The organism is Arthrobacter sp. 7Tela_A1 (assembly GCF_049311065.1).
Lineage (GTDB): Bacteria > Actinomycetota > Actinomycetes > Actinomycetales > Micrococcaceae > Arthrobacter_B.
Genome location: NZ_JAXIOO010000019.1, coordinates 1 through 56,961, shown reverse-complemented (window position 1 = coordinate 56,961; position 56,961 = coordinate 1). Strand labels below are relative to the sequence as shown.

The following is a 56,961-nucleotide window of genomic DNA, read 5'->3' as shown; positions in this document are numbered from 1 at the left end:
CCGGCTGCCCCGGCCAGCGCCGGCGGCACGTAATCAGTGCGCAGCGGCGGCGAGAACGGGGTGTGCCCGGGAACGGATCCCGGACGGAACTCCGTCGACGCCTTGTCAGTGATGAGCGCCCGGCGGGTTGCGGCGTACTCCTCGCTCAGCAGGTAGGCCAGCGGAACCTCGCTGTCACCGTAGTAGGCCTCCCGGTCGGCGATGGCCAGCTTCTGGGCCTCCAGGATGGTGTGCACGCCCCGTTCCGTGGAAGGGTCCAGGTCCTCGTCCCCGAACCCGTCCAGGATGGCGAGGGTCTGCAGCAGGGCCGGGCCCTGGCCCCAGGGGCCGGTCTTGGCAATGGTGTACCCGCGGAACTCGAAGGTCACTGCCGGTTCGTATCCCGCTTGCGAAGCGGCAAAGTCAGCCTCCGTCAGGACCCCGGCGTGGTCCGTACCCGAGGAATGCCTGTGCGGCTGGGAGGCAAAGGCCGCTGCTGCCTTGGCGACGAACCCTTCGCTCCATTCGCGCCGGGCGGCCTCAATCCGTTCGCTGCGTGTCGCGAGCCCCTCCCCGGCCGCTGCCAGCCGGTCCAGCACGGCGGCATAGGCAGGATTGGCTATTAGTTCGCCTTCGGCCGGCGGCTCGCCCTCCGGCATCCACAGCTGCGCGGAGGTTGGCCAATGTTCGGTAAAGAGTCCGGCTACCTGTTCGATGGTCCTGCCGACCTGGGCCAGCACGGGATGCCCGTTCCTGGCATAGCCGGCGGCGTACTCCAGGACAGCGGAGAGCTCCCAGGTCCCATGATCGCGGAGCAGGATCAGCCAGGCGTCGACGGCGGCCGGGACTGCCGCGGCAAGGGCACCTGATCCCGGAACGAGCTCGAGCCCAACGGACAGGTAATGTTCGCGGGTAGCTGCCGCCGGCGCAGGACCCTGTCCCATCAGGACAACGGGCTCGGCCGGGTTCTCTGCCGTGGCAAAGACGCCGGTCAGGTCCCCGCCCGGTCCGTTCAGGTGCGGCTCGACGACATGGAGGACAAAGCCGGCGGCAGCAGCGGCGTCGAACGCGTTCCCGCCGCGCTCGAGCACGGACTGCGCGGCAGCCGTGGCCAGCCAGTGGGTGGAAGCGCTCATCCCGAAGGTGCCCCGCAGGGTGGGCCTGGTGGTGAAGGTGCCGGGTGCGGTGAAGGACATGGCTTCGCTTTCGTTGAATACGGCGGCGGTGATCCGGCGTGTTGTCACTTCAAATTGAATACAAAACGCACGCTCGGACCGGTTTCGTATACATTAGGCGGAATGACCGGGGAAGGGAAGCCGATGAAACGCCTCAATGCCGTGCCTACCGAGCGGGTGCATCTGTGGTTGATGCTGGCGCTGACCTTCTCCACCGGCGTGATCGACGCCGTCGGCTACCTGGGACTCGACAGGGTATTCACCGGCAACATGACCGGCAACGTCGTCCTCCTGGGCATGGCCTTCGCCGGCGGCGCCGACCTTCCGGTCCTCCGCCCCGCGCTGGCGCTCATCTTTTTCATGCTCGGCGCCGCGCTTGCCGGCCGGATGCTCCGGCGCGGTCCGGAAGGGTGGTCCTGGCGGGTGTCCGCGGCCCTGATGGCGGTGGCGGGCTGGCTTTTCCTGCTGGCAGTTTTCACCGGCTTCGTCGACGTTCAGGCTGACGACGTCCTGGGCAGCCTCACCACCTCTTCCATGGCAACTGCGATGGGTATCCAGGCCGCGACGGCCAAGCGCCTCAAGGTCGCAGAAATCACCACAGTGGTGGTCACCTCCACGATCACCGGCCTGGCTTCCGACTCCCGCCTTGCCGGCGGTGACAGCACATTCTGGGCACGGCGGGCACTGGCGATCGCCCTGATCCTGGCCGGAGCCGTCGCCGGCGCGGCCGCACTGAACGTGGGCGTGTGGTTTGGCCTCGGCATTTCCGCCGTGATCTCCACTGCCGCCGCCGTGATGGGCTACGTGCGGCACCACCGCGAGCTCCGCGCCCTCCCCTCCTAATCCCACGAGATGGCAGAAACTGCCCGAATAGGGCCTCTAAAGAGCAGTTTCTGCCATCTCGGTGAAGGAACGCTGTCACAGGGGGCACGCGGGACTACAGTTGTCCCCATGCTGGAGCAGAATGCCAGGGACTGGTCTCCCGTCAGCACCCAGCGCCTGCTGCTTCGCAGGCCGCTGGCACAGGATGAAGAAGCCGCCGTTGACCTGCACACGGATCCACGCACCAACGTCCACCACCCGGTGCCGGCCAGCGTCACTCGGGCTTCCTCGGCGCGGACCTTCCACGAGATCCGGCAGCACTGGTACCGCCACGGCTTCGGGGTCTGGGTGGTGGTGGACCCCGCCGAACCGGAAAACCTCATCGGCTTCACCGGTGTCTCCCACCGCATTATCCGCGGACGCCCGGCACTGAACCTCTACTACCGCTACCGGCCCGAGGTCTGGGGGCAGGGACTGGCCACCGAGGGTGCACTCGTGGCTGTCCGGATGGCGGAAACGCTGCTGCCCGGCCTGCCTGTGGTCGCCTATACATCCGTGGACAATATTGGTTCCCAGCGCACCGCATTGGCCGCCGGCCTGGAACGCCGGGAGGACCTGGATGTGGACCGCGGCGCCTATCTGGACCTGTACCTGGCCAAGGGCTGGTAGTTCAGGCAGCACCGCTAAATGGTCCGCCCACCCCTAAAAGCGGCCGGCGGGACCGCCGAACTTCCTTCACCGGCCTACTCTGGAAACACCGGCTTTTTCCGTTCCGCTGCCGCGGCTGCCTCCGTTCCCGCCGGTCCCGCCGTTTACGGCCGGCCGCCAACGGAAGCCCCGGGTATGGAGGGCTCTCATGGAAAGCTTCACCCCCACCACGGATCCCATTGGCCAGAGCGTGGCGCTTTCCGCCCTGCTGGCCCTGGTTCCACTGCTTGTCTTCTTCCTCCTGCTGGCCTTTGCGAAGGCGAAGGCTTACGTGGCAGGGGCGTGCGCACTGCTGGCGGCACTGGTGATCGCCGTCGCCGGGTTCGGCATGCCCGCCGGACTGGCCCTGCTCTCCGGCACCCAGGGAGCGGCATTCGGCTTGTTCCCGGTGGTGTGGATCATCGTGATGGCTGTCTGGCTCTATGAGGTCACGGTGCGCAGCGGCCGGTTCGAAGACCTCCGCCGGGTGTTCGACGCCGTGGGCGGCGGTGACCTGCGGGTCCAGGCCATCCTGGTGGCATTCTGTTTTGGCGGGCTCCTTGAAGCACTGGCCGGGTTCGGTGCACCCGTGGCCATCACCGTGACCATGCTGCTGGCGCTCGGAATCGCACCGGTCCGCGCGGCCACCGCCGTGCTGATCGCCAATACAGCTCCGGTCGCTTTCGGCGCACTCGCCATCCCCATCACGACTGCTGCGAACCTGACCAGTTACTCGGGCGAGGAACTCGCTGCCGTCGTCGGCCGCCAGACCCCGCTGCTGGCCTTCGTCATCCCGGTGATCCTGCTCTTCATCCTCGACGGAAGGCGCGGGGTGCGGGACTGCTGGCCGGTGGCCCTGTTCACCGGCGTCGTCTTCTCCGTGATGCAGTTCCTGTGCTCCAACTACTTTTCCTACGAGCTGACAGACATCGTTGCCTCGCTGGTCGCGATGGTGGGCGCCGTCGCATTCCTGCGGTTCTGGCATCCGTCCGGCGGGCGCGAAGCGGCGAGCCGCATGCAGGGTGAACTGGCTACCGCCCGGGCGGGCGGCTGGACACCGGCCGCCGGCGGCGGAGAAACCGACATCGGCAGCGCGGCGACGGACACTGCCCACGACCGCCTGACGCCGTCGCGCGCCTGGATGGCACTGTTTCCCTACGTCCTGGTGATCGTCATTTTCGGGTTCGTGAACCTGTGGACCCTGGGAATCGATGTTCCCGCGGCCCTGGCCAAAACGAACATCGAGATCCCCTGGCCGTGGCTGCATGAGGCACTGCTGGATGCCAACGGCCAGCCGCAGTCCTCAACGGTCTACAACTTCGAGTGGCTGGTCAGCCCCGGGACCTTGCTGCTGATCAGCGGCCTGATTGTGGCTGCGGTCTATTCCCGGTTCGACGACGGCGGGCGCTACCAGCTCACCGTTGGCGGTGCGGTGCAGGAGATCTGGCTGACTGCCAAGCGGCTGCGGTCCGCAGCACTGACCATCGTGCTGATCCTGGCGCTGGCGTACGTCATGAACTTTTCCGGCCAGACCATCTCGATCGGCACCTGGCTGGCGGCGACGGGCGCGTTCTTCGCCTTCCTCTCCCCCGTGCTGGGCTGGATCGGCACGGCCGTCACGGGTTCGGACACCTCCGCCAACGCCCTGTTCGCCAAACTGCAGGAGACCGCCGGCGCCGCTGCCGGGCTGGACCCCAAGCTCATGGTTGCCGCGAATACCGGCGGCGGCGTGATGGGCAAGCTCATTTCGCCGCAGAACCTGGCCATCGCCGCCGCGGCCGTGAACATGAGCGGGCAGGAATCCGTCCTGTTCCGAAAAGTCTTCGGCTGGAGCGTCGGACTGCTGCTGGTGCTCTGCGTGATCGTCTTCCTGCAGTCCACGCCGGTCCTGGGCTGGATGATTCCCTAGCAGTTCCTGCCCTGCCGGCGGTGTGGGAACAGCTGCGGAAACGCGGCCGAAACGGGAGCCCGAAGACGAAATAACACCGAAACCCGGGCGCCCGGAACCCGAAACATGAGTCCCCTAGGTTGATGCTGCATAAGCCGTCCAACCGTCTGCGCTGCTGGTACAGCGCAGCATCAACGAAACAGGTGCTCCGTGAAATCGATTGCGCTCCAACGAGCTTTGATCCCGTTTGCAGCTGCGGCCGTGGTGGCGACCATGTCCGGCTGTGGTTCCCAGATCAGCGAATCCGAGGCCGACACCGTAAGCAGCAGTGCCGCGTCCTGCGTGGACACCTCCGGGGACAGCATCAAGATCGGGTTCCTGAACTCGCTCTCGGGAACCATGGCAATCTCCGAAAGCACCGTTTTCGATTCCCTGTCACTGGCCGCCGAGGAGATCAATGCCGACGGCGGCGTCCTGGGCAAGCAGCTGGAAGTCATCAGCGAAGACGGCGCGTCCGAACCGACCAAGTTCGCTGAGCGGGCGGCCAAGCTGATCCAGCAGGACTGCACCGCGGCAGTCTTCGGCGGCTGGACGTCGTCCTCCCGCAAGGCGATGCTCCCGGTGTTTGAATCCAACGACGCCCTGCTCTTCTACCCGGTGCAGTACGAGGGCCTGGAGTCCTCCGACAACATCTTCTACACCGGCGCCACGACCAACCAGCAGATCATCCCGGCCCTGGACTACCTGGCCGAGCAGGGCACCAAGACCCTGTTCCTGGTCGGCAGCGATTACGTCTTCCCGCGCACCGCCAACAAGATCATCAACGCCTACGCCGAGGCCCACGGCATGGAGATCGTCGGCGAGGAATACACGCCGCTGGGTTCCACTGAGTTCTCCACGATCGTCAACAAGGTCCGGGACTCGGGCGCGGACGCAGTCTTCAACACCCTCAACGGCGACTCCAACGTGGCCTTCTTCCGCCAGTACACCTCCGTGGGCCTGAGCGCCGACACCATGCCCGTGGTCTCGGTGTCCATCGCCGAAGAAGAAGTTCCCGGCATTGGCCTGGAGAACGTCGAAGGCCAGCTCACCGCCTGGGACTACTACCAGACGCTGGACACACCGGAAAACCAGGCCTTCGTTGCGGCCTTCAAGGAAAAGTACGGGCAGGACCGCGTGACCAGTGACCCGATGGAAGCGGCCTACACCTCCCTGTACCTCTGGAAGGCCATGGTGGAAAAGGCCGGATCCTTCGACGTGGACAAGGTCCAGGACGCGGCCGGCGGCGTGAGTTTCGAAGCGCCTGAAGGCACCGTGACGGTCAACGGCGATAACAACCACATCACCAAGACCCCCCGGATCGGCAAAATCACCTCCGACGGGCTGATCGAGACGGTCTGGGAAGCTCCCGAGGCTGTGGAACCGGACCCGTACCTCGAGAGCTACGACTGGGCTGCCGGCCTCTCCTAAAGCCGGAAACAGGCCCGGCCCGGTTTCCGGTCCGGGCCTGTTTCGCCAGCGGGGCCGCAGCCGCGCGTCCCGTCCTTTGCATCACCGCTCATTCCCCGCGAAAGGTCCACCGGAATGGAACTCCTCATCGGACAGATGTTCGCCGGGCTCAGCCTCGGGTCGGTGCTTCTGCTCGCCGCCCTGGGCCTGTCCCTGACGTTCGGCCAAATGGGCGTCATCAACATGGCGCACGGCGAATTCATCATGGCAGGCGCGTACACCGCGTTTGTGGTGCAGAAGGCCATCGCCGACGCCGGTGCCTCCCTGCTGGTCTCCCTTCCGGTGGCCTTCGTGGTGGGCGGAACAATGGGCCTGGCCCTGGAAGGGCTGCTGCTGAAACGGATGTACCACCGGCCGCTGGACACCCTGCTGGTGACCTTCGGCGTCGCACTGATCCTGCAGCAGGCAGCCCGTGACATCTTCGGCGCCCCCAGCGTCGACGTCCGGGTTCCGGCCTGGCTGCAGGGCAACGTGGAACTGCTGGGAGCACCGATCCCGCTGACCCGCCTGTTCATCCTGGGGCTGGCGCTGGCCTGCCTGGCGGCACTGGCGCTGCTGCTCAAGACAACGCCGCTCGGCCGCCGGATCCGTGCCGTCGTCGTCAACCGGGACCTGGCCGAATCCAGCGGCATCTCCTCCCGCCGCACCGACCAGCTGACGTTCTTCATCGGGTCCGGCCTGGCCGGCATCGCCGGCGTGGCAGTGTCACTGATCGGCTCCACCAGCCCCTACCTCGGCCCGAACTACATTGTGGACGCGTTCCTGGTAGTCGTGGCCGGCGGTATCGGCCAGATCAAGGGAGCCGCGATCGCTGCCTTTACCCTTGGCGTCCTGCAGTCCGTGTTCGAGTTCTCCACCACTGCCAGCATCGGCAAGGTCCTGATCCTGGTGGCCGTGGTCATCTTCCTGCAGCTGCGGCCGCAGGGCATTTTCACCGTCAAGACGAGGAGCCTGGCATGAGGGCAGCTACTACCCGGATCACATCCTTTTTCTCTTCCCGGACCGGGGTCCTCTCCGGTTTCGCCCTCGCCGCGGTGCTCCTGCTCGGCGTGGTGCCGGCCGTCCTGCCCGTGTTCAGCCTCTCCCTCTTCGGGAAGTTCATCTGTTTCGCAATTGTCGCCGTCGGCATTGGCCTGGCCTGGGGCCGCGGCGGGATGCTCACGCTGGGACAGGGCGTGTTCTTCGGGCTGGGCGCCTACATCATGGCCATGCACATGAAACTCGCCGACGCCGCGCTTTTCGGGGGCACCGGTGTTCCCGACTTCATGACCCTTTACGGGACCGGCTCCGTCCCAGGCTGGTGGGAGCCGTTCCGCAGTCCGCTGGTGACGCTCCTCGCGGTGGTCCTCATCCCCGGCTTCGTGGCGGCGGCCCTGGGCCTGGCGATCTTCAAGCGCCGCGTCAAGGGTGCCTACTTCGCTATCCTCAGCCAGGCCCTCGCGGCGGCGTTCGCGGTCTGGCTGATCGGCCAGCAGGCTACGACCGGCGGTTCCAACGGCCTCAGCGGTTTCCGTTCCTTCCTGGGCTTCGACCTCTCCGACCCCGCCAACAAGCGCATGCTCTACCTGCTCGCCGCCGTCGTCCTCCTGCTCTGCGTGGCAGTGGCCCGTCAGCTGATGCACAGCCGGTTCGGGGAACTGCTCATCGCCGTCCGGGACCAGGAAGAACGGGTCCGGTTCCTGGGATACGACCCGGCGACCATCAAGACCGTCATCTACGTCATCGCCGCGGTGATGGCGGGGATCGCAGGAGCGCTGTTCGTGCCTATCGTGGGCATCATTTCGCCGGCAGACGTGGGAGTCGCCCCCTCGATCGCCTTCCTGATCGGAGTCGCGATCGGCGGCCGGGCCACCCTGCTCGGACCCGTGCTGGGCGCGCTGGGCGTTGCCATCGCCCAGTCCTCCCTGGCGTCCTCCTTCCCGTCCTTCTGGGTGTACTTCCAGGGCCTGCTTTTTGTCCTCGTGGTCGGTTTCCTTCCCGGCGGGCTCGCCTCCCTGCCGGCACTCTTCGCCCGGCGCCGGCAGAAACGCGCAAACAACGACGGCGGTGCACCAGCCGCGCCACATGAACCACCGCCCACGGCTCCCACGCCGGCTACCCCATTGGAGCTCCGCGCATGAAGACAGCACCAGCGCCCCAGGCGACCACCCAGCCGCTGCTTCCCGAGGGCGAACCCCAGCCCGGGGGCCGGCGCAGCGGACGGCCGCAGTACCTGGAAATCCGGGACCTGCGCGTCGTATTCGACGGTTTCACCGCCGTCGACGGCGTCAGCCTGGACGTGACGCAGGGCGACCTCCGCTTCCTGATTGGCCCGAACGGTGCAGGCAAGACGACGATCATCGACGCCATCACCGGCCTGGTTCCCGCCACCGGATCCGTGAATCACACCGGAACAGAGATCCTTGGCCGGAAGGTCCACCAGATAGCCAAGCTCGGAGTTGGCCGTACCTTCCAGACCGCCAGCGTCTTCGAGAACCTTTCCGTACTGCAGAACCTGGACATCGCCGCAGGCTCCGGGCGCAAGCCGCTGCAGCTGCTGCGCCGGCGCCGCGGGGTGGAGCCCGCCATCGAAGAGGCGCTGGAAATCATCGGCATGGAACACCTTGCCGGTGCCCAGGCCGGCACGCTGGCGCACGGCCAGAAGCAGTGGCTGGAGATCGGCATGCTGCTGGTCCAGAACTCGGACCTGCTCCTGCTGGACGAACCCATCGCCGGTATGAGCCAGGACGAGCGTGAGCAGACCGGCGAGCTGCTGCGCCGCATCGGCGCCAGCCGCATCACCCTGGTGATCGAACATGACATGGACTTTGTCCGCGAGTACGCCACGTCGGTGACGGTGCTGGCCGGGGGCAGGGTCCTCAGCGAGGGCAGCGTGGCCGAGGTCCAGGCCGACCCGCGGGTACAGGAAGTCTATTTGGGCGCTTCGCCCGCGAAAGGACACTGATGCTGGAAGTCAAGGAGCTCAAAGCCGGGTACGGACGCACCGAAGTCCTGCACGGGGTCAGCCTCACCATCCCGGACGAATCCGTGGCAGCTGTGCTCGGCCACAACGGTGCGGGCAAGACCACCTTGGTGCGCGCAGTCGTCGGCATCATTAAACCGTCAGCGGGATCCATCCTTTTTAACGGCGAGGACATTTCCCGGCTGCCCCCGCACCAGCGCGTGGCACGCGGGTTGGCCTATGTTCCGCAGGGCCAGCAGTCCTTCGGGCCGCTGACCACGCTGGAGAACCTGCGCCTCGTGGCGGACGGGCGCAAGCGCGGTGCGGCCCTGCTGGACGAAGCGCTGGACATGTTCCAGGCCCTGAAGCCGCTGCTTTCCCGGCAGGCCGGGCTGCTTTCGGGCGGCCAGCGCCAGCAGCTCGCCATTGCCCGGGCGCTGATCACCGAACCTTCGCTGCTGATCCTGGACGAACCGACGGAAGGGATTCAGCCCAACGTGGTTGCCGAAATCGAGCAGACCATCATGAACCTGGCGGCCCGGCCCGGGATGCACGTCCTGCTGGTGGAACAGCACATCGGCTTTGCCCTGCAGGCAGCCCATGCCTATTCCGTGCTCGCCGCCGGCCGGGTCAGTTCCTCCGGCGCCGGCGGGAGCGGCGCCGCCGAATCTGTCCGCTCGGCAATGCTGATCTAGCCGCCGCTAGTAGCTGGCGGGGGCGGCGCCGTCCTCATCGGAAGGAAGGTATTTCGCCGCCAGCGCCTCTGAGGCGCGGGCAAGGAGTGCGACGTCGGCTCCGACCAGGATGAAGTCGACGCCGGCATCGAGGTACCTCCGCGCGGTGGCCTCCGCGAAGGCGTTCACGCCGACCGGAACACCCAGGTCCTTCGCCACGGCGATGCATCGCTCGACGGCTGCCACCACCTCCGGATGCTCCTGCTGGCCGAGGTAGCCCATGGAGGCCGCCAGGTCCGAGGGGCCGATGAAGATCCCGTCCACGCCATCGGTCCCGGCGATCTCAGCGACGTTTGCAACGGCCCGCGCAGTCTCCACCTGGACCAGCAGGGTGATCGTTTCATCGGCGCGGCCCAGGTAACCCTCCACCCGGTTCCAGCGCGCAGCCCGGGCCCGCGCGCTGCCCACACCCCGCACCCCGTGGGGCGGATAGCGGACGGAGGCGACGGCGGCGGCTGCCTGGCCGGCGTCGTCCACCATCGGGATCAGCAGGTTCTGTGCCCCGAGGTCCAGGTACTGCTTGATGAGCACCGTGTCATTGGCCGGCAGCCGCACTACCGGCTGGATCGGGTACCCGGCGGCCACCTGCAGCTGGACACTGATCGATTCCAGGCTGTTGGTGCTGTGCTCGCCGTCGATCAGCAGCCAGTCGAGCCCGGAACCGGCGCAGATCTCGGTCACCAGCGGGTTGCCGGTGCAGGCCCACATGCCCACGCGGGCGCGGCCGGAGCCCAGTCCTTCCTTGAACGGGGCGGGAAGTCCTACTCGAAACGGCATGTCACCGACCCCAGCTGTCCGTAGTCGGCATGGACGGTATCTCCCTTGTGGACCCACATGGGCCGTGTGAAGGACCCGGCGAGGATGATCTCTCCGGCTTCGAGGGTGGTTCCGTGGGCCGCAAGCTTGTTGGCAAGCCAATAGACACCCGCGGCGGGATGGTTCAGCACGCCTGCGGCGACGCCGGTCTCCTCGATGGTCTGGTTCTTGTAGAGCAGCGCAGCGACCCAGCGCAGGTCGACGTCGTCAACCTTGACCGGGCGTCCACCCACCACCATCGCGCCCATCGCGGCGTTGTCGGAGATCGTATCCACGATCGTCCGGCCTTCCATTTCAATGCGGGAGTCCAGGATCTCCAGGGCAGGAACCACATACTCGGTGGCGTCCAGCACGTCGAAGATGGAGCAGTTGGGGCCGGAAAGCGGTTTGCCCAGCACAAACGCCAGTTCCACCTCGATCCGGGGATGCGTATAGGCATCCCACTTCACGGTGCAGCCGTTTTCCAGGACCATGTTGTCGAAGATGACGCCGTAGTCGGGCTCGGTGATGCCGGTGGCTGCCTGCATCGCCTTTGACGTCAGGCCGATCTTGCGGCCCACCAGCTTGCGCCCGCCCTCCTGCATGCGCCGGCTCCAGACTCCCTGTACGGCGTAGGAGTCCTCCACGGTCATGTCCGGGTACCGTGTGGTCAGCCGGGGCACCGGAGTGCGGCTGGCACTTGCCTGCACCAGTTCATCGGCGATCTTCTCTATGGTTTCCTTGTCGAGCACGTAACTGCACCACTTTCGGGGAAAACGCTGGCCCGCTCCTTGGCGGCTCTCTCGGATTGTATATGATCCGCGACACATTTCCCCGGAAAATGCTGCCGGAAGTCCCGCTCAACTACGCTGGAGAGGTGCCTATGCCCCGCGCCCGCCGACTGTGGCCCTTCCCGTTGGCCGCTGCAGCATCGGCGGCGCTGCTGCTCTCTCCCTGGCCGGCGGCCCTGCTGATCCGGGGAGTCTTCTACCGCGGCGCACAGCAGCTGGTGGCGCAAATGGCGCCTTATGCCCCGGAAGTCACCGAACACCGGGCACTGAAGTACCAGGCCGACGGCGGCACCCGGCGCCTGGACCTCTACCTTCCGCCCGATCGGACGGGACTTGTCCCTGTGGTTTTCTGGATCCACGGCGGGGCGTGGATTTCCGGTTCCCGCCGCGACGTCGCCCCCTACCTGAGGATGCTGGCGGGCCGGGGCTTCGCCGCCGTCGGCGTCGACTATTCCGTTGCCCCGGGTGCCCGCTATCCCGTGGCACTGAACCAGCTCGATTCCGCGCTTCGCTTCCTGGAGGAGCACGCCGGCCAGTACGGGCTGGATATGAGGCGTGTGGTCATTGCCGGTGACTCCGCCGGCGCCCAGCTCGCTGCCCAGCTGACTGCGGCTGTTTCCGCCCCTGAGTACGCTGCTGCCCTGGGGTTCTCCCCCACCCTGCCCCGAAAGCACCTGCGCGGTGCGGTGCTGCACTGCGGTGTCTACGACTTGAAGGCCATGTCCGAGTTGACCGGAATCCTGGGATGGGGCTTCCGCACGGCACTCTGGGCTTACACCGGCACCCGGGACTTCGCCCGCACTGCCGCCGCGGACCACATGTCCGTCCTGGAGCATGCCACGCCGGACTTTCCGCCAGCCTTTATCTCCGGCGGCAACGGCGACGGCCTCACCCTCACGCAGTCCGTTCCCTTCGCCAACCGCCTGGAATCCCTGGGCGTCCCCGTGACGCGCAGGTTCTGGCCCGGCCTCTCGCCGGCCCTGCCGCACGAGGCGCAGTTCCAGTTTTCCCGCCCCGAAGCCGGTGCCGTCCTGGATGAGACCCAGACGTTCCTGGTGTCGGTGGTGGGGCAGGATGGCATACTTTCCGGCATGTCCAGCGCACGCCCGGCGGCCGGAACCCTCCCCCGGCCGTCCACGTAACCGACCTTCTGTGAGGACCCATGCGCCGTTTCCTGCTGCTCGCCCTGACCATGCTGCTGGCGTTCGCGGTGCCCGCTTCGCCGGCCGCCGCCGTCGAACCGGATGACATCGTGGTGGATGACACCGCCGGAGTCCTCGACCTCAACACGCTCCTGCCCGCCCTCGAAGGGGTCCAGTTCCGCGACCCAACGACAGTGGCGATCTACACCTTCCGCAGTGAGCCGGGACGGGAGTTCGACGACGGCGACACGTTCATGAATGAGGAAACGCTCCGTTACGCCCGGGAAGAGCATCCGGAGTGGATCAGTGCCGACGGGCAGAAATGGGCGGATGGTTTGTTCATCTTCTCCCTGGACCCCGAGGGCCGGTGGATCGGAACGTACTTCGGCGAAGACCGGAAAGTGGACAGTGGAGCAGCCGAGGACATCCGGGAGGAAGCGGGCGAGTACTTCGCCGACGCCCAGTGGACGGACGGCACTCTTGCCGGCGTGGAGGAAGCTGCGAAGCTGATTAACCGGCCCTGGTACCTGAACCCTGCCCTCTGGGTCCTGGCCGGAGGAATCGTGCTCGTGGCGGCAGCTGTCTGGTTGGCGGTCATCACGACGCGGCGGAAGCGGCTGGCAGCCAACCGGAAACTGATCGCCGCGGCCGAGCGCTCCTACTCCAGCGTGAGCATGGACCTGGACGCTACCGAGGTCAACGCCCGGACCATCCCGGACAGCTCCACCTACGGCGCACGGGTACTGGAGGAATATCGCACCTTCATGGCGCGCTACAACACCGCCACTGAGCTGGGAAACCAGGTCCGCGCCCTGTCGGAAAAAGACCTGCGCCGCCGCGGCAGCACCAAACCGGTGGAGGAATTCGCCGAACTCTCCGCTGCCCTTGACGGCATTGACGACGTCATTGCCGATACGAACACCCTGCTGAATATGGCCCCTGGCTGGGAGGCTGCCTGGGACCGGCAGGTAGCGCCGCTGCTGGAGGAACTGGACAAACTTGACGAGCTCTTAGAGGACAAAACCGGGAAGGACTCCGCCACGGCCGCTGCGCTCCTGGCGTTCCGGACCCACTGCCGCCGCCGGCTCCAGGCTGCTGCAGCCGGCCTGGCAGAGGAGTCCCTCACTCCCGAACAGGCCCTGGACGTCCTGCACGACGCCGGCAGCGAACTGGCTGTGCTGCTGAAGAACCACGCCGAGACGGTGATCGCTGAGGCAGCAGAGGATGACGCTGAACGCGAGCTCATGCGGGAGGCGCTGGAGGAGTCCCGCGACCGTCCCCGCCGCTACCGGGACGGATACCGGCCCAGCATCCTGGATACGGCCTACCCGAATTACCTCTGGACCGTCAGCGCGTTCAGCTCCGGCGTTTCCTCCGGCAGCAGCAGCATCGAGTCGGCCCGGAGTGCTGCGTCCGGGTCCGCCAGCGGCTATGGCGCCAGCGGCGGCAGCTTCAGCGGATCCGGCAGTTCTTCCCGGTTCTAGTCGATTCGTGGACACCTGGCACCCGGGCTGGCTAGGGTGTTCCGCATGAGCGCACTGGATCCGGCCCCGAGCCGCCTGCTGTCCGGTTTTTCCGTGGAGATGACCGGCAAGGACATCCCGGCACTGCATGAGGCCCAGGATGTGCTGCCTCCGGGCACCCGGGTCAACGTCACGTTCCTCGGCAACGAGGATCTGCCCATGCGCCTGGCGGCGGCCGCTGCGGTGAAGGCCGCCGGACACGTCCCCGTCCCGCACATCTCCGCCCGCCGGCTCGGCTCCGCAGCCGAGCTGGAGAAGTTCCTGGGCGCCCTGGCTGAGGCGGGGACGGTGGAGAATGTGTTCGTGGTGGCCGGTGATCCTGCCGAGCCCATGGGTCCGTACGAGGACTCCCTGGCCGTCATCGCTTCGGGGCTTCCCGCGGCGTTCGGTGCCCGGCACGTCAGCATCGCGGGATATCCGGAAGGCCACCCCGACATTGGAACTCCAACTCTGTGGTCCTCGCTCGAAGGCAAGCTCGCGTCCCTGGCTGACCAGGGGCTCGAGGCCTCGATCATCACCCAGTTCGGCTTTGACACCGCGCCTGTCCTGGCCTGGCTGGAAGAACTGCGCGGCCGCGGGATCGAGGCGCCCGTCCGGATCGGTGTTCCGGGCCCGGCAGGCATCAAGCGGCTCCTGGGCTATGCCCGGCGGTTTGGTGTCGGCACCTCCGCCGGAATCGCCCAAAAGTACGGGTTCTCCCTGGCCAACCTGCTGGGTACTGCCGGACCGGACCGCTTCATCCACGACCTGGATGCGGCGTATGATCCGGCACGCCACGGAGTGGTCCAGCTGCACTTCTATACCTTTGGCGGCCTGCGGGCCACCGCGGAGTGGGTCCGGGACTTCCAGGGAGCCTAACTAACCCCGAAAGTCCCGGACACTGCCGGGAAATTAGTTGCACTGCCGGGAAACTAGTTGGCCGGCAGCAGCTCATCCATGTTCGGGATCTCCTCGACCAGTCCGCGGTCCAGGGAAATCTGCGCAACCTCCTCGACGGAAGCACGGTTCACCTCGGTGCCGTACTTCGGCAGGGTCAGCTGTTCAATGACTTCCGGCTTCAGCGAGGTGTACGTGGGAAGGATCGCGCGGACCTTGTCCGGGTTCTGCTCCGCGAACTCCTGCGAGGCCTTGATGGCACGGACGAACTTCTCGACAATCTCCGGATTTTCCTGGGCGTACTGGTCGGAGGCGAAGTACACCGCCACGGTCAGGTCATCCACCGGTTCGGCGTAGTTGGAAAACACGGGCACGGCACCTTCGGCTTCGGCAATGGTGACGAAGGGCTCGACGGCGGCAATCGCGTCCACGGTTCCGGCCGCGAGCTGGCCGGCGAGCTCCGGGAACGGAATCTCGACGAACTCGATGCTCTCGTAGTCCCCGCCGGCTTCCTTGACGGCCTCGGAGATGGTCGAATCTGAAATGTTGTTCAGCGTGTTCACGCCGATTTTCTTGCCCGCCAGATCCGCCGTGGTCTTGATGCCGCTCTCCGGCATGCTCATGACGGCTGCGAAGTCCTCCTCCGTATTTCCAGTGGAGGACGGTCCTGCCGCGACCATGTGCACAGGCAGTCCCTTCGAGCGGCCGACGATCATGGACGTGATGTTGGAGAAGCCAAAGTCCATCTGGCCGGATGTCACGGCGGGAACAATGGCAGCGCCGCCCTGCGCCAAGGTCAGGGTGACGTCCAGGCCCTCGTCTTCGAAAAGCCCTTCGTCCACGCCGAGGTAGATCGGTGCAACATCGACGATGGGGATGACACCGACCTCGATGGCGGTTGTCCCTTCCGCCGCGGCCCCGGAGGCTTCCGTCTCCTCGGAATCAGAGAGCGAACCGGATCCGCACGCCGTCAGGCCGAGCAGCGCCGTCATTGCCGCTGCTGCGAGCAGTTTTTTCATGTGATCTCCTCGATTAGGCGCGAACTGACGCGCCAGGGGATGTGACACAGCACACATTATCCATCCGGTTAGGCAATGGCCAGCATGCCGGCAGCGGGGTCTCGACATACCTATCCGTATAGATATAGGGTCGGCGCACCGGAGCAGTCCGGATCCCCGTCCCACAGAAACAGAGGTTCACCGTGGCACCAAAGAATCTGCAGGAAGTCCTGGATGCGTCCCAGGGAGTCGTCGACCACCTGCGCAACTCGCAGATCGGCGCATATATCTACCCCGTCGTCGCGCCCGAATTCACGAACTGGCGCAGTGAGCAGCGCGCCTGGCGCGAGACCGCCGTCCTGTTCGACCAGTCGCACCATATGGACAACGTATTCCTCAAGGGCCCTGACGCACTCAAGCTGATCTCGGACACGGCCATCAACAGCGTGGCGAACTTTCCGGTCAACAAGGCCAAGCAGTATGTCCCGACGACGCCGTCCGGTCACGTGATCGGCGACGGCATTCTCTTCCACCAGGACGAGGACGAATACGTCTACGTCGGCCGGGCGCCCGCCGCCAACTGGCTGCTGTTCAACGCCGAAACCGGCGGCTACAACCTGGAGATCGAGGCGGACCGCCGCTCGCCCTCGCGCCCCATGGGCAAACCCGTGAGCCGGCGCTACTGGCGGTTCCAGATCCAGGGACCCAACGCCTGGTCCATCATCGAGAAGGTCAACGGCGGGTCACTGGAGCAGCTCAAATTCTTCAACATGGACACCATGAACATTGCCGGCGAGCAGGTACGCACGCTCCGGCACGGCATGGCCGGCGCACCCGGGCTTGAGATCTGGGGCGACTACGCCTCCTATGACAAGGTCCGGGATGCGCTGATGGAGGCCGGCGCCGAGTTCGGCATGGCCGCAGTGGGCGCCCGGGCGTACCCGTCCAACACCCTCGAATCCGGGTGGATCCCCTCCCCGCTGCCGGCCATCTACACCGACGAACGGCTGCGTCCGTACCGCGAATGGCTGGGTGCGGACAGCTACGAGGCGACCAACGCCGTCGCCGGCAGTTTTGTCTCGGAGAACATCGAGGACTACTACCTCACTCCCTGGGAGCTGGGCTACGGATCCTTCGTGAAGTTCGACCACGATTTCATTGGCCGCGAGGCACTCGAAGCCATGGACCCGGCCGCACAGCGCCGCAAGGTGACACTCGCCTGGAACGCCGAAGACCTGGGGCGGATCTTCACGTCCCAGCTGGACACGGAGCAGACGCCGTACAAGTCCTTCGACCTGCCGCTGGCCAACTACGGATCCTCGAACTACGACTCGGTGATTGACGCCGACGGCAACGTGGTGGGCGTTTCAATGTTCACGGGCTACTCCGCGAATGAGCGCCGCGGGCTCTCCCTGGCAACGGTGAACCCGGATGTTCCGGAGGGCAGCGAACTGCGCGTGGTCTGGGGCGAGCCGGACGGCGGCACCGCCAAGACCACGGTGGAGCCGCACCGCCAGCTGGAAGTGCGTGCCGTGGTCAGCCCGGTGCCGTATTCCGAGACCGTGCGCAAGGACTACAAGGGCGGCTGGCGCACCGGTTACACCGGTTCCTGACCGTTCGCCCTGTGCCCGGCCGCTAAGCGCTGCGGACGATGATCACATCCAGGGTGCGCGGACCGTGTACGCCCTCAACTCGTTCAAGCTCAATATCGCTGGTGGCGCTCGGCCCGCTGATCCAGGTCAGCGGCCGGGTGCCGTCCAGGCGCCGAAGTGCCTCAGGCAGGATCATGGTGATATCCGAGGCCCGGACAACACACACGTGGTGGTCCGGGATCAGGGAGATGGCGCGCCGGCCCATGCCATCGCTGCCGTCCAGGATGATGGTTCCGGTTTCCGCCACGGACACTGCGCTGCCGGTGACCACGGCAGACGTGGCGTCCAGTGCGGCAACGCTCAGCGGCTCGGTGCGGGAGTCAGTGCGCCGCCGTCCCGGTCCGGCCGCCTCTGCATCAGCCAGCCAGGCTTCCTCAATGCCGGCAGGCACCACGTAACTGGCGGCGCCGTCGAGCAGTTCTGCGATCCGGGGACCAACACCGGCCTCGTCCACCACGGTGACGCCCGCCTTGTAATCCTTCAGCCGGTCCACCAGCACGCTGATGCGTTCCTCCTCGGGCGCGTCGACGGCGGTGCGGTAGGTACGCGGCACCTCGGGGACCACCGGTGCATCCTTCAGCGCACCGCGGAGCCGTTCCAGGATCTCTTCGCGAGCGCTCATGCCTGCTTCTCCCTCTGTGCTGCGTCCGCTGACGGAGCCTCGTGTTCTTTCGCCCACCAGTCCCGGAAGGACTGGGCGGGAGGTGCCGGAATGTCCCGGCTCTGGGTCCAGCCGGCGGCGATGCCGGGCAGCTTGGTGATCTTGTGCTTCCGGCCGGCGGCGAGCTTGCCCAGCGGCAGGCCCTTTTCCAGCAGTCCCAGGTTGCGGCCGCGGGAGAACGCCCAGGAGGCACCCTTCATCAGCAGGTCCATCTGGGTGGGCACCTTCTTGCCGCGTTTGCTGTCAACGTCCACCGAGCGCAGGTGCACCAGGATCTCCGGAATGTTGATCTTCACCGGGCAGGCGTCGTAGCACGCACCGCACAGCGAGGAAGCATACGGCAGCGAGTTGTTTTCCTCGGACTTAATGCCGGTCATCAGCGGCGAGAGGATGGCACCGATCGGCCCCGGGTAGGTGGAACCGTACGCGTGGCCGCCGGTCCGCTCGTAAACCGGACAGACGTTCATGCAGGCGCTGCAGCGGATGCAGTGCAGTGCCGAACGGCCCATCTCATCCGCCAGCGCAGCACTGCGCCCGTTGTCCACCAGCACCAGGTGCACGTTCTGCGGTCCGTCGCCCTCGGTGACGCCGGTCCAGAGCGAGGTGTAGGGATTCATCCGCTCACCGGTGGAGGACCGCGGCAGCAGCTGCATGAAGACTTCCAGGTCCTGCCACGTCGGAAGCAGCTTCTCCACCCCCATCACGGTGATCAGCGTTTCCGGCAGCGTCAGGCACATGCGCCCGTTGCCTTCGGATTCGACGACGGCGAGCGTCCCTGCGTCGGCGATGGCGAAGTTGGCGCCGGAGACTGCCACCTTGGCGGACAGGAATTTCCGCCGCAGGTGGGACCGCGCGGCCTCGGCCAGCTTGGCCGGCTCATTGGTGAGCTCCGGGTCAACTCCCGGCATTTCGCGCAGGAAGATGTCCCGCACCTGGGTGCGGTTCTTGTGGATGGCCGGGACCAGGATGTGGCTTGGCTTGTCATGGTCGAGCTGGACAATCAGTTCCGCGAGGTCGGTCTCGTACGCGGCGATGCCCTGCTCTTCGAGGTATTCGTTCAGGCCAATTTCCTGCGTGGCCATCGACTTGACCTTCACGACCTCGTCCACGCCCTCGGCACGGATCAGGTCGCGGACAATCTCGTTGGCTTCATCGGCGTCGCGTGCCCAGTGGATCACGCCGCCGCGCGCAGTGAAGTTGGCTTCGAACTGCTCCAGCAGCTCAGGCAGCCGGGCCATGACGGATTCCTTGACGGCACTGCCGGCATCCCGCAGGTCCTCCCAGTCCGGCAGTTCCCCCACAACCCGCAGCCGCTTGTCCCGGATGGTGTGGGTGGCGTGGCCCAGATTGGCGCGGAGCTGTTCGTTGGCCAGTTCCTTCCGGGCCGCGGAGGGGAAGGATTCGACGGCATTCAGGTTCCCCCGGCCGTAGGCGGGAAGCATGGGCATGCCCAGGTAAGTGCTCATCGTGCAGCCTTTCCGCTGACCAGGACGTCGCCGGTGACGGATATCGGATTCTCCCGGGTACTGGCCAGGATTTCAGCGAAGTGCAGCGTGGTCACATCACTGCCTTCGCGGGAAAGTCCGCCGCCGATGTGCAGCAGGCAGGACGCGTCCCCGCCGGAACAGAGCGAGGCGCCGGTGGCTTTGATGTTGGCAGCCTTGTCCGCGAGCATCGCCGAGGAGACGTCGGCATTCTTCAGCGAGAACGTTCCGCCGAACCCGCAGCACTGGTCCGCCTGGGGAAGCTCCGCCACTTCGATTCCGCCGACGCTGGAGAGCAGGTTCAGCTGGCGGTCGCCCAGGCGCAGCAGGCGCATGCCGTGGCAGCTCGGGTGGTAGGTGATGGTGTGCGGGAACCAGGAGCCGAGCTGCTCGGCCGCGTTGGTGACGCCCAGGACGTCGGTCAGCAGTTCGGAGAGTTCGTAGGTCTTGGCTCCAACGGCTTCGGCCTGGGCCTCGAGTTCCTTGTCCCCGGCAGAACGGGCGACCATCGGATGCTGGTGCTTCACGGACCCGACGCAGGAACCGGAAGGCGCGACGGCGACGTCGTAGTCCGCGGGATTGAAGGCCGCCACATGGTTGCGGACCACCGGCACGGCCTCGGGCAGGTAGCCGGAATTGACGTGCATCTGGCCGCAGCACGCCTGGCCAGCGGGGAAGACGACCTGGTGGCCCAGCCGCTCAAGGATGGCCACGGTGGCCCGGGCTGTCCGCGGATACATGGCATCCACGATGCAGGTGGCGAATAGTGCGATTCTCATGGCTGCCTCTCGACGGGGAGAACCCCGGGGTCATGTGGTCTGACCATAGTAGATCACGTTGCCCCCGACACATCCAGAGACCCTACCCCCTAGCGGTGACTGCGATCACAGGTACGGACGGAAAATGGGGTAGTATTCCTTGGTCTGACCATAGTGGTCTGACCACCCCGTCCCCCATTTCGTCCAGCCCGGAGGTCCCCTGTGGATCACTTCACCGCCACCACTGATCCGGTATTCGGCAGCGTTGCCGTTTCCGCCATCGTGGCGCTTATTCCCCTGCTCACCTTCTTCGTCCTTCTCGCGTTCCTGAAAGTCAAGGCGCACTTTGCCGGCGGCATCTCGCTCCTCGTGGCCATCGCCGTCGCCATTTGGGCGTTCAAGATGCCCGCCGGACTGGCCCTGCTCTCCGCGACACAGGGCGCCGTCTTCGGCGCGTTCCCGGTGGTCTGGATCGTCATCATGGCCATCTGGCTGTACCAGATCACTGTTGTCAGCGGACGGTTTGAGGACCTGCGCAGGGTTTTTGACGCCATCGGCGGCGGCGACGTCCGCATCCAGGCGATCCTGGTGGCGTTCTGCTTCGGCGGACTCCTCGAGGCCCTGGCCGGTTTCGGCGCCCCAGTGGCCATCACCGCAACCATGCTCGTGGCACTTGGCCTGAAGCCAATGAAGGCCGCAGCAGCTGTCCTGGTGGCCAACACTGCCCCGGTTGCCTTCGGCGCCATGGCCATCCCGATCACCACGGCCGCCAATCTCACCGGACTCGACGCGGACCACCTGGGCGCCGTCGTCGGCCGCCAGGCTCCGCTCCTGGCCGTCATCGTTCCGCTGATCCTCATCTTCATCCTGGACGGCTTCCGCGGCGTGAAGGAAACCTGGCCGGCGGCCCTCGTCACCGGAGTCGCCTTCTCCGGCGCGCAGGTGCTGTGCTCCACGTTCTTCTCCTACGAACTCACCGACATCGTGGCCGCGCTTGCCGGCCTGGGTGCGGCCGTCGTCTTCCTGCGTTTCTGGCAGCCGCGCGGCATCGAAGGTGCGCGTGTGCGCATGGGTCTTTCGGAAATGGCCGCCGCCGGCAGCCAGAAGCCCGGCTCGGCCGGCGGTTCCGTTGCCGTCCGCGACGAAAACTCGCTGACGGTGTCCCGCACCTGGCTGGCACTGTTCCCGTACTTCCTGGTGATCTTCATCTTCGGCATCGCCAAGCTGTGGAAGATCGGTGTGGACATCCCCGCATTCCTGGCCTCCACGGACATCAAGGTCCCGTGGCCGGTCCTGCACGAGCGGCTGGTTGATGCAGCCGGCGAACCCGTGTCTTCGACCATCTACACGTTCAACTGGCTGTCCACCCCGGGCACGCTGCTGCTCATCACCGGCCTGATCGTCTCCTTCGTCTACTCCAAGTACGACGACGGCGGCCGCTACCGGATGACCGTAGGCAACGGCGTGGCGGAAATCGGCCGGACCGTCTGGAACATGCGCTGGGCCGGACTGACCATCCTTTCGGTCCTGTCCCTGGCCTACGTCATGAACTTCTCCGGGCAGACTGTCTCGATCGGCACCTGGCTGGCCGGCACCGGCGCATTCTTTGCGTTCCTCTCCCCCGTACTGGGCTGGGTAGGCACCGCCGTGACGGGTTCGGACACCTCCGCCAACGCGCTGTTCGCCCGCCTGCAGCAGACCGCCGGCCTGGAAGCCGGCATCGATCCGAACCTCCTGGTGGCCGCCAACACCACCGGCGGCGTGGTCGGCAAGCTGATCAGCCCGCAGAACCTGGCCATCGCCGTGACGGCCGTGAAGCTGGACGGCCAGGAATCGGTGCTGCTGCGCAAGGTGATCGGCTGGAGCGTTGCACTGCTGCTGGTGCTCTGCACCCTGGTCTTCCTGCAGTCCACGCCGGTGCTCGGCTGGATGCTGCCGTAGGGAACCGGTCCTGCTCGAATGCCCTGGGAGGCGTGCCGCTGCAGGCACGCCTCCCAGCGCGTTAAAACGCAGGACACCTCCCGCCGCGCCCTTTGCGCAGGCACCCCGATCCGGGCCTGCGGACATGTAAGGATATTGACGTGACTCTTACGGAATCCAGCCCCCTGCCGCCCCGCCGCAGCTACGACCTGCTGCTGGAGAACATCGAAGCGGACCTGCGCTCGGGTGCCATCAAGCTCGGCGACCAGCTTCCGGGGGAACGCACCCTCGCAGAGACCTACGGCATCTCCCGGGCCTCCGTCCGGGAAGGCATCCGGATCCTGGATGCCATGGGCGTGCTGCGCAGCTCCTCCGGGTCGGGCCCGAAGTCAGGCGCCATCATCGTCTCCGAGCCCTCCGCCGGGCTTTCGTCGGCACTGCGCCTGCACATGGCCAGCAGCCGGCTTTCGGTCGCGGACATTGTGGAAACCCGGGTGCTGCTGGAAACGTGGGCCGCCCAGGCCGCCGCCACTTCCCCGGATACTGCGGAAAAACAGGAAGCACTGGCACGGGCCGGTTCCCTGCTGGAGGCCATGGACCGCCCGGACCTGGACCGGGACACCTTCCACACCCTGGATGCCCGGTTCCATGTTGAGCTCAGCTCACTGGCCGGCAACTCAGTCATCGAGACCATGATGGACTCGCTCAGCGGAGCCATCCGCGGCTACGTGAAGGAAGCCATGGACAACTTCGACGACTGGCCGCGCATCCTCACAGCCCTGCGGCAACAGCACCACGGTATTTTCGACGCCGTCGCAGACCGCGATGGCGCGCTGGCCGCCGACAGGCTGCGTGAGCACATCACGTGGTTCTACGCTCAAATCCCGCCGGCGGAGTCCCAGGACCAGAGCCTCGGGTAACCCGAGGACCGCCCTTCACGGCTCCAGGGGGACCCTCCCCGAAAAACCGGGGGAAATCCCCATGGCTACGCACGTTTCGACGTAGCAAGCTGGAGCCATGACCAACACCTATCTCCCCGAACCCGGCGCCGCAGCGCAGCCGCTGGCAGCTTCAGCGGACCCGGCCCCGATCCGCCGGCCGGCGTTTTTCCGCAGCACCACCTGGCGGGCGTTCGGCTACCACGCCGTTACCCTCCTGCTGGCACCCCTGGCGCTGGCCTACGCGGTGAGCACCGTGGTGCTGGGGTCCACCCTGCTTGTCACGGTCGTGGGGCTGATCGTTCCGGCGGCGATGGTCGTCGCAGCGAGGTACTGGGGAACGGTCAACCGGTCCCTCACCTCAGCCCTGCTGCACCGGAACATCGAGGCCCCGCCGCCGTTCACTCCCCGACCGGGGTTCTTCGGCTATCTGCGGTCCGGCCTTGCTGACACCGCCGGGTGGAGGGCGATCGCGCATATGGCGGTCAGCTTCGTGACCGCCACCACCGCAGCAATACTCAGCATCACCTTCCTCGTCACGGGTCTGGGCTGCATGACCCACTGGTACTGGTCCCAGTGGCTTCCGCCCATGCAGGCCTCGGACGGTACCTGGCACCGCGGCACCATGATCGCCCCCGACGTATTCCTGGATGGATTCTGGTGGCAGGCTGCCTACGCAGCGGCCGGCGTCCTTCTGACCTTTATCCTCTGGCCCGCCGTCAACAACGGTTCCGCCCGGCTGCAGGCAGTCCTCTCAGCTGCCCTGCTCGGCCCCACGGCAGCCCAGCGCCGGGTGCAGGATTTGGAAGCCAGCCGGAGCAGCTCGGTCAACACCGCCGATGCGCGGCTGGCCCAGATCGAGCGCGACCTCCATGACGGTACCCAGGCGCAGCTGGTCGCGATCGCCATGAAACTCGGCGATGCCCGGGACCGGCTGTCCGCCGAGGAGACGAACGAAGACCTGCAGCACCTCCTGGACAGCGCCCACGGTACGGCCAAGGACGCCCTCGCGGACCTGCGCGGAATCGCCCGCGGCATCCGGCCGCCGGTCCTGAGCGACGGACTCGACGCAGCACTGGAATCCCTGGCTGCCACAGCACCCTTGCCCGTGGAACTCACCTACCGGCTGCAGGTCCGCCCGGCCCCGGCGGTTGAAGCGATCGCCTACTACTGTGCCGCGGAACTGGTGACCAACGCCGTGAAGCATTCACGCGGGACACAGCTGCGCATCTGCGTGGCCGGCGAGGACAACCACCTCCTCCTGGAGGTCGTGGATGACGGGGTCGGCGGCGCCAATCCCGCAGCGGGCACCGGCTTGGCCGGACTCGCAGAACGGGTGCGGACCGTCGACGGCGTCCTGGCCGTCTCGTCGCCGCTGGGCGGACCCACCACCGCCACCGTCCGGCTGCCGCTCTCGTGACGGCTCCCCCGGCAACGTCCCCCGGGACGGTTCCCGAGCGCGGAACCATGGTGCAAGCTTCAGGCATGAAGATTGCGATAGCCGAGGATTCCGCGCTGCTGCGCGAAGGCCTGGTGGAACTGCTCAGCGGGCGGGGCCACCAGGTCCTCGCTGCCGCCGGCACCGCCGAGGAATTGTTCACAGCACTGGAAACCGCGGATCCGGACGTCGTGATCCTGGACAACCGGATGCCGCCCACCCACACCAGCGAAGGGATCCGCGCTGCGCTGCTGCTCCGCGAAACCCGCCCGGAGGTCGGCGTCCTGCTGCTTTCCCAGTACGTGGAGACCCGCTATGCCACGCAGCTTTTCGCCGGCCAGCCCAGCGGCACCGGTTACCTCCTCAAGGACCGGGTGGCCGACGTCGGCGCTTTCCTCCAGGCCCTGGAACGCATCCGTGCCGGTGAAACCGTGCTGGACCCCGAGGTGGTCCGCGCTCTGATGGGGGCCCGGAAACCCGCCGGACTCGCATCACTGACACTCCGGGAACAGGAAGTGCTGGAGCTAATGGCCCAGGGACGGACAAACGCCGGGATCTGTGCTGAACTGTTCCTCTCCGCCGGCGCGGTGGAGAAGCACATCACGTCGATATTCGGCAAGCTGGACCTGCTTCCCGCAACTGCGGACCACCGGCGGGTCCTGGCCGTTCTGCACTATCTCGAGGCTGCACCGCCCGGTGTGGCCTGACCATTTCGCCGAAGGCGTCTCGCGGGCCTAGATTTAGTTCGGGAGACAATTACCCGCCGATGTCTTGGATCAGGATCGTATGTCAGTCACAGCAGAGTCAGCCGCAACCGCAATCAGTGCCCTGGGCACCACCGGTATCAGCATCCGGGAAATCGACCGCCGTAAAATGGCGCACGATGCCTCGCACTACCTGCTGATCCCGGAGGCCGTGGCCACACCGTCAACCACCGCCGAAGTGGCCCAGCTGATGCGCCGCAGCCGCGAACTGGGCATCCCGGCGACCTTCCGGTCCGGCGGCACCTCCCTCTCCGGCCAGGGGGTCAGCGACAGCCTCCTGATTGACACACGGCACCATTTCCGGGACATCGAAGTGCTCGACGGCGGTGCCCGCGTCCGCGTGGCGCCCGGCGCTACGGTACGTGCCGTCAACTCCCGCCTCGCTGCCCACGGCCGCAAGCTGGGACCGGATCCGGCGAGTGAGATCGCCTGCACCATCGGCGGCGTGGTGGCCAACAACTCTTCCGGCATGGCCTGCGGAACCGAGTTCAACACCTACCGGACCCTGGAATCCATGGTCCTGGTCCTGGCCAGCGGTACCGTTCTGGACACCGGGGCTCCGGACGCAGACGAGAAGCTCCGTGCCTTGGAACCGGAACTGTTCGAAGGCCTGCTGCGGCTGCGCGGACGCATCGTGGCGAACCCGGATTCTGTCGCGACCATCACCCGCCTGTTCTCGATGAAGAACACCATGGGCTACGGGTTGAACTCCTTCCTGGACTACGAGAACCCCGCGGACATCCTCGCGCACCTCATGATCGGCAGCGAAGGCACCCTGGGCTTCGTCGCCCAGGCGACGTTCCGTACCATTCCGGCGCTGCCGAAGGTTGCCACGGGCCTGATGTTCTTCGAATCGCTCGACGCCGCTGCCACCGCCCTGCCCGAACTCACCGCCACCGGGCTGGCCACGGTGGAACTGATGGACGCCACGTCCCTGCGTGTCGCCCAGGTCGCGGCCGACGCTCCGGCCGAACTGCGGGGCCTGGTTGTCCAGGACCATGCGGCACTGCTGGTGGAGCATCAGGCGGCCAGCGTCGAAGAGCTCGAAGCCAAGCGTGAGGCATCGCGTCCGCTCTTCGAGTCACTGCGCCTTGCCGCACCGTTCGCCATGACCACCAACGCCCGCGACCGGGCCGGAATGTGGCACCTGCGCAAGGGCCTCTACACGACTGTTGCCGGGGCCCGGCCGTCCGGGACCAATGCCCTGCTGGAGGACATCGTTGTTCCGGTGCCGTCGCTGGCGCGGACCTGCGCCGAGCTGCACGTCCTCTTCTCGGACCACCATTACAAGGATTCGGTCATCTTTGGGCACGCCAAGGACGGCAACATCCACTTCATGCTGAACGAGAACTTCAGCGACCCGGCCGAGCTGGCCCGTTACGAGGCGTTCACCGAGGAAATGGTGGACCTGGTGCTGGGTGAAGGCGGATCCCTGAAAGCCGAACACGGCACCGGCCGGATCATGGCACCCTACGTCCGCCGGCAGTACGGCGACGAACTCTACGAGATCATGTGTGAGGTTAAGCGGCTCATCGACCCGCCCAACCTGCTCAACCCCGGAGTCCTGATCAACGAGGATCCGCGCTCCTACGTGGAGAACCTGAAGATCGCCCCCACGGTTGAACCCGAAGTGGACCGCTGCGTCGAATGCGGGTACTGCGAACCGGTATGCCCCAGCAAGGACCTGACCACCACGCCGCGGCAGCGGATCGTGCTGCGCCGCGAGATCGCCGACGCCGAGGCCCGCGGAGACTCCGTCCTGGCGGCAACCCTCCGTGCGGACTATGACTACGACGCCGTGCAGACCTGCGCGGTGGACGGCATGTGCGGCACGGCCTGCCCGGTGCTGATCAATACCGGTGACCTGGTCCGCCGGCTGCGCGCGGAAAACACCAACCCCGTGGCCGACGCCGGCTGGAAGGCTGCCGCCGGGCGCTGGGGGGCCATGACGTCCGTGGGCGGAAAGGCCCTGACCTTCGCCAAGGCCGTCCCCTCGCCGCTGCCCAAGCTGGCCACCGCCGTCGGCCGTGCCCTCCTGGGTGCGGACAACATCCAGTCCTATGACACCGTGCTGCCGGGCGGCGGAACCCGCCGCGCCCCGCATGAAGATGCGGATCCGGTAGCCGTCTTCTTCCCTGCCTGCATCGGCACTATGTTTGGTCCGGCAGGCGGCGGCGAAGGATCCGCGCCCGCGTTCATGGAGCTCTGCGGCCGGGCCGGCGTGGGCGTCCGCATCCCCAAGGGCATCGAAAACCTGTGCTGCGGCACGCCCTGGAAGTCCAAAGGCTTTACCTCCGGCTACCAGGACATGACCGAGAAGGTGCTCGCCAACCTGTGGGTGGCCACCAACGGCGGAGAACTGCCGGTGGTGTGCGACGCCGCGTCCTGCACCGAGGGGCTGGACACCATGAAGCGCCTGGCCGGAGAAAGCCCGGTCTATCCCGGCCTGCGGTTTGTCGATTCGGTGGACTTCGTCCGTGACGCCGTGCTCCCCCGCCTGGAGGCGACCCGGAAGCTGGGGTCACTGGCGCTGCACCCCACCTGCTCTTCCACCCAGCTGGGCGCCAACGATGCCCTGACCGAAATCGCAACGGCCGTGAGCGCCGAAGTGTTCGTTCCGCCGAGCTGGGGCTGCTGTGCCTTCGCAGGCGACCGCGGCCTGCTGCATCCCGAGCTGACGGCCTCCGCCACGCAAAAGCAGGCGGAGGAAATCAACTCGCGGACCTTTGACGGCTACGCCTCGGTGAACCGCACGTGCGAGATCGGTATGAGCAAGGCGACCGGCCAGACGTACCGCCACATCCTGGAGTACCTGGCGGAAGCGACCCGCTGACCGGCAGCGCCGGAGGTTCGTCCTAGGTCCCGCTCACGGCGGGCAGCTCCTGCAGCGACCACTGGTTGCCGTCCGGGTCGCTGAAGTACACGAAGGTACCCCAGTCCAGCGGCGTAATCTCGCTGGTCTCCACGCCGTGGTCCACCAGATGCTGCCGCGCGTCCGCAGCACTGGGGACCACGATCTGGATCCGTTGGCTGCCGGGGACCATGTCCGTGGTCCCCTCGCCGATCACCACCGAACAGGCGGAACCGGGCGGGGTCAGCTGGACGAACCTCAGGTTGTCATTGACCTGCTGGTCGAAGTCGTCCGCGAAACCCACCTGGTTCACGTAGAAGTTCTTGGCGGCGTCGACGTCGGACACCGGCACGGGAACGAGTTCTATTTTCCAGTCCATGGCGGCGAGCGTACGCCCTGCCCTTGCCGGGTCCAACTGACTAGCGGACAGGTTTAGTCCGCTTTATCAGGCCGGTACGTGGGGCCGGCTAGACTCCGGCTTTCCGCCATCCACCCTCCGTGTATTCCCTGCGGACAACCTCCGAGAACGGCACTGGGCTCACGTCCACGCTGACCTCATACTGCCGGTGCGGTTCAACCGAGGATTTGAGGGTGCCGCCGTCCGGCTCCCCCCAGACCACCTTGAGTTGGCTGCCAAGCTCAACCTCGGGGCTGACTACCGCCAGTGAGAGCGGCCGTTTCTCATTCCACGAGTACCCCGTGAACATGGACACGCCCACCACGTTTCCCGCGGCATCCACTACGGAATCGAAGTTCGAGGCCCCGTAGTTGGCATTGGGCAGGTCGAAGAACTTATAGGGAAGTTCCTCCTTCTGGTACATGGAAGCGTGAATTGCAGCTACATCATCTCCGTCCCAGGCCAGAGTGACCTTCTTGCGCTGTGCCTGCGGATCCATCGATTCAAGGGCCTCTCGGCCGATGAAGTCGTGGTCGTACTTGATGAAGGAGCCGTAGCCGAGTTCCCAGGGTGTGGTGTAGTACCCCTCGACGGAGTCCGGCACATAAGAACCGGCAACTGCAGAGTTCGCCTCATAGCTGTCGGCCCCCAGCCATGACCGGTAATCCCGCAGCTCCTCCCCGCTGTAGATCCCCGGCAGCGGAGAGGGAATCCATCCAGACTCGAAGGTATTGCAGGAGTACGCCCGCGAACCGGCAGCCTCCAACCCAAACTCGGCGCCTGCTTCAAGAATGGTTTCCCGTATCCGGTCATAATCCTTGTAGGGGCCCCAGAGCTCCAGGCCCGGCGCTCCTGCCATCCCGTGGCGCAAGGTCCGTACCCGGGTTCCGCCCACAACCATGTAGGACATGTTGAAGAATTTGAGCTGCTCCAGCGGGCCGCCGTGTACCTTCTCGATGACGTCCCAGGCCCGCGGGCCCTGGATCTGCAGCCGCCAGCACTCGCGCGCAACCGCCTTACCCATGGGACGCGGGGGCGACCGCCGGTCGGTTCGGAGTTCGACGTCGTAGCCTCCCTTTTCCGCGTTGTAGAGCAGCCAGTTGGCTGCGGGAGATCGGCCCACGTAGACATATTCTTCCTCTGCTTCGTGGAACAGAATCCCGTCTCCGATCACGTGTCCGCGGGGCGTCACCGGGACGTACTGCTTGGCCTTGTCCACCGGGAAATTCGCCGTCGAATTGATGGCCGTGTCGGAAATCAGCTGCAGTGCGCCCGGCCCGGAGATAAACAGGTTGTCCATGTGGTGGGACTGGTCGAACAGCACCGCCGATTCCCGCCAGGACCTGGCTTCATTGCGCCAGTTCGTGAACTCGGCGGCCACTACCGGGTAAACGTACGCCCCGACCTGCACGTTGCGCAGATGTTCTACCGCGTCCGGGGAGGCGTCCAGTACCTCCTGCAGGGAAGCATGCGTCATGCTGCGTGGCCCCTCACAGTGCCCCTTCATCCAGATGGGCAATGGAACGGGTGTCCTGGAAGGCCCGGACGCCGTGGATTCCCTGCTCCCGGCCCATGCCGGACTGCTTCATGCCGCCGAACGGGGCACGCAGGTCCAGCCTGGTGGCGCCGTGGTCATTCACCCAGACGTAACCGCACTCCAGGCGGCTGCCAACGGCGTTCGCCCGGCCCGTATCCTGGGTCCATACGGACCCGCACAGACCCGCCCAGCTGTCGTTGGCGGCGGCCACGGCTTCATCGTCGGTGTCAAAGGCCATGATCGGAATGACGGGCCCGAACTGCTCCTGGGTTACCACTCGCAGGTCCGGGGAGGGGTTGAGGACCAGCGCCGGCTTCAGGAAGTTGCCCTCCCGGAGTTCCGGTTCCTCCGGCAGCCGTCCGAACTCACGGACCTCGGCGCCTGCCTGCCTGGCCTCGTCGATCAGCTCACGCACGAAGTCGCGCTGGGCCGGAGAATGCAGGGGCCCCATGGTGACTCCCTCCTCGAGCCCGTACCCGATGACCACCTTTTCCAGACGGCTGGCGAGCCCGGCCACCAGTTCCTCCATGCGGGAGCGATGCACATAGATGCGTTTGGCATTCATGCAGATCTGGCCGGTGGTGTCGAAGACCGCTGCGTACAAGCGGTCGAGCCGGGTCTCGTCGAGCAGTGCATCGTCCAGGAAGATTGCGGCGTCGTTGCCGCCCAGTTCCAGGGTTACCCGGGTCAACGTCCCGGAGGCTGCTTCCATAATTCGTTTCCCGCCTCCGACGCTTCCGGTGAAGCAGACCTTGGCGACGTCGTCGTTCCGGATCAGTCCGGACATTTCCTCATCCCGGCCGGTGACCACGTTGATCACCCCGGGCGGCAGCTTCTCGGCTACCCTCTGCACAATCCGGGTGGTGGCCAGCGGAGCGGTGGGCGGCGGCTTGACGATCGCAGTGTTGCCGGCGAGCAGCGCGTGGGGCAGGGACGCCCCGAGGATGGCCACGGGCCAGTTGAACGGCACGATCACCGTCACCACTCCCAGCGGCTGATAGGTGACGCTGGTCCGCACCGGAATGCCCGGAGCGGTTTCCAGGATCTCCTCACGCTCGATGTCCCCGGCCAGGGCCAGGGCGAGCTGCCACCGGATCTCGAAGACGAGCGCATCGACCCAGCTTTCGCTGACGATCTTGCCGTTTTCACGCGAGAGGATGGCGGCGTCCTCATCCCGCAGGTCAGCTATGCCGGCGATCGCATCGGCCATCTGCGCGGCCCGGTCCTGCGGGCTCAGCGCAGCCCAGGCCGGGAAGGCTGCCTTCGCCGCTGCCACGGCGTCTGCGACATCCCGCGCAGTTGCCGCGGCCGCATAACCTGCAGGCATCCCGGGCCGGGCAGGGTCAGCCACCTCAAGCGTGTCCTCCCCAGCCCGTTCCTCACCCCCAATGTAGAGCCCTGTCACCACCTCGGTGGAAGTAGTTTCCGTCATCGCAAACACTCCTTCAATTCCATAGCTGTCGTCTCGGCTTTCTCCGGAAACTACAGAATGCACGCCGTTGGCCGGCCGCAACAGGGCAAAACGTACCTTGTTTGCGGACGAAAGATCAGGGTGCTGAGGAATAAGCCCTTGGGGGCACGCTGTTGCCGCCTATATGACCGAGCAGACTGTAGAACCCGACCTGTCCCCGACCATCGACCTCAAGGACCTCGGCACCGTGAACCGCCTGGGCTTCGGCGCCATGCGCATTGTCGGCCCCGGCGTCTGGGGCGAGCCGGAGAGCCGCGGAACCGCTGTGGAAGTGGTGCGCCGCGCCGTAGAACTGGGCGTCGATTTCATTGACACCGCTGATTCCTACGGACCCAACATCAGTGAAGAGATCATTGCCGAGGCGCTCTACCCCTATCCCGACGACGTGCGGATCGCTACCAAGGCTGGCTTCGTTCGCACCGGCCCGGACGAGTGGATTCCACTGGGCCGCCCGGAGTACCTGCGCCAGCAGGCCGAGCTGAGCCTGCGCAAGCTCAAGGTGGACTCCCTGGACCTGTTCCAGCTGCACCGCATTGACCCGACCGTCGACGCCGAGGAACAGTTCGCCGTGCTGCGGGACCTGCAGCAGGAGGGGAAGGTCAAGGCCCTCGGCCTGTCCCAGGTCAGCGTGGAACAGCTGAAGGCAGCGGAGAAGTACTTCACGGTTTCCACCGTGCAGAACCGCTACAACCTCACCGACCGCTCTTCCGAGGACGTCCTTGAATACGCCACCGCGAACGGGATCGGCTTCATCCCCTGGGCCCCGGTTTCTGCCGGCGAACTGGCCAGGCCCGGAGGCGTGCTCGACGTTGCCGCCAAGAAGCTCGGCGCCACCACTTCCCAGGTCGCCCTGGCCTGGCTGCTGAAGCGTTCACCTGTCATGATGCCGATTCCCGGCACCGGCTCGGTGGCCCACCTGGAAGAGAACCTGGGCGCCAGGGACCTGGTGCTCGACGACGCGGCTTTCGCCGAGATCGACGCCGCAGCCGGCTAGGAGAGCCGGCCCCTGACACACTCCCCCCGAAGGAAGGACCCCCCATGAACAACATCCTGATGGTTGTCTCCGCCGCCGATTCCCTGACCATGAAGGACGGATCTGAACACCCCACCGGCTTCTGGGCCGAGGAACTGGTTGAAGCGCACCGCACTCTGGCTGAAGCCGGACACCGCATCACGTTCGCCACTCCCGGTGCCAAGGCCCCCACGGTGGACCAGATCAGCCTGCAGCCCGACCAGGCCGGGGGCGAAGAGAAGGCCGCACACCTCACGTCCTACCTCGAGGAACTGCGCCCGGAACTCGAGAAGCCGATGGCGCTGTCCGACGTCGTGCCCCTGGAATACGACGCCGTTGTCATCCCGGGCGGGCACGGCCCGATGGCGGACCTGGCCACGGACTGGGACATGGGACGGATCCTCATCGCAGCGAACGACGCCGGAATGATCATTGCCCCGTTCTGCCACGGCCCGGCGGCGCTGCTCAGCGCCGAGACCCCGGAGACCGGATTCGCCTTTTCCGGCCGCCGCCTGACCGTCTTCACCAACGAGGAAGAGCTCACCGGCGGCACCGGCGAGAACACCCCGTGGATGGTGGCTGACGCGCTGGCAGAAAAGGGCGCCGTCGTGGATTCCGGGCCGGCATGGGAGAGCTTCGTCGTCACCGACGGGAACCTGGTCACCGGCCAGAACCCGCAGTCCAGCGTGGATGTGGCCCGCCAGGTCCTCGCCTCCCTGCCGGACTAACCTGGTCAGTTGCTGGCAGACTAAAGCCATGACTGTCCTGATTGCCGGCTGCGGCGACCTGGGCACGGAAGCCGGCCTGCGGTTTGCCGCGGCCGGCTTTCCCGTGCTCGCGTGGCGCCGTTCGCCCGAGAAGATTCCCGCACCCCTGGCCGGCCAGGCCGCCGACCTCACCGGCACCCTGCCGCAGGTTCCCGCGGACACCGAGGTCGTAGTCATTTCGGTGGCTGCCCGCGAGCGTACCGAGGCTGCCTACCGGGCCGCCTACGTGGACGGCACGGCAAACGTCCTGGACGCCCTGGAGCGCGACGGCGTGCGTCCGCGGCGGATCCTGTTCGTCTCCTCGACGGCGGTGTACGGCGACGCCGGCGGCGGTTGGCTGGACGAGGAGTCCCCCGCTGCTCCCGCATCGGTGACCGGCGCCGTCATCCGCGATGCCGAGGACCTGCTGCACTCCCGCCGCCCGGATGCTGTGGTGCTGCGGCTGGCGGGGATTTACGGACCCGGCCGTACCCGGCTGATCGATCAGGTCCGTGCCGGCGCGCCGGATCCCGGACCGGGACAGCTGACCAACCGGATCCACCGGGATGATGCCGCCGCTGCGATCGTGCACCTGACCACCGCGGTGCCGGAGCCGGCTCCGCTGTATCTGGGGGTCGACGACGAGCCGGTGGAGCAGCGTGAAGTTCTCGCCTTCCTCGCCGCGGAGCTGGGCACGCCGCTGGCGCCGCAGGAACCCCGCAGCTCAACCCGAGGCGGCAACAGGAAGCTCTCCAACGCCCGCCTGCGCGCCACGGGCTTCGAGTTCGCCTACCCGACCTACCGCGAGGGCTACCGCGCGGTGCTGGCCGGGGCCGGTGTGCGGCACGGCTGAGCCGGAATTCGTGCTGGCTTAGCCCTTGGGAATGGGCGGACCGAGGTAGAGCAGGATCAAGAAGACAACCACGACGCCGGCCACTGCCACCAGGGCTGCGGCCACGGGCCGGCGCAGCACCAGTGCCTGCACCTTGTCCACGAAGTTCTTGGGCTCCTCGCCACCCGGGCCCAGGCGCCAGCCGCCGTCGAGCATTCCGCGCTTATCCAGCGACTTCTCGAACGGGATGGTGGCCCAGGGAACGACGGCGAGCGCCACACCCAGGACGCCGGTGGCAGCGGACCACTTCTGGTTCACCCACACAAACACCGTCACTGCGGCATAGGACAGGAAGACGAAGCCGTGCAGTCCGCCGGCGATCGGCGTGAAGGCTTCGTTGCCGAACGCGTACTTGGCCACCAGGGCCGCGATCAGGAGAGTCCACGTCACCGCCTCGGCGAAAGCCAGGGTGGTGAACAGCTTGCGGGGTGTCATGGAGCAGGGCCGCCTTCCAAGGGGGTTTGCCAACATTATGTCAGCATGGCCCTGCGTGCCCCTAATTCAGGACTGGCCCCCTTTCCAGGGACCCTAGCGGTACAGCTCCGGACGAATGTCCTGGGCATAGGTGTTCAGCCGCCGCGCCCGCTGGACCTCATCCGGGTGGATGTCCGTCAGCAGCAGCTCCTCCCCGCGCGCGGCGGCCGCCAGCAGCGTTCCGTACGGCGAGGCGATGACACTGGTACCGGTGAAGTCCGGGCGGGCGTAGTTCGCGTAGGCGATGTACACCCCGTTCTCCAGTGAGCGGGCCGGCACCAGCAGGGTGGAGATCCGTTCCGCATTATAGGTATGCAGGGGCTGCGGGCCGCCAACGTCCCCGGTGGCGCGCACCGCCGTCGGAATGCACAGCAGGTCAGCGCCAGCCCGGACCGCGGAGCGGGCGTACTCCGGGAACTCGATGTCATAGCGGATTCCCAGCGCCACCCGCAGACCGCGGAAAAGCGCTGCCCGGGGCACTCCGGCGCCGGGGGTGAAGGCTCTGCGTTCCTCCTCGCCGAGCAGGTGTGCCTTCCGGTACCGCAGCAGCTCCGCACCGGTTTCGTCAAAGAGCGAGGCGGCGATGAAACGGGTGCCGGCCTCGTCCTCCACAGTTGAGGCGACGACGCCGATGCCTTCCTCATCCGCGATGGCGGCCAGCTGCTTCCTCAGCCCCGCGCCGTCGGACTCCGCCGCACGTGCCGGCGCATAGCCGGTGGCGAAAAGCTCCGGGGTGATGAGAAGGTCAGCTCCCGCTTCAGCGGCGCGGACCGCGGACCGCCGGATCAGGGAGAGGTTCTCCTCTTGGGCACCCACCCGGGATGCAGCCTGCAAAACTCCGATCCGTGGCATTTCCGCTCCCTCCGGCCTTTTACCCTTGGGATGATGCGGCTGGATAGGCCAGCGGCTCGGTGATCCAGTCCAGGTCCGCCCACCGGTCCATCCGCTGCACAATCTCGAAGCTGCTCCGGCACATGTCCACCACGGCCTGCTCCGGATCCGGATAGGACAAGGCATCCTCCAGGGTGAGGATGAACTCGCTCATCTGCGTCCGGAATTCTGCGCGGTCCGGTCTGAGCATGGACGCGTAGCTCTCGATGCCGGAGATGAAGGGATACGGCATCCCAAAGAACGCGGGCTGGGACATCCGGACGTCGCCGGGCCAGAAGCCGTACTCCACGAACTTTTCGTCGAAGCAGTTCACCCCGACCATGTCCGTACCGCTGTACGGGGCGGCCTGACCGGCAAAGACCGAACCGCTGAGGTCCATGGTCCCGAAAAAGAACTCCGGCATGTCCACCTTGCCCCGGAACGGTGCCAGGAACCGGGACAGGCTCCGGTGGGCGAAGTGCAGATTCTCCAGGTAGGTTGCGATGGCCTCCCGGTCCCAGGAGTGGTGCTTGTTGTCCTGCTCGAAGGGAGTCTGGTCATAGAACTCCTGCGGGGTGGTGTTGATCACCGTGGCCATGCCGATGTAATCCAAGGCACTCATGAGCTGGGAGTAGAAGTCCGCGACGTTCAGCCCGTCATCGATGGGGATCCGGGCTTTGCCGCCGTCGGTGTTCTGCACGTCCACGTGGTGCTGGCGGAGGTTGAAGTAGATCTCGAAGCTGGAGCCGTTGCCCGGGATGATCCCGGTGCCGATACCGTCGATGGTCAGCGGCATGCGCACGTGGCCCCATTCGGGCCGCTTATCGCTGCGCTCGATCTTCACCTTGCCCGCCATTTGCAGGAAAAGATGGAGGGTGTCGGCGGTGTCCTGCCATTCGGTGTAATCGAGAATCCGTTTTTCCATGGGTTTCGCCTCGAATCGGTGGCTCGGTGCGGCGGGGACTCAGGAGTGCGCGGTGTTTTCCCAGTGTCGCGGTGTTTTCCCAGTGTGAAGAGCTGCCGGGTGCCGGTCAACGCCCCGGCCTGCTTCTGCATCCGGGACTATACTGACCATGGCCAGCACCCCTCACAACCCCTCCCTAGGAGCCTTTCCCGGTGCCCAAATCCCCCACCGCACGCAGCTCATCACGTTCCCGCAGCCTGAAGTACATCCTGATGCTCGGCGCATTGGCTGCCCTGCCGGCAGTCACCACCGACATGTACCTGCCGGCACTGCCCGCCGTTGCCGAAGACCTGGGCACCACGACGACGGCCGCCCAGTTCACGCTTTCCGGTACCTTGCTGGGAACGGCTGTGGGACAGCTGGTGATCGGACCGCTCTCGGACCGGTTTGGGCGGCGCCTGCCGCTGCTGATCGGCATCTCGATGCACATTGTGACGTCGCTGCTCTGCGCCATTGCCCCCAGCATCGGGCTCCTGATCGGGCTGCGGATTCTGCAGGGATTCTTCAACGCAGCAGCATCGGTGGTGGCCATCGCGGTTATCCGCGACCGCTTCACCGGCTCCGCTGCGGCGAAGCTGCTGTCCCGGCTGATGCTGATGATCGGCCTGGCTCCCTTGCTGGCGCCGACGCTGGGCCAGGCTGTTGCAGGGATCTGGGCCTGGCGGGCAGTGTTCTACGCCCTCGCGCTGATTGGCGTGATTCTGGTGGTGATCGTCTGGCGCTGGATGCCGGAAACCCTTCCGCCCGAACGCCGCCTGCCCAAGAAGATGAAGGGCGCTGCAAGAACCGGTGAACCCGGCGGGTACCGGATCCTGCTGCGCGACCGCCGCTTCCTCGCGTTCGCCGTCATTCCCGGCCTGTCGATGGGCATCATCATGAGCTATGTGGTGGGATCCCCGTTCGTGATGCAGGAAGAGTACGGTCTCTCCCCTGCGACGTTCGCGCTGATCTTCGCGGTCAACGGCGTCGCCATGGTGATCTCCTCCCAGGTGAACGCCTCACTGCTGAACCGCTTCCCCTCCGCGGGCATCCTGCGCATCGCTGCACCGGTACTGCTGGTGCTGGCGGTGATCCTGCCGATCGTCATTGCCACCGGTTTCGGCGGCGTGATCGGGCTGGTGGCCAGCCTGTGGGTGGTGCTGGGCATGCTGGGATTCATCTTTTCCAACGCAACCTCCCTGGCCCTGGACGGCTACGGCAATATGGCCGGAACGGCAGCTGCACTGCTGGGCTGCCTGCAGGTTGGGCTGGCTGGGCTGATCAGTCCGCTGGTCGGCGTCTTCGGCGGCACGGCGCTGTCGATGGCCGGGGTGATCATCGGCTGCGCCGTGGCCATCAACCTGGTCCTGGCAACAACGCCGGCCTACCGCCGCAGGGGCCTGCGTCTGGGCGGCTCCCCGAACCGGGCCGAGCCCGGGGACCCGGCCGCACAGGCCAGCGGTACCGCGCCCTAGCCGGCCGGAGGCGCGGCGGTGCTCTGCCGGATCACCAGCGAGGTCGAGAGGTCCAGGCGCGTGTTCTTGGGCTGTTCGCCGTCGCGCAGCATCAACACCATCCGCGCCGCTTCCTCGGCCATTTCGATCAGCGGCTGATGCACGGTGGTGAGGGCGGGCGAGGACCAGCGGGCTACCTGCAGGTCGTCGTAGCCAACTATCGAGAGCTCCTCCGGAATGCTGATGCCCAGCTGCCGGGCCGCGTCCAAGACACCCAGGGCCTGCAGGTCGCTGCCGGCAAACACCGCGGTGGGCCGGTCCGGTTGGGCGAGCAGCTCGAGCGCATGGTCCCGGCCGCCGTCGACGTGGAAGTTTCCGTAACGCACCAGCGCAGGATCAAACGGAAGCCCGGCCGTATTCAGGGCCGATCGGTAGCCGTCGATCCGGGCGAGGGAGCACATCAGGTCCTCCGGGCCGGTAATGGCAGCAATCCGCTGATGCCCCAGGTCGATCAGGTGCCGGGTCGCCATCATGCCCCCGGCCCAGTTCGCCGAACCTACCGACGGCACATCCGGGGCCGGGTCCCCCGCAGGGTCGATGATCACGAACGGTATGCCGCGGGATTCAAGCAGGCGGCGTGACTCGTGTGCCAGGTCGGCGAAGACCAGTACGACGCCGGCCGGGCGCCGCGCGATGACACCCTCCACCCACTCAGGCCCAGGCGAGTGGCGGGTGCCGCTTTCGGTAAGCACCACGCTCAGTCCGTGTTCACGGGCCACGTTCTCCACACCCCGGATGATTTCCAGCGCCCAGGCACTCTCCAATTCGTGGAAGACCAGCTCCAGCAGCCCTGACTTGGACCTGCGGCCGGCCCGGCGCTGGTAGCCGTGGCCATCCAGCAGAGCCTCAACTTTCGTTCGGGTTTTCCGCGAAACGTCGGCCCGGCCGTTGAGGACTTTCGAGATGGTCGAGAGCGAAACCTCCGCCTCGGCCGCCAGCTCCGCGAGCGTGACGCGCCCTGCTGCAGGCGTTTGTGCCATCTGTTTCTCCTCCACACGAAAAGGTCCCCGGCGTGAAGACGCAGCGAATAAGTGTTGCGGATCACATTCCTGCATCCTAAGCTAGCCGCATTCCAGAACTTTCGGCAAGTGTTTCGAAACTTTCGGAACAGCTTCCCGGAGGCCTTCCAGTGAGGAGCAGTTCAATGAGGAACAACCGCAGCTGGCTTAAACCAGCTACCGCAGCGGCCGGCGCCATGGCGCTGGGCCTGTCACTGTCCGCCTGTTCGTCTTCCGAAGAATCCGCGGGAAGCGACCGGCCCGAAAATGAAATCCACGTCCTGGTCTACGGCGATGCCGCCAACACGGTGGAAGAGGCCATGGTGGAGCAGTTCAACGAGTCTTCGGACGTGAAAGTCGTGCTCGACAAGATCCCGGGCGCTGAGTACCAGCAAAAACTGCAGACTGTCATCGACACCGACTCTGCTCCGGACATCTTCTTCAACTGGGGCGGCGGGTCCATCCAGGATTACGTGGATGCCGACCTGCTGATGCCGCTCGATGACTTCATCGAGGAAGAGCCGCAGCTGCGCGATGCCTTCCTGCCCTCGGTGTTCGAGACCGCCGTCGTGGACGGCACTCCGTACGGCATCCCGATGCGCGGAACCCAGCCGGTGCTGCTCTTCAGCAACGAGGAAGTGCTGGCCAAGGCCGGTGTCGACGGCGTTCCCGAGACCTGGGATGAGCTGCTCTCAGACGTCGAGAAGCTCAAGGCCTCCGGGGTGACCCCGATTGCCCTGGGCGGCGGCGACGAGTGGCCGATTCTCATGTGGGTTGAATACGTCTACGACCGCGTGGCCGGTCCGGAACTCTTCGATGCTGCCCTTGCCGGCGACCCCGAGGCCTGGGACACCGAGGAAAGCCGCGAAGCCCTGGGAATGCTGCGTGAACTGGTGGACACCGGTGCCTTCGGCACCAACTTCCAGTCGGTGAAATGGACCGACGACGGCTCCTCCACACTCCTGGCCAGCGGCCAGGCCGGATTCGAACTGATGGGATCCTGGGCCTACTCCACCCACCAGACCAACTCGCCGGAGTTCGCCGAGGCCTCCCTGGGCTATGGCGAATTCCCCACCGTTGAAGGCGGCCAGGGTGATCCGGAGAACCTGGTGGGCAACACGAATAACTACTACTCCGTGCTGGCCAACACCCGCTACCCGGACACCGTCCGCGATTTCCTGAAGCTCATGTATTCGGATGAGTTTGTCCAGGAACAGGTGGCCATTGGCAACCTGCCCACTACTACCAACACCGAGGAATTCCTGGACCAGTCCGCCGATCCTGAGTACGCACGTTTCCAGTACGGACTCGTGGAGCAGGCACCTGCTTTCCAGCTCTCCTGGGACCAGGCCTATCCGCCCTCGGCCACGCCGGTGATCCACGGCACCATGGCCGACTTCTTCAGCGGGCGGATCGATGAAGACGGCTTCATCGAAGCGATGCAGGGACTGTAGGGACGCCTGCCCATGACTGCCCTGCTCCCTCCCAAGCCTCCGGCGCGGCCGGACGGATCCGAACAGGTCCGTCCGGCACGCGCGGGGCGTTCGTCCCGGACGCCGCGGCCGGGTTTTCTCTGGACATTGCCTGCGACGGCGTTCTTCCTGCTCTTCGCGGTGGTTCCCCTGATCGCCGTCGTGGTGCTCTCCTTCATGAGCTGGCGGGGCATCGGCGAACCCAAGTTCGTTGGCCTGGAGAACTGGGAGGAGCTCGCCGGCGACCCTGTGATGATGAAGAGCCTCTGGCTCAGCCTGCTGTTCATCGTGCTCGGCGTGGCAACGCAGACACCGGTCAGCATGCTGCTTGGTGTGTGGGCGGCCGGACCGCAGCGCAACCGGGCGATTCTCAGCGCCATCTACTTCGTGCCGCTGCTGCTCTCTTCAGCGGCCATTTCGGTGCTGTGGCGGGCGCTGCTGGACCCCAACTTCGGTGTGCCGTCCCAGGCCCGCTGGCTCTTTGGAGACGGCAACCTGTTTGGCCACCAGGCCACAGCTATCGGCGTCATCATCTTCGTGAGCATGTGGCAGTTCACTCCATTCCACACGCTCATTTACCAGGGCGCGGCCAAGGCCATTCCGCAGGTGCTCTACCAGGCAGCAGAGATCGACGGCGCCGGACGTGCCCGGACGTTCTTCAGCATCACGGTTCCCCAGCTGCGCAATGCCATCATCACCTCCGTGATCCTCATGGTGGTGGGCGGGCTGACAACCTTCGAAACGGTCCTCATCCTGACCGACGGCGGGCCCGGCACGGACACCACCATTACCGCCTTCTACATGTTTGAACAGGCCTTCCGCCGGTTCGACTTCGGCATCGGAGCTGCCGTGGCACTGGTGCTGGTAGTCGTGGCCACCGCCATCTCGCTGATCATGGTCAAGGTCTCCGGCTACGACAAGATGCGCAGCACCATGGAAGGAATCTAGATGCGCACCCGTCCGAACTACATTGCAGGCGCCGCCGCCGCCGTCTGGCTGCTGATCGTGGCGCTCCCGCTGTACGTGATGCTCGCTGCCAGTGTGCAGAACCGGGCTGACTTCAGTGCCTCCGGCCCGTTCTCCTTCCCCACCAGTTTCACGCTGGAGAACTATGTGGGGGTGTTCGAGAGCGGCTTCGGCCGGTACTTCCTGAACACGCTGATCGTGACCGGCGGCGTGGTGGCGATCGTCCTTCTGGTGGTTCCGCCCCTGGCCTATGCCATTGTCCGCAGCCAGGGCCGGGCCACCACCCTGGTCTTCCGGTTCTTCCTGCTGGGGCTGGCGATCCCGGTGCAGGCGGTCATTGTGCCGATGTTCTACCTGATCAACACCGCGGGCCTGTACGACACCCTGCTGGGCATCATCCTGCCAACGGCCGCATTCGCACTGCCCATCTGCACCCTGATCCTCACCGGTGCCATGCGGGACATCACGCCGGAACTGTATGAGGCCATGGCGGTGGACGGGGCCAGCACCTGGCGGACGTTCCGGCAGCTGGTGCTGCCGCTGTCCAAGCCCGGGATATCCACCATCGCAGTCTTCGCGGCACTCCAGGGATGGAACGGTTTCCTGTTGCCGTTGATTCTCACCACGTCCGATTCCAACCGGGTCATCACCCTGGGCCTGTTCAACTTCCAATCCCAGTACGGCATCAACGTCCCCGGCATCCTCGCCGCCGTGCTGCTCTCCATGATTCCCGTCCTGCTGGTGTACCTCTTCGCGCGCCGCGCACTTGTCCAGGGCCTCATGGGTGCTGGCGGAAAGTGAATCCATGTCTGACACCACACTGAAACGCGTCCCCTGGCGGGACGCGTCCCTCCCAGCCGCCGAACGTGCCGAGGCGCTGCTCGCCCGGATGACCCTCGCCGAAAAAACCGCACAGCTCATCGGGGTCTGGGTCGGCGCCTCCGCCGACGGCGCCGAAGTGGCCCCGCACCAGCACGAAATGAATGAACCTCCGGATCTGGAGGCGCTGCTGCCCAACGGACTGGGCCAGCTCACCCGGCCCTTCGGCACCCGGCCGGTAGACGCCGGTGCCGGCGCGCTGTCACTCATGCGCACCCAGGAGAGGATCGCCGCCTCCAACCGGTTCGGAATACCTGCCATGGCACACGAGGAATGCCTCGCCGGGTTCGCTGCCTGGGGCGCGACGGCGTATCCGGTGCCGCTGGCCTGGGGCGCCACCTTCAACCCGGTGCTTGTGAAACGCATGGCCAATGCCATCGGCACAGACCTGCGCCGGGTCGGAATCCACCAGGGCCTGGCTCCCGTGCTGGACGTGGTGCGCGATGCCCGCTGGGGCCGGGTCGAAGAGACCATGGGCGAAGACCCCTACCTCGTGGGCTCGATCGGGTCTGCCTACGTCCAGGGCCTGGAAGACGCCGGGATCGTGGCAACGCTCAAACACTTCGCCGGCTACGCAGCGTCCCGCGCGGGACGGAACCTGGCTCCGGTCTCGATGGGTCCGCGTGAGTTCGCCGACGTCGTCCTGCCGCCGTTCGAGATGGCGGTCCGGGAATCGGGCGTCCGCTCGGTGATGCATGCGTACACCGACACCGACGGCGTGCCCTCGGCAGCTGACCGGCAGCTGCTCACCGGCCTGCTGCGGGACGCCTGGGGCTTCAGCGGGACCGTTGTGGCGGACTACTTCGGTATCGGTTTCCTGGAGGAACTGCACGGCATTGCCGGAACCCGCGGGGAGGCGGCAGTGGCGGCCCTTTCCGCCGGCGTGGACGTAGAGCTGCCCACAGTCGACGCGTACGGAGACCATTTGCTGGCAGAACTCGACGCCGGCCGCATCGACCCGAAGCTGGTGGACCGGGCTGCTCATCGGGTCCTGATGCAGAAGATCGGACTCGGCCTGCTCGATGAGGACTGGACTCCGGTTCCCGAGGCCCTGTCCGCCGGCGCCCCGGACCTGCAGGCGGTCGAGGGAACCGTCAACCTTGACCCGGCGGAGAACCGGCGGCTGGCGGCCGAACTGGCAGAGCAGTCCATCATCCTGCTCAGCAACAACGGGGTGCTGCCGCTGCGGTCGCCGGCCCGCATCGCCGTCGTCGGCCCCAATGCCGAGAATCCCCTGGCGTTCCTGGGCTGCTATTCGTTCCCGGCCCACGTGGGATCGCAGTTCCCGGACATCCCCGCAGGGATCGACCTGCCCACGGTGGCGGCCTCGCTCCGCACGGAGTTCCCGGACAGCGAGATCACCTGCGTGCAGGGCTGCGGAATCGATGAGCCGGAGGTCTCGGGAATTGGCGACGCCGTCGCGGCCGCCCGAGAGGCGGATGTAGTTATCGCGGTGCTGGGCGATCGGGCCGGACTCTTTGGCCGCGGCACCAGCGGGGAAGGCTGCGACGTCGAATCGCTGGTGCTGCCGGGCGTCCAGCAGCAGCTCCTGGACGCCGTGCTGGAATCCGGCACCCCCGTAGTGGCGGTGCTGCTCACCGGGCGCCCCTACGCGCTGGGGGCCGCAGCCTCCAGAGCCGCCGCCGTCGTACAGGCATTCTTTCCCGGCGAGGAAGGGGGCCCGGCCGTAGCCCGGGTGCTCAGCGGTGCGGTGAATCCCTCAGGCCGGCTGCCCATCAGCGTTCCGGCGACGCCCGGGAGCCAGCCGGCCAGCTACCTGGCAGCTCCCCTTGCCGGGCCTACCGATGTGTCCAGCATCGATCCGACCCCGGCCTTCGGGTTTGGCCACGGCTTGGGGTATACGGCGTTCAGCTGGGACGGCCTCGTTGTTGGGCAGACGCAGATCGGGACCGACGGTGAAGCGGAGGCTGCCCTGACCGTCACCAATACCGGCGGCCGCGAGGGCGTGGAGGTGGTCCAGTTGTACCTGCACGATCCCGTGGCCAGCGTGGTCCGGCCGGTGCAGCGGCTCATTAGCTACGCACGCGTCCCGTTGCAGGCCGGAGAATCAGCCCGGGTGCGGTTCACCATTCCGGCGGACCTGGCCTCGTTTACCGGAATTGGCCTGCAGCGGCTCGTTGAACCCGGGGACCTGGAACTGCGGTTTGGCGCCTCCAGCACGGACCTCCGCCTGGCAGCCCGGATCACGCTTTCCGGCCCGGTACGCTCGGTGGACCACACCCGGCGGCTGCACTGCGGGGTGGAAGTCACAGCCCTGTAGGAGGAAGAAACGTGTACACGGACCTGCCCGCTGACCAGCTGGAAGCCTATGGTGGCAGCCAGACCGACCCGGCCGGCTTCGACGCTTTCTGGAAGCAAACCGCCCAGGAAGCGCAGGCCCATTCGCTGGGCCTGATCCTGGAACCGGTCGAGACTGTGCTGTCCACAGTGGACGTCTGGGACGTGACGTTCAACGGCTACGCCGGCGAGCCCATCCGTGCCTGGCTGCGTGTACCGCGGGGATCCGGCGGGCCGCTGCCCGGCGTCGTGCAGTTTGTCGGCTACGGGGGCGGGCGCGGGGATGCGCATGAGAATCTGTTCTGGGCGTCGTCGGGCTTCGCCCACCTGCAGATGGACACGCGCGGCCAGGGAGCGGGCTGGAGCAAAGGCGCGACGCCGGATGCCTCCGGCAGTGCCGGACCGCAGGGCCCGGGCGTGATGACCCGGGGCATCACTGATCCGCACACCTATTACTACCGGCGGCTGTTCACCGACGCCGTCCGCGCAGTGGAGGCGCTGCGGTCCCTGGAGATGGTGGATCCTGCACGCTGCGCAGCCGTCGGCGGAAGCCAGGGAGGCGCCGCAGCGCTGGCTGCAGCAGCGCTGGCTCCGGGACTTTCTGCGGTGGTCGCTTACGTGCCGTTCCTCTCGGACCTGCCCCGCGCCGTGCAGGTCACGGACGCCTACCCCTACCGCGAGGTGCGGGACTATCTGGCCGTCCACCGCGGGCAGGCGGAGCAGGTGATGGAAACGCTGCAGTATTTCGACGCCGTCAACTTTGCCCGTCGTGCTCGGGTCCCCGCGCTTATTTCCGTGGGGCTGATGGACGAGGTGACTCCGCCGTCGACCGTCTACGCCGCGTACAACAACTACGCCGGACCCAAGGAACTCCTGGTCTGGCCCTACAACGGGCATGAAGGCGGCGGCATCGAGGACGAAGTGGCTGCGGTCAGGTTCCTGCGCCGCGTCTTTGGAACGTAATTCCCTGCTGCCGGCGCGCTCAGCCGACCATCACGGAGACAGCCACGGCCGCGGCCAGCAGGGCAGCATAACCGGTGAGTGCCACGCGGCCCGGGCCGGGTTTCCGGGCGGGAACCACACCGGGGAAATCAGCGTGGGGCTCAGTCGCCTTTCCGCGGCGGCTGGGGAGCTCGGGCCAGCGGACTACCAGACCGGCTACGGCCGCGGCCAGTGCTGCCGCGGACAGGACCCACAGCCAGATGGTGACCGGGGACCATTCCACCATCAGCCTCATAACTACTGCCACAAAGCCCGCTTCCAACAGCGTTGCCAGGTATGCGCCGCGGGTCTTCTCCGGGATCGACAGGGTCCAGGCAAAGAAGGCAACCCAGCCGCAGTACACCACCAGGCCCAGCGGGAACACCCAGCCGATCACCCCGGCCATCATTCCGGGCCTCCGGCCAGCAGCTCGAACGCCGCTTCTTCCTGCCCCGCAGCCACGTTGGAAAGCATCACCACGGCACGGTCGTTATCCCTGTCCAGGGCAACCATGGACCAGAAGCCGCCTGTCTGTCCGTTGTGCCAGGTAATCTCCCGGTCTCCTCGTTCCTCGGTAACCCAAGCCAAGCCGTAGCGCGAACCCCCATCCCCGTCCCAGTGTGGTTCCAGGGCCTCGGCGCCGGGAGCGGTTCCGTCCAGCTGTGCCTGGGCATAGACGGCCAGATTGGCAGCGGTGGAGCGGATGCCTCCGGCGGGCGCCGAGCCGCTCAGGGTCCAGGCATCCTCCGGCCGGCCAGCCGCGCTGCGCCCGGTGGGGGCGCCGTCGTGCAGGTTCTCCGCGGTGACGGGGGCGTGCGTTGCTTCGAGCTGCAGCGGGTCCAGCAGCCGCTCCTGCAGCAGCTCTTCCCAGCTTTGACCGGCAGAGAGTGCCAGCAGCTGGCCGAGAAAGGCATATCCCAGGTTCGAGTAGTTCACGGTGCCGCGGTCGGCCAGGCCCACGGACTGTGCCTGGGCCAGGATCTGTTCCGGCGTTGCGGTATAGGGATCGCGGTTGAGCAGCTGGCCCGCCAGGAGGGAGGGCAGGGCATCGGGGCCCGTTGCCAGCCGGGGAAGCCCGGAACGGTGGCTGGCCAGCTCGGCCAGGGTCACCGTGCCAATTTCGGCGTCCGGATCCGTGAGGTCCTCTCCCAGGACGTCGGCCACCGTGGTCTCCAGCGTCACCTCGCCGCGCTCAACGGCGTCGGCCAGCAGTGAGGCGGTGAAGGTCTTGCTGACGGACCCGATCTCGTATTCGGTGTGCTCATCGGCACCGAAGCCTGCGTACCGGACGTTGTCCCCGTCGATCCAGGCCACGCTGACCTGGTTCGCCGGAGCGGTGAGCAGCGGACGCACCCGCTCGGCCAGCGCGGTATCACCTGTGACACTGCCGGACAACTTTGGCGGCCAGGGGGCGGCTGCCAGTCCGCAGAGCAGGACGACGGCGGCGGCAGCACCTCCCGCGATCAGGCGGGGCGTCAGTTTTCTGGTGCGGGTTGTCGTTTCGGGCATCTCAGTTGCCTCCTGCAGCAGCGGTAAGGATGGCCAGCAGCGGGATCACCCGGGGCGCGGGGACCCGGTAGCGGGAACGGGCATGCGCGGCGAGCCAGCCCTGGGCACTTAGCTGGTTCACGTGGTGGTAAATCTGCCCCGCGGTGCCGGCTCCCAGTTCCTCCGCCAGCGCCGCGACGGTCTCGGTTCCGCCCAGGACGGCGCGCAGGATCGAAAGCCGCACCGGGTTGCCCAGCGCGGCGAGGGACTCAGCAAAGGGTCCCCAGTCGACGTCGAGCAGGTGTTCTGTTTCCAGGCCGTACTGGTACTCGTACCGTTCACCGGCCGGCGTGCCGGCGGTTCCGGCGAACAGGACAACCCCGGGTTCCGGGTAGCGGTTGCGGATGCCGTTGAGCACCCAGAAGACATCATCGGTCTCGGGGGTGCCAGGGCCCGGTTGCTGGTGTGCTGCAGGCGGCGCCGCCAGAAGCCGTTCCTCCAGGACAGCAACCCGTTCCTCGAGCGCCTGCAGGCGGTCTTCGTGCGAACTCATGCCTCAAGAATTACGTAATCTCTAAGACGTGTCAAGGATTACTGAACTCCGGCTTTCTAGTCCTTGAGTTCAACAAAGAACACGTGCGTGTCTGTTTCACCCGTGTTTTCGCCTACGTGTTCCTGGGCCGGGAGCCATTGGACGGCGCCGGCCGGCAGGTCGGCTTCTCGCTGCGTGTCCCCCATCGTGAGCCTGCGGCGGAAGGAACTGGCGGTGATCATCACACTGTCCGGATGTCGGTGGATGACTGTCTTTGTGCCGGGATGGTCATGGTATTCCAGCACCCGTACGCGGTCGTTCTCGAAGACCACCGCGTAGTTCTCCGGATTGGACTGAACTGGATCCTGCGTCATACCGGGAAGCGTAGGCCGGTCCCGGCCGGCACAGAAGACCACCCCGAAACGGTTACCGCGCTTGGACCCGGCGACTGAGCCTGAGCAACGCCCGCACTCCCGCGAAGGCCGCTCCCCCGGCGAGCACCCACGGCAGCCCCACCAGAACGGGATCGATCCACTGGTGGTTCACGTCCGCCCGGCGCCGGCCTGCCCGGGAGGAGACTCCGCCGCGCCGGAACTCACTGAGGACGCCGGTTTCCGTAACCGGGTTATCCGGCCGCAGCGTTGCCAGCGAGGAGATCCGGGCCTCCAAGGCGTCCACCCGGTCCGCTGCCAGGAGGATCAGCCAGTGCGCTGCCCGGGCTTCACTGTAGCGGCGGTAGGCGTAGCGGCGCATTACTCCGGAGACGCCCTTGAGCGGCACGGACGTGCCGAAGACCGGGGTGAGCATCCCGTGCTCGATCGACCGTTCCCGGGGGTAGGTTTCCTCCTGCCGGTCCGGGAAGTCCCAGTGCGCGCCGGTGCGCCCGGGATCGAACTGCAGCTTCGGAACGGAGGGACGGTCCAGCGGATTCAGGTCCGCGCCCCACCCGGGGATGCGGGCCCGGAGTTCCTCGGCAGTGGGGACGGGTACGGGGTTGTTGGCGGTGTAGGCCATGGAAACTCTTCCTTCGAATCGCTGTGGTCAGGCTACGGCGCTGGGGACGATCACGGGCTTGATGCAGTTATCCAGCTTGGAGGAGAAGATGTGGTATCCCTCGGCGATGTGCTCCAGCGGAATCCGGTGCGTGATGATGTCGCTGGGCGTGAGGTATCCGTTGCGGATGTGCTCGAACAACCGCGGCCACTGACGCTTCATCGGGCACTGGTTCATGTTCAGGGTCAGGCCCTTGTTAAGGGCGTCGCCGAACTTCACGGCATTGAAGATGGGACCGTAGGCACCCATGACGGAGACCGTTCCACCCTTGCGGACCGAATCGATTGCCCAGTTCAGGGCGACGGCGGATCCGCCCTGGAGCTTGAGCTTGGTGCCGGTGACGTGCTGCAGGAAGTTCCCGTCAGCCTCGGCTCCCACGGCATCGATGGCCACGTCAGCACCCAGGAATCCGGTGTCCTTCTTCATCTGGACCACAATGTCGTCATATTCCGTGAAGTTATAGGTTTCGGCGTGCGCGAAGTCCCGCGCCTTCTCCAGCCGGTAGTCCAGGTGGTCAATCACGAGCACCCGCCCGGCACCCATCAGCCAGGCGGACTTGGCGGCATAGAGTCCCACCGGCCCGGCACCGAACACCACCACGGTGTCGCGTTCCTTGATGTCGCCCAGCTGGGCGCCGAAGTATCCGGTGGCCAGCGCGTCGGTACACATCAGTGCATCCTCATCCGCCATCCAATCGGGAATCAGCGAGGGCCCGACGTCGGCAAACGGCACGCGCACATACTCGGCCTGCCCGCCGTCGTATCCTCCCGTGGTGTGCGAGTAGCCGTACAGCGCGCCGACGGCTGTGGCATTGGGATTCACGTTGTGGCAGTTGGAATACAACCCCCCGGACACAGAACCAGCAGGAGCCGCAGTAGATATTGGCCGGAACCATCACCCGGTCCCCCGGCTTGAGGTTCTGCACCGAGGAACCTACCTGCTCGACCACGCCGATGAACTCGTGTCCGAAGGTGGTTCCCACCCGCGTGTCCGGCATCAGCCCGTGGTACAGGTGCAGGTCGGAGCCGCAGATTGCCGCCAGCGTCACGATGATCGCGTCGTTCGGGTGCTCCAGGCGCGGGATGTCCTTTTCTTCGACCCGTATCTTGTACGGGCCGCGGTACACCATTGCTTCCACTGGTCCTCCTCGTCGGTGATCAGATAGTAAGCAACCTTCACATATCTTTTTCCGGACGGTCGACCAGGGGCAAACTACCCCAGCTGTCCCGGCGGACAGCAAAGCGCCGGTGCTTCCATGAGGGGGATTCCCATCATGGCCGCACCGGCGCCCAAGGTGAAGACGGGTTACTGCACCGAGTTGTTGTAGTTATCCACTTCGGTCTGGAGTTCCTCGACCGACTCCGTGAGCTCGGTCTTGCTGTCTCCGCCGAGCAGTGCACCTTCGAGTGCATCCTCGGCAGCCTTGCGGGCCTGGGGCATGGAACCGGCCGAGCAGCCCTGCGTGGCGGCAGTCAGTTCAGTGCCTTCGAGCTGCTGCACGGCGACGTCGAACTGCGGGTACTGTTCGCGCCAGGCGATGTCCTCCGGCTCCTCGAGGGCAGCCTTGGAGATCGGGAAGTAGCCGGTGCCGGTGTGCCAGGTGGCCTGGGTGGCCGGCTCGGCCAGGTACTGCATGAACTGCCAGGTGGCTTCCTTCTCAGCGTCGGAGTGTCCCTCGTCGGAGATCCAGAGCGAGGCACCGCCGATGATCGGACCGGAATCGTTCTTCTCGATCTTCGGGTAGAAGCCAACACCCAGTTCGAAGCCCTGCTCCTCAGCGGCCTTCTGCATTCCGCCCAGGGCACCGGTGGACTCAAGCGTGATGCCGATGGTGCCGGACTTGAACGCGTTCTGCGCATCGGCTGTGGCACGGCCGGTGTTGCCCGCCACTCCGGTGCTCACCAGTTCCTTCCACCAGTCGACGAACTGCACTGCGGTGTCATTGTTGAAGCTGTACTCGGTGACGCGCTCACCGCTGCGGCCGTTGTCCGGGCTGCAGTACAGGGCGCCGTTAGCGGCGATTTCCTGCTCCAGCAGCCAGCCGTAGATCGCGGCATTGAATCCGAACTCGGCCGGGCCGCCGTTTTTCTTGGAGAGCTTGTTGGCCGCTTCGGCGACCTCGTCGAGGGTTTCCGGTGCCTTTTCGGGATCCAGGCCGGCAGCCTCAAACAGTGTCTTGTTGTAGTACATCACCGGCATGGAGGTGTTGAACGGCATGGACCACAGCTCGTCGTTGATCGAGTAGTAGCCGGCAATGTTGGGCTGCAGGTCGGACACGTCGTACTCGTCGCGGTCGATGAAGGCCTGCGTGGGCATGACGGCCCCGGAGTCGATCATGAACTGGGTGCCGATGTCATAGATCTGCACCATGCTGGGCGTGCTGTTGGACTGGACTGCTGCCTTGTACTTGGTGATCGTGGAGTCATAGTCACCCTGGTAGACACCCTTGACTTCAATCTTTCCTTCGTTGGCTGCATTGAAGTCGGTGATCAGCTGGTTGAGGGTCTCACCGTTAGTGCCGTCCATGGAGTGCCAGAAGTTGACGGTCGTGACGCCTTCGGCGTTCTCCAGCGCGTCCGCTCCAGGAGCATCTGACGCGCTGGTCGAACCGCTGCCGCCGCCGCAGGCGGAGAGCGTCAGGGCGAGTGCGGCGGCGCCGGCAGCCATCATTGGCAGGCGGCGCGCTCTGCTTGTGCTTCGCATTGAATTCCCTTTCAGGGTTGAACCGGAAGTGGTTCGCGGATGATGCAGGTGGTGGTGCCTACTTGATGGAACCCGCGGTGAGGCCGCGGACAATGAAGCGCTGGCCGAAGATCACCAGCAGCAACGTGGGAATGATGGCCAGGACCGTTCCCGCGAGGACGAGCCCTGCGTTGAAGTTGTCCGCCGAACGCAGCTGCGTGATGCCGATCTGGATCGTCTGCATCTGCGGGGTCTGGGTGACCAGCAGCGGCCAGAAGTACATGTTCCAGGCCGAGAGGAAGGACCAGATGCCCAGCGCGGCAAGGGTCGGCTTGGACAGCGGAACCAGCACTGAGAGCAGGAAACGCAGGTGTCCGGCGCCGTCGATCTTGGCCGCTTCCCACAGTTCTATCGGGAAGGACATAAACGCCTGGCGCAGCAGGAAGATCCCGAATCCGTGGGCCAGGAACGGCAGTACCAGCGCGGGGATGGTGTTGATCAGTCCTGCCGAGGACATGGTCAGGTAGTTCGGGATGATGATCGCTTCGGCGGGGACCATCATGCTGCACAGGAACAGGGCGAACCAAAAGGCTTTGCCCCGCACTTTCAGGAACACCAGGGCGTAAGCCGCCATCAGCGACGTCACCAGCTGTCCCAGCGTGATGAGCCCTGCCATGACCACGGAGTTCAGGTACTGGCGGGCCAGCGGAATCGAGTCCAGCGCGCCGGCAAAGTTCTCTACCCGGAAGCCGTTGAACGGCCAGAGGGAAGCCGGGTAGGCGTTGATGTCAGCCGGACCCATGAAGGAACCGATGAAGCCGAAATAGACCGGGAAGAGGACGACGACGGCACCCAGGGTGAGGGCGGCATAGGTCAGGACACGTCCCAGCGTCAGGGGACGCCGCTGCGGTCTCCGCAGGGCTGCGGACGAGCCGCTGCTGCCCTGCTGTGCTTTGCGGCCCTGCGGGGCGGCGGCGGTTACGGTGCGGCTCATCGGTAGAACACCTTTCGTTCCAGGACGCCGAATTGGATGGCGGACACCGCTACCACGATGATCAGCAGGACGACGGCCTGGGCGGAGGCATAACCGAAGTTCGAGTTGTTGTTGGCAAAGGCCTGCTCGTAGATGGAGTAGACGAGCGTGGTGGTGCTGTCCTGCGGTCCGCCCTTGGTCAGGATGTGGATCTGGCCGAAACTCTGCAGGGCGTGGATGGTTCCGGTGACCAGCAGGAAGAACAGCTGCGGAGTCAGCAGCGGCATGATGATCGAACGCTGCATCCGCCAGCCGTGCGCGCCGTCCAGCCGTGCAGCCTCAACGACGTCTTCGGACACGGCACCGAGTCCGGCGGAGAGCACCAGCAGGTTGTAGCCAAGCTGCATCCAGACGGTGGCCAGCGACACGGAGATCAGCGCCCAGGCCGGATCGGTCAGCCAGCCCACCCGGTCCACGCCGAAGAATGCCAGCATGCCGTTCAGCACGCCCGTGGCCTGGTTGAACATGACTCCGAAGATCACCGACGCCGTTGCCACGGAATAGGCGAACGGCAGGGCAAAAGCCGTGCGGAAGAACCGGATGCCCCGGATCTTCTGGTGCAGCAGGAGGGCCAGCGCCAGGGCCACGGCGATGGAGGGAATAACGGTCAGGACGGTAAACCCGAGCGTGACGCCCATGACGGTCCAGAACCCTGAATCCGTGAACAGCCGGGTGTACTGGTCGAAGCCGACAAATCCGGAAGGGCGTCCGAACAGGTCGCTGCCCTGGAAGGACAGGAAGACCGACCGCCCCAGGGGATAGAAGAGGAAGAGGGCGAAAACCAGCAAAGCGGGCACCAGGTACCAGAGGGCACGGGTGCTTCCGCGGTCCGTGATCCGCTGGGGACGCTGCGGAGACGGGTCCGCTGCGGGCGCTTTTGCCGGTTTGGTAAGGCTCATGCTCCGGCGCCGCGGAGGACTCGCGCGGCGATCGGTTGCGGCCAGCGGACGGTTCCATCCAGCTGCAGCACACTCCTGCAGAAAACTCTCATTGTTTTCTTTCCGTCCATAATCATCCGGCTCAACAGACTCTCCGGGCACTGGCGTTACAGGAGTCACAGTAGCCAAAGATTTTTACCTGAGGCAACAAAGTCGCAATCTACCGGATACCGCAGGTCAGGGTGCCGGGCGGGACTCCCCAACAGCCGCCGAAATGCGGCAGGCCAGGCGGTGCTCCTCTCCGGGCGCCAGGGTGATGAGGTCTTCCCCGGAGTTGAAGGCATCCGGCGGGCAGGTCATCGGTTCTGCGGCCACGCCGCGGCGCGCCACCTTTTCCCCGGAGTAGACCTGGAGCCACGGGGCCTGGCTGCCGTCGGCGGTGAGGAGGACGCCGAATCCGGTGGCCGGATCGGTCAGGCTAACCCGCCATTCACCGCCGGGCAGGCCGGTGAAGGCATGGTCCACAGACCGTTCGGCCATCGGTTCCGGTGCGTGGAACGCCAGCGGACTGCCGCCGGTGTCCCGGAGTTCCTCCAGCGGGAGCGGCCGGCCGGGAGATTCGGGCCCGCCGAGGACCCGGCGTGCCGGGACGTCCAGGACGCAGCGGTCCACGGAAGCGCCGTCTGCCGTGAGATACGGGTGAACCGAGGCCCCGTAGGGTGCGGAAGCTGTTCCCGGATTCCGGGCGTGAAGTTCCAGCAGCAGTCCGTCTGCGGAGTCCAGTGTGTACGTGGCACGGAAGTCCAGCGGAAAAGGGTAACCCGGCTGTCCCATGAGCCGGTACTCGAGGACGGCACGGCTGGCAGAGGATTCCGTGACGGTCCATTCCTGCCAGGCCACCAGGCCGTGCAGGGCAGAACCGGTCTCCGGCTCGTTGACCGGAAGCTGGTGCACCGCGCCGCCGAAGACGTAGCGCCCGCCGGTGATCCGGTTGGGCCACGGCAGGAGCACCTTCCCGGAGAAGGCCGGCGGAATCTCATCCGGGGCCAGGGGAAGCACAAGATGCCGGTTCCGCCAGGTGAGGCTGCCCAGCGCCGCGCCGGCCGAATAGATCGTCGCCCTGTAGTCCCCGGCCGCAAGCTCAAGCGGGCGGCCGTTGGGCCCCCTGGATTCCGCCATCTGCCCGTTCCCCCGGACCCCTGCCGCTACCCGGCGGCCGGACGGCCGGGAGAGCCGGCGCCGTACTGTCGGTGCGCCGCTGCCAGGTAGCGTTCCAGCACCTGGGGTGCGGGAGGCTCGGCAACCGTCAGGGAGTCCTGGGTCTTCCATTCCGGCCAGCGGCCAGCCAGCACCGCGGCCGCCTGCCGGGACGCGCCGTCGGCCACGTACTCCCCGGGCTCGGGCACGTCCACCGGCATTCCCAGAACAGAGGACAGTGCCTGCTGCATGGCCGCAGAGCGTGCCGCGCCGCCCACCAGGATGATCCGGCGGGCTTCGATGCCCAGCGCGGTGAAGGCTCCGAAAGCGTCGGCCAGCGAACAGGCCACCCCTTCGAAGGCGGCCCGTGCCAGATTCGCCGGCGTGTAGTTGCCAAGGGTCATTCCGTGCAGGCTGGCCTGCGCCTCGGGAAGGTTAGGCGTGCGTTCACCTTCGAAGTAGGGCACGAGCGTGAGCCCTCCGGAGCCCGGCTCGGCCGAGAGCGCGAGCTCGGTGAGTGCGGGAAGGTCGACGCCGAGAAGCGCCGCGGTGGCATCGAGCACCCGGGAGGCGTTGAGGGTTGCAGCCAGCGGCAGGAAGTTGCCCGTAGCGTCGGCGAATCCTGCCACGAGTCCGGTCTGGTCCGCTGTGGGCTGGTCCACGACGGCGAACACTGTGCCTGAGGTGCCCACGGAAACCACGATGTCTCCGACGCCGGCGCCGACACCCAGTGCCGCACCGGCGTTGTCTCCGGTCCCCGGGCCCAGGACGGCCCCGGCTGGCGTCTGCAGCCCGGGCTCCAGGGGGCCGAGCACTCCGGGGAGGACGGGAACGTGGCCGAGTGCCCTTTCCAGGATCTCCGGGAGGTACTGTCCCGTTGCCGGTGACCAGTATCCGGTGCCGGACGCATCGGAGCGGTCGGTCCGCAGCGCAGCCAGTCCTTCGGCTCCGCTGCCCGGACCGTAGCCGGCCAGGCGCCAGGTGAGCCAGTCGTGCGGCAGGCACACTGCCGCCGTCCGGCGGGCGTTTTCCGGTTCATTCTTTGCCAGCCAGCGAAGCTTCGTTGCGGTGAAGGAGGCCACCGGGACGCTGCCCGTGGTCTGGGCCCAATACCGTGCCCCGTCCGGTCCGGCCTCGGCCACCAGGGCTGCCGCGGCACCGGCTGACCTGGTGTCGTTCCAGAGCAGGGCCGGGCGCACCACGGCGCCGTCCGCATCCAGGCAGACCATGCCGTGCTGCTGGCCGGAGACTGCGATGGCCGCGACGTCGTCGAGTCCTCCCGCCGCATCCGCGGCTTCGAGAAGCGCGCTCCACCACGTTTCGGGATCCACCTCCGTCCCCGGAGCATGGCGGGCGGTGCCCTGCCGGTGCAGGGCACCGGTCTCGGCGTCGCGGATCACGACCTTGCAGGACTGCGTGGAGCTGTCCACTCCTGCGACTAATGGCATGGGGGTACCTTTCGGGGCGGACCGGGCTGGGGTGCCCGGACCTTGGATGCTAGCAAAACCTGCCCGGCGGGTCCGGTTCCGGCGGACGGACCGGCGGGAGTCAGCGGGCTCCGAGGAGGTGTTCCAGGGCCAGCTGGTTCAGCCGGATGAAGCCGAAGTTACGCTGTGCGGCAGCACCGGCGTCGAATTCCTCAAAGGACGCGGAATCCGCCATCAGGTCCGCAGCCGTTTCCCCGGCGGCGAGTGTCGGCTCGCCCAGTTCAAACACACCCGAGGCCTCCAGGGCTTCGCGGACCTCCGGGTCGGCGCGGAACGCCTGCGCCCGTTCCTTGAGCAGCAGGTACATGGACATGTTCGCTGCGGCGGAGGCCCAGACGCCGTCGTACCCGTCGGTGCGGGAGGGCTTGTAATCAAAGTGCCGCGGCCCCTCGTACTTCGGCCCGCCGCCCGGGAAGCCGTTCTCCAGCAGGTCCACGGTGAAGAAGGCGCTGGTCAGGTCGCCGTGGCCGAAAACGAGGTCCTGGTCGTACTTGATCGACTTCTGCCCGTTGAGGTCGATGTGGAAGAGTTTCCCGGCCCAAAGTGCCTGGGCAATGCCGTGGGTGTAATTCAGCCCGGCCATCTGTTCGTGGCCGGTTTCCGGGTTCAGGCCAACGATGTCGCCGTTCTCCAGTTCGGCGATGAACGCCAGGGCATGGCCGACGGTGGGAAGCAGGATGTCGCCGCGGGGTTCGTTCGGTTTTGGTTCCAGTGCGATCTTCAGGCCATAGCCCTGTTCCTTGATGTAGCCGGCTGCGGTGTCCACCCCTTCGCGCATCCGGTCCAGCGCGGCGGAGAGGTCCTTGGAACCGTCGTATTCGGCGCCCTCCCGCCC

Annotated in this window: 51 protein-coding genes and 1 pseudogene (1 of these 52 only partly in view); 26 read left to right on the top strand and 26 right to left on the bottom strand. The window is 66.3% G+C overall.

The annotated features are described in order from the left end of the window. Positions 1-1,175: the 5' portion of a gamma-glutamyltransferase family protein gene (locus tag TVB01_RS09850; protein ID WP_422455724.1), read on the bottom strand. Its footprint begins 637 nt before the window's first position; 1,175 of the gene's 1,812 nt are visible here — the first part of the coding sequence; it begins with the start codon at positions 1,173-1,175; its stop codon lies beyond the left edge, outside the window. Positions 1,176-1,298: 123 nt separating this feature from the next. Between TVB01_RS09850 and TVB01_RS09845 the strand changes: the two genes are divergently transcribed. The 8 genes from TVB01_RS09845 to TVB01_RS09810 all read left to right on the top strand — a co-directional run bounded on the left by TVB01_RS09845 (position 1,299) and on the right by TVB01_RS09810 (position 9,696). Beyond that, entirely contained in the window at positions 1,299-1,997 is a 699-nt protein-coding gene (locus TVB01_RS09845) for a YoaK family protein (RefSeq protein ID WP_422455716.1), read from the top strand. 108 nt (positions 1,998-2,105) lie between these two features. Next, complete coding sequence (locus tag TVB01_RS09840; RefSeq protein WP_422455715.1) at positions 2,106-2,645, top strand: GNAT family N-acetyltransferase; 540 nt, start codon at positions 2,106-2,108, stop codon at positions 2,643-2,645. Between the two features lie 187 nt (positions 2,646-2,832). Continuing rightward, entirely contained in the window at positions 2,833-4,572 is a 1,740-nt protein-coding gene (locus TVB01_RS09835; protein ID WP_422455714.1) for an L-lactate permease, read from the top strand. 189 nt (positions 4,573-4,761) lie between these two features. Beyond that, a complete protein-coding gene (urtA, locus tag TVB01_RS09830) occupies positions 4,762-6,021 on the top strand; it encodes an urea ABC transporter substrate-binding protein (RefSeq protein ID WP_422455713.1) in 1,260 nt (419 codons plus the stop codon). Between the two features lie 114 nt (positions 6,022-6,135). Next, entirely contained in the window at positions 6,136-7,020 is an 885-nt protein-coding gene (gene urtB, locus TVB01_RS09825) for an urea ABC transporter permease subunit UrtB (RefSeq protein ID WP_422455712.1), read from the top strand. Then, positions 7,017-8,180 carry an urea ABC transporter permease subunit UrtC gene (gene urtC, locus TVB01_RS09820; protein WP_422455711.1) on the top strand — a complete coding sequence of 388 codons (1,164 nt, stop codon included), beginning with the start codon at positions 7,017-7,019 and terminating at the stop codon, positions 8,178-8,180. Before urtB ends, urtC begins: the two co-directional genes overlap by 4 nt. Next, complete coding sequence (gene urtD / locus TVB01_RS09815) at positions 8,177-9,004, top strand: urea ABC transporter ATP-binding protein UrtD (RefSeq protein ID WP_422455710.1); 828 nt, start codon at positions 8,177-8,179, stop codon at positions 9,002-9,004. Before urtC ends, urtD begins: the two co-directional genes overlap by 4 nt. Next, a complete protein-coding gene (locus tag TVB01_RS09810; protein WP_422455709.1) occupies positions 9,004-9,696 on the top strand; it encodes an ATP-binding cassette domain-containing protein in 693 nt (230 codons plus the stop codon). The genes urtD and TVB01_RS09810 overlap by 1 nt, the downstream gene beginning before the upstream one ends. Before the next feature lie 6 nt (positions 9,697-9,702). Here the strand turns inward: TVB01_RS09810 and TVB01_RS09805 are convergent, their stop codons facing one another. Together TVB01_RS09805 and hpaH are read right to left on the bottom strand one after the other, a co-directional pair. Then, positions 9,703-10,512 carry an HpcH/HpaI aldolase family protein gene (locus tag TVB01_RS09805; protein ID WP_422455708.1) on the bottom strand — a complete coding sequence of 270 codons (810 nt, stop codon included), beginning with the start codon at positions 10,510-10,512 and terminating at the stop codon, positions 9,703-9,705. Continuing rightward, positions 10,497-11,282 (bottom strand): 2-oxo-hept-4-ene-1,7-dioate hydratase, encoded by a 786-nt coding sequence (gene hpaH, locus TVB01_RS09800; protein ID WP_422455707.1) that lies wholly within the window; start codon positions 11,280-11,282, stop codon positions 10,497-10,499. The genes TVB01_RS09805 and hpaH overlap by 16 nt, the downstream gene beginning before the upstream one ends. A 131-nt stretch (positions 11,283-11,413) precedes the next feature. Here hpaH and TVB01_RS09795 point away from each other — a divergent pair, with 131 nt between their 5' ends. Genes TVB01_RS09795 through TVB01_RS09785 form a run of 3 tightly spaced genes read left to right on the top strand, consistent with a single transcriptional unit; the run spans position 11,414 to position 14,844 of the window. Further along, positions 11,414-12,463, top strand: coding sequence for an alpha/beta hydrolase (locus TVB01_RS09795; RefSeq protein WP_422455723.1), 1,050 nt, complete (start codon positions 11,414-11,416; stop codon positions 12,461-12,463). 20 nt (positions 12,464-12,483) lie between these two features. After that, complete coding sequence (locus TVB01_RS09790) at positions 12,484-13,947, top strand: DUF5129 domain-containing protein (RefSeq protein WP_422455706.1); 1,464 nt, start codon at positions 12,484-12,486, stop codon at positions 13,945-13,947. 45 nt (positions 13,948-13,992) lie between these two features. Continuing rightward, positions 13,993-14,844: a methylenetetrahydrofolate reductase gene (locus TVB01_RS09785; protein WP_422455705.1), complete on the top strand. Its 852-nt coding sequence runs from the start codon at positions 13,993-13,995 to the stop codon at positions 14,842-14,844. Positions 14,845-14,897: 53 nt separating this feature from the next. Here the strand turns inward: TVB01_RS09785 and TVB01_RS09780 are convergent, their stop codons facing one another. Further along, complete coding sequence (locus TVB01_RS09780) at positions 14,898-15,881, bottom strand: ABC transporter substrate-binding protein (protein ID WP_422455704.1); 984 nt, start codon at positions 15,879-15,881, stop codon at positions 14,898-14,900. Between the two features lie 182 nt (positions 15,882-16,063). Between TVB01_RS09780 and ligM (TVB01_RS09775) the strand changes: the two genes are divergently transcribed. Beyond that, positions 16,064-17,473, top strand: coding sequence for a vanillate/3-O-methylgallate O-demethylase (gene ligM / locus TVB01_RS09775; protein ID WP_422455703.1), 1,410 nt, complete (start codon positions 16,064-16,066; stop codon positions 17,471-17,473). 22 nt (positions 17,474-17,495) lie between these two features. Here ligM (TVB01_RS09775) and TVB01_RS09770 read toward each other — a convergent pair whose 3' ends face one another. The 3 genes from TVB01_RS09770 to TVB01_RS09760 are packed head-to-tail and all read right to left on the bottom strand — an operon-like array spanning position 17,496 to position 20,436. Then, positions 17,496-18,134, bottom strand: coding sequence for a LutC/YkgG family protein (locus tag TVB01_RS09770; protein ID WP_422455702.1), 639 nt, complete (start codon positions 18,132-18,134; stop codon positions 17,496-17,498). Beyond that, positions 18,131-19,639, bottom strand: a complete 1,509-nt coding sequence (locus tag TVB01_RS09765; protein WP_422455701.1) for a LutB/LldF family L-lactate oxidation iron-sulfur protein — start codon at positions 19,637-19,639, stop codon at positions 18,131-18,133. The genes TVB01_RS09770 and TVB01_RS09765 overlap by 4 nt, the downstream gene beginning before the upstream one ends. Then, positions 19,636-20,436 (bottom strand): (Fe-S)-binding protein, encoded by an 801-nt coding sequence (locus tag TVB01_RS09760; protein ID WP_422455700.1) that lies wholly within the window; start codon positions 20,434-20,436, stop codon positions 19,636-19,638. The genes TVB01_RS09765 and TVB01_RS09760 overlap by 4 nt, the downstream gene beginning before the upstream one ends. Positions 20,437-20,637: 201 nt before the next feature. Here TVB01_RS09760 and TVB01_RS09755 point away from each other — a divergent pair, with 201 nt between their 5' ends. The 5 genes from TVB01_RS09755 (at position 20,638) to TVB01_RS09735 (ending at position 28,308) form a co-directional block, all read left to right on the top strand. After that, complete coding sequence (locus tag TVB01_RS09755; RefSeq protein ID WP_422455699.1) at positions 20,638-22,356, top strand: L-lactate permease; 1,719 nt, start codon at positions 20,638-20,640, stop codon at positions 22,354-22,356. Positions 22,357-22,496: 140 nt separating this feature from the next. Continuing rightward, positions 22,497-23,255: a FadR/GntR family transcriptional regulator gene (locus TVB01_RS09750; protein WP_422455698.1), complete on the top strand. Its 759-nt coding sequence runs from the start codon at positions 22,497-22,499 to the stop codon at positions 23,253-23,255. 97 nt (positions 23,256-23,352) lie between these two features. Then, entirely contained in the window at positions 23,353-24,693 is a 1,341-nt protein-coding gene (locus tag TVB01_RS09745; protein ID WP_422455697.1) for a sensor histidine kinase, read from the top strand. 65 nt (positions 24,694-24,758) lie between these two features. Beyond that, a complete protein-coding gene (locus TVB01_RS09740) occupies positions 24,759-25,418 on the top strand; it encodes a response regulator transcription factor (protein ID WP_422455696.1) in 660 nt (219 codons plus the stop codon). A 79-nt stretch (positions 25,419-25,497) separates the two neighbouring features. After that, positions 25,498-28,308: an FAD-binding and (Fe-S)-binding domain-containing protein gene (locus TVB01_RS09735; protein ID WP_422455695.1), complete on the top strand. Its 2,811-nt coding sequence runs from the start codon at positions 25,498-25,500 to the stop codon at positions 28,306-28,308. 22 nt (positions 28,309-28,330) lie between these two features. Here the strand turns inward: TVB01_RS09735 and TVB01_RS09730 are convergent, their stop codons facing one another. The 3 genes from TVB01_RS09730 to TVB01_RS09720 all read right to left on the bottom strand — a co-directional run bounded on the left by TVB01_RS09730 (position 28,331) and on the right by TVB01_RS09720 (position 31,692). Next, on the bottom strand, positions 28,331-28,705 hold the full coding sequence (locus TVB01_RS09730) for a VOC family protein (protein WP_422455694.1): 375 nt from the start codon (positions 28,703-28,705) through the stop codon (positions 28,331-28,333). A gap of 88 nt (positions 28,706-28,793) precedes the next feature. Further along, entirely contained in the window at positions 28,794-30,200 is a 1,407-nt protein-coding gene (gene ligM, locus TVB01_RS09725; protein WP_422455693.1) for a vanillate/3-O-methylgallate O-demethylase, read from the bottom strand. A gap of 13 nt (positions 30,201-30,213) precedes the next feature. Next, positions 30,214-31,692, bottom strand: a complete 1,479-nt coding sequence (locus TVB01_RS09720) for an aldehyde dehydrogenase family protein (RefSeq protein ID WP_422455692.1) — start codon at positions 31,690-31,692, stop codon at positions 30,214-30,216. A 163-nt stretch (positions 31,693-31,855) separates the two neighbouring features. Here TVB01_RS09720 and TVB01_RS09715 point away from each other — a divergent pair, with 163 nt between their 5' ends. The 3 genes from TVB01_RS09715 to TVB01_RS09705 are packed head-to-tail and all read left to right on the top strand — an operon-like array spanning position 31,856 to position 34,342. Then, positions 31,856-32,725, top strand: coding sequence for an aldo/keto reductase (locus TVB01_RS09715; protein WP_422455691.1), 870 nt, complete (start codon positions 31,856-31,858; stop codon positions 32,723-32,725). Positions 32,726-32,769: 44 nt separating this feature from the next. After that, positions 32,770-33,471, top strand: coding sequence for a type 1 glutamine amidotransferase domain-containing protein (locus TVB01_RS09710; RefSeq protein ID WP_422455690.1), 702 nt, complete (start codon positions 32,770-32,772; stop codon positions 33,469-33,471). Between the two features lie 28 nt (positions 33,472-33,499). Then, positions 33,500-34,342, top strand: a complete 843-nt coding sequence (locus TVB01_RS09705; RefSeq protein WP_422455689.1) for an SDR family oxidoreductase — start codon at positions 33,500-33,502, stop codon at positions 34,340-34,342. 18 nt (positions 34,343-34,360) lie between these two features. On the opposite strand, the gene TVB01_RS09700 is transcribed toward TVB01_RS09705, so the two are convergent. The 3 genes from TVB01_RS09700 to TVB01_RS09690 all read right to left on the bottom strand — a co-directional run bounded on the left by TVB01_RS09700 (position 34,361) and on the right by TVB01_RS09690 (position 36,650). Further along, positions 34,361-34,816, bottom strand: coding sequence for a DUF3817 domain-containing protein (locus TVB01_RS09700; protein ID WP_422455688.1), 456 nt, complete (start codon positions 34,814-34,816; stop codon positions 34,361-34,363). A 93-nt stretch (positions 34,817-34,909) separates the two neighbouring features. Then, the gene (locus TVB01_RS09695; RefSeq protein WP_422455687.1) at positions 34,910-35,707 is read right to left on the bottom strand and encodes a nitrilase-related carbon-nitrogen hydrolase; all 798 of its coding nucleotides are present in this window, start codon (positions 35,705-35,707) and stop codon (positions 34,910-34,912) included. A gap of 19 nt (positions 35,708-35,726) precedes the next feature. Beyond that, positions 35,727-36,650: a DUF5996 family protein gene (locus tag TVB01_RS09690; protein ID WP_422455686.1), complete on the bottom strand. Its 924-nt coding sequence runs from the start codon at positions 36,648-36,650 to the stop codon at positions 35,727-35,729. Positions 36,651-36,841: 191 nt separating this feature from the next. Between TVB01_RS09690 and TVB01_RS09685 the strand changes: the two genes are divergently transcribed. Continuing rightward, positions 36,842-38,143 (top strand): multidrug effflux MFS transporter, encoded by a 1,302-nt coding sequence (locus TVB01_RS09685; RefSeq protein ID WP_422455685.1) that lies wholly within the window; start codon positions 36,842-36,844, stop codon positions 38,141-38,143. Here TVB01_RS09685 and TVB01_RS09680 read toward each other — a convergent pair. Continuing rightward, complete coding sequence (locus tag TVB01_RS09680; protein WP_422455684.1) at positions 38,140-39,162, bottom strand: LacI family DNA-binding transcriptional regulator; 1,023 nt, start codon at positions 39,160-39,162, stop codon at positions 38,140-38,142. The two genes, TVB01_RS09685 and TVB01_RS09680, sit on opposite strands and share 4 nt — an antisense overlap. Positions 39,163-39,326: 164 nt before the next feature. On the opposite strand from TVB01_RS09680, the gene TVB01_RS09675 reads away from it, so the two are divergent. The 5 genes from TVB01_RS09675 to TVB01_RS09655 are packed head-to-tail and all read left to right on the top strand — an operon-like array spanning position 39,327 to position 45,758. Continuing rightward, positions 39,327-40,634 carry an ABC transporter substrate-binding protein gene (locus TVB01_RS09675; RefSeq protein WP_422455683.1) on the top strand — a complete coding sequence of 436 codons (1,308 nt, stop codon included), beginning with the start codon at positions 39,327-39,329 and terminating at the stop codon, positions 40,632-40,634. Between the two features lie 12 nt (positions 40,635-40,646). After that, positions 40,647-41,600, top strand: coding sequence for a carbohydrate ABC transporter permease (locus TVB01_RS09670; RefSeq protein ID WP_422455682.1), 954 nt, complete (start codon positions 40,647-40,649; stop codon positions 41,598-41,600). Beyond that, the gene (locus TVB01_RS09665; protein WP_422455681.1) at positions 41,601-42,419 is read left to right on the top strand and encodes a carbohydrate ABC transporter permease; all 819 of its coding nucleotides are present in this window, start codon (positions 41,601-41,603) and stop codon (positions 42,417-42,419) included. It abuts the gene before it with no gap. Positions 42,420-42,423: 4 nt separating this feature from the next. Further along, the gene (locus TVB01_RS09660; RefSeq protein ID WP_422455680.1) at positions 42,424-44,778 is read left to right on the top strand and encodes a beta-glucosidase family protein; all 2,355 of its coding nucleotides are present in this window, start codon (positions 42,424-42,426) and stop codon (positions 44,776-44,778) included. Between the two features lie 11 nt (positions 44,779-44,789). Further along, complete coding sequence (locus tag TVB01_RS09655) at positions 44,790-45,758, top strand: acetylxylan esterase (RefSeq protein ID WP_422455679.1); 969 nt, start codon at positions 44,790-44,792, stop codon at positions 45,756-45,758. A 19-nt stretch (positions 45,759-45,777) separates the two neighbouring features. Here TVB01_RS09655 and TVB01_RS09650 read toward each other — a convergent pair whose 3' ends face one another. The 12 genes and pseudogenes from TVB01_RS09650 to TVB01_RS09595 all read right to left on the bottom strand — a co-directional run. Next, complete coding sequence (locus tag TVB01_RS09650) at positions 45,778-46,185, bottom strand: hypothetical protein (RefSeq protein WP_422455678.1); 408 nt, start codon at positions 46,183-46,185, stop codon at positions 45,778-45,780. Beyond that, positions 46,182-47,285 (bottom strand): serine hydrolase domain-containing protein, encoded by a 1,104-nt coding sequence (locus TVB01_RS09645; protein ID WP_422455677.1) that lies wholly within the window; start codon positions 47,283-47,285, stop codon positions 46,182-46,184. Before TVB01_RS09645 ends, TVB01_RS09650 begins: the two co-directional genes overlap by 4 nt. Before the next feature lies 1 nt (position 47,286). Continuing rightward, on the bottom strand, positions 47,287-47,817 hold the full coding sequence (locus TVB01_RS09640) for an ArsR/SmtB family transcription factor (protein ID WP_422455676.1): 531 nt from the start codon (positions 47,815-47,817) through the stop codon (positions 47,287-47,289). Positions 47,818-47,873: 56 nt separating this feature from the next. Then, positions 47,874-48,170: a cytoplasmic protein gene (locus TVB01_RS09635; RefSeq protein WP_422455675.1), complete on the bottom strand. Its 297-nt coding sequence runs from the start codon at positions 48,168-48,170 to the stop codon at positions 47,874-47,876. 52 nt (positions 48,171-48,222) lie between these two features. Then, complete coding sequence (locus tag TVB01_RS09630) at positions 48,223-48,810, bottom strand: hypothetical protein (RefSeq protein WP_422455674.1); 588 nt, start codon at positions 48,808-48,810, stop codon at positions 48,223-48,225. A 27-nt stretch (positions 48,811-48,837) separates the two neighbouring features. Continuing rightward, positions 48,838-49,987, bottom strand: a pseudogene (locus tag TVB01_RS09625) (zinc-dependent alcohol dehydrogenase). A gap of 167 nt (positions 49,988-50,154) precedes the next feature. Then, positions 50,155-51,552: an ABC transporter substrate-binding protein gene (locus tag TVB01_RS09620; protein WP_422455673.1), complete on the bottom strand. Its 1,398-nt coding sequence runs from the start codon at positions 51,550-51,552 to the stop codon at positions 50,155-50,157. 58 nt (positions 51,553-51,610) lie between these two features. Further along, positions 51,611-52,525, bottom strand: coding sequence for a carbohydrate ABC transporter permease (locus tag TVB01_RS09615; protein WP_422455672.1), 915 nt, complete (start codon positions 52,523-52,525; stop codon positions 51,611-51,613). Further along, on the bottom strand, positions 52,522-53,463 hold the full coding sequence (locus TVB01_RS09610) for a carbohydrate ABC transporter permease (protein ID WP_422455671.1): 942 nt from the start codon (positions 53,461-53,463) through the stop codon (positions 52,522-52,524). Before TVB01_RS09610 ends, TVB01_RS09615 begins: the two co-directional genes overlap by 4 nt. A gap of 216 nt (positions 53,464-53,679) precedes the next feature. Then, positions 53,680-54,621, bottom strand: a complete 942-nt coding sequence (locus TVB01_RS09605; RefSeq protein WP_422455670.1) for an aldose-1-epimerase — start codon at positions 54,619-54,621, stop codon at positions 53,680-53,682. Between the two features lie 26 nt (positions 54,622-54,647). Next, positions 54,648-56,087: a xylulokinase gene (locus tag TVB01_RS09600; RefSeq protein ID WP_422455669.1), complete on the bottom strand. Its 1,440-nt coding sequence runs from the start codon at positions 56,085-56,087 to the stop codon at positions 54,648-54,650. A gap of 100 nt (positions 56,088-56,187) precedes the next feature. Further along, positions 56,188-56,961 (bottom strand): TIM barrel protein (locus tag TVB01_RS09595; protein ID WP_422455668.1); only part of this gene is annotated, 774 nt, incomplete at its 5' end.

Bases quoted from the DNA above. Each gene is read 5' to 3' on its own strand.
- TVB01_RS09845 (WP_422455716.1), top strand. From the start codon at position 1,299: ATGAAACGCCTCAATGCCGTGCCTACCGAGCGGGTGCATCTGTGGTTG.
- TVB01_RS09840 (WP_422455715.1), top strand. From the start codon at position 2,106: ATGCTGGAGCAGAATGCCAGGGACTGGTCTCCCGTCAGCACCCAGCGC.
- TVB01_RS09835 (WP_422455714.1), top strand. From the start codon at position 2,833: ATGGAAAGCTTCACCCCCACCACGGATCCCATTGGCCAGAGCGTGGCG.
- urtB (WP_422455712.1), top strand. From the start codon at position 6,136: ATGGAACTCCTCATCGGACAGATGTTCGCCGGGCTCAGCCTCGGGTCG.
- urtC (WP_422455711.1), top strand. From the start codon at position 7,017: ATGAGGGCAGCTACTACCCGGATCACATCCTTTTTCTCTTCCCGGACC.
- urtD (WP_422455710.1), top strand. From the start codon at position 8,177: ATGAAGACAGCACCAGCGCCCCAGGCGACCACCCAGCCGCTGCTTCCC.
- TVB01_RS09810 (WP_422455709.1), top strand. From the start codon at position 9,004: ATGCTGGAAGTCAAGGAGCTCAAAGCCGGGTACGGACGCACCGAAGTC.
- TVB01_RS09805 (WP_422455708.1), bottom strand. From the start codon at position 10,512: ATGCCGTTTCGAGTAGGACTTCCCGCCCCGTTCAAGGAAGGACTGGGC.
- TVB01_RS09795 (WP_422455723.1), top strand. From the start codon at position 11,414: ATGCCCCGCGCCCGCCGACTGTGGCCCTTCCCGTTGGCCGCTGCAGCA.
- TVB01_RS09790 (WP_422455706.1), top strand. From the start codon at position 12,484: ATGCGCCGTTTCCTGCTGCTCGCCCTGACCATGCTGCTGGCGTTCGCG.
- TVB01_RS09785 (WP_422455705.1), top strand. From the start codon at position 13,993: ATGAGCGCACTGGATCCGGCCCCGAGCCGCCTGCTGTCCGGTTTTTCC.
- TVB01_RS09780 (WP_422455704.1), bottom strand. From the start codon at position 15,881: ATGAAAAAACTGCTCGCAGCAGCGGCAATGACGGCGCTGCTCGGCCTG.
- TVB01_RS09770 (WP_422455702.1), bottom strand. From the start codon at position 18,134: ATGAGCGCTCGCGAAGAGATCCTGGAACGGCTCCGCGGTGCGCTGAAG.
- TVB01_RS09765 (WP_422455701.1), bottom strand. From the start codon at position 19,639: ATGAGCACTTACCTGGGCATGCCCATGCTTCCCGCCTACGGCCGGGGG.
- TVB01_RS09760 (WP_422455700.1), bottom strand. From the start codon at position 20,436: ATGAGAATCGCACTATTCGCCACCTGCATCGTGGATGCCATGTATCCG.
- TVB01_RS09745 (WP_422455697.1), top strand. From the start codon at position 23,353: ATGACCAACACCTATCTCCCCGAACCCGGCGCCGCAGCGCAGCCGCTG.
- TVB01_RS09740 (WP_422455696.1), top strand. From the start codon at position 24,759: ATGAAGATTGCGATAGCCGAGGATTCCGCGCTGCTGCGCGAAGGCCTG.
- TVB01_RS09735 (WP_422455695.1), top strand. From the start codon at position 25,498: ATGTCAGTCACAGCAGAGTCAGCCGCAACCGCAATCAGTGCCCTGGGC.
- TVB01_RS09730 (WP_422455694.1), bottom strand. From the start codon at position 28,705: ATGGACTGGAAAATAGAACTCGTTCCCGTGCCGGTGTCCGACGTCGAC.
- ligM (WP_422455693.1), bottom strand. From the start codon at position 30,200: ATGACGCATGCTTCCCTGCAGGAGGTACTGGACGCCTCCCCGGACGCG.
- TVB01_RS09720 (WP_422455692.1), bottom strand. From the start codon at position 31,692: ATGACGGAAACTACTTCCACCGAGGTGGTGACAGGGCTCTACATTGGG.
- TVB01_RS09715 (WP_422455691.1), top strand. From the start codon at position 31,856: ATGACCGAGCAGACTGTAGAACCCGACCTGTCCCCGACCATCGACCTC.
- TVB01_RS09710 (WP_422455690.1), top strand. From the start codon at position 32,770: ATGAACAACATCCTGATGGTTGTCTCCGCCGCCGATTCCCTGACCATG.
- TVB01_RS09705 (WP_422455689.1), top strand. From the start codon at position 33,500: ATGACTGTCCTGATTGCCGGCTGCGGCGACCTGGGCACGGAAGCCGGC.
- TVB01_RS09700 (WP_422455688.1), bottom strand. From the start codon at position 34,816: ATGACACCCCGCAAGCTGTTCACCACCCTGGCTTTCGCCGAGGCGGTG.
- TVB01_RS09695 (WP_422455687.1), bottom strand. From the start codon at position 35,707: ATGCCACGGATCGGAGTTTTGCAGGCTGCATCCCGGGTGGGTGCCCAA.
- TVB01_RS09690 (WP_422455686.1), bottom strand. From the start codon at position 36,650: ATGGAAAAACGGATTCTCGATTACACCGAATGGCAGGACACCGCCGAC.
- TVB01_RS09680 (WP_422455684.1), bottom strand. From the start codon at position 39,162: ATGGCACAAACGCCTGCAGCAGGGCGCGTCACGCTCGCGGAGCTGGCG.
- TVB01_RS09675 (WP_422455683.1), top strand. From the start codon at position 39,327: ATGAGGAACAACCGCAGCTGGCTTAAACCAGCTACCGCAGCGGCCGGC.
- TVB01_RS09670 (WP_422455682.1), top strand. From the start codon at position 40,647: ATGACTGCCCTGCTCCCTCCCAAGCCTCCGGCGCGGCCGGACGGATCC.
- TVB01_RS09665 (WP_422455681.1), top strand. From the start codon at position 41,601: ATGCGCACCCGTCCGAACTACATTGCAGGCGCCGCCGCCGCCGTCTGG.
- TVB01_RS09660 (WP_422455680.1), top strand. From the start codon at position 42,424: ATGTCTGACACCACACTGAAACGCGTCCCCTGGCGGGACGCGTCCCTC.
- TVB01_RS09650 (WP_422455678.1), bottom strand. From the start codon at position 46,185: ATGATGGCCGGGGTGATCGGCTGGGTGTTCCCGCTGGGCCTGGTGGTG.
- TVB01_RS09645 (WP_422455677.1), bottom strand. From the start codon at position 47,285: ATGCCCGAAACGACAACCCGCACCAGAAAACTGACGCCCCGCCTGATC.
- TVB01_RS09640 (WP_422455676.1), bottom strand. From the start codon at position 47,817: ATGAGTTCGCACGAAGACCGCCTGCAGGCGCTCGAGGAACGGGTTGCT.
- TVB01_RS09635 (WP_422455675.1), bottom strand. From the start codon at position 48,170: ATGACGCAGGATCCAGTTCAGTCCAATCCGGAGAACTACGCGGTGGTC.
- TVB01_RS09630 (WP_422455674.1), bottom strand. From the start codon at position 48,810: ATGGCCTACACCGCCAACAACCCCGTACCCGTCCCCACTGCCGAGGAA.
- TVB01_RS09620 (WP_422455673.1), bottom strand. From the start codon at position 51,552: ATGCGAAGCACAAGCAGAGCGCGCCGCCTGCCAATGATGGCTGCCGGC.
- TVB01_RS09615 (WP_422455672.1), bottom strand. From the start codon at position 52,525: ATGAGCCGCACCGTAACCGCCGCCGCCCCGCAGGGCCGCAAAGCACAG.
- TVB01_RS09610 (WP_422455671.1), bottom strand. From the start codon at position 53,463: ATGAGCCTTACCAAACCGGCAAAAGCGCCCGCAGCGGACCCGTCTCCG.
- TVB01_RS09605 (WP_422455670.1), bottom strand. From the start codon at position 54,621: ATGGCGGAATCCAGGGGGCCCAACGGCCGCCCGCTTGAGCTTGCGGCC.
- TVB01_RS09600 (WP_422455669.1), bottom strand. From the start codon at position 56,087: ATGCCATTAGTCGCAGGAGTGGACAGCTCCACGCAGTCCTGCAAGGTC.